The organism is Desulfovibrionales bacterium, assembly GCA_028715605.1.
Taxonomy (GTDB): domain Bacteria; phylum Desulfobacterota; class QYQD01; order QYQD01; family QYQD01; genus QYQD01.
On the sequence record JAQURM010000001.1, the window covers coordinates 115,343 to 173,013 of the forward strand.

The 57,671-nt window shown below is 47.8% G+C and carries 47 protein-coding genes, 4 tRNA genes and 1 pseudogene (1 of these 52 cut by a window edge); 26 read left to right on the forward strand and 26 right to left on the reverse strand.

Annotated elements, in window-relative coordinates:
- From mfd to recO, 4 genes are all read left to right on the forward strand, one after another.
- Positions 1-1,161, forward strand: partial view of a transcription-repair coupling factor gene (gene mfd / locus PHT49_00555; GenBank protein MDD5450379.1) — the 3' portion only. It extends 1,758 nt beyond the left edge of the window; only the last 1,161 of its 2,919 coding nucleotides appear in the window; the start codon falls outside the window, past its left edge; its stop codon occupies positions 1,159-1,161.
- Positions 1,162-1,223: 62 nt separating this feature from the next.
- Complete coding sequence (locus PHT49_00560) at positions 1,224-2,195, forward strand: peptidylprolyl isomerase (GenBank protein ID MDD5450380.1); 972 nt, start codon at positions 1,224-1,226, stop codon at positions 2,193-2,195.
- Between the two features lie 101 nt (positions 2,196-2,296).
- Complete coding sequence (locus tag PHT49_00565) at positions 2,297-3,130, forward strand: DUF4115 domain-containing protein (GenBank protein MDD5450381.1); 834 nt, start codon at positions 2,297-2,299, stop codon at positions 3,128-3,130.
- A 67-nt stretch (positions 3,131-3,197) separates the two neighbouring features.
- On the forward strand, positions 3,198-3,962 hold the full coding sequence (recO, locus tag PHT49_00570) for a DNA repair protein RecO (GenBank protein ID MDD5450382.1): 765 nt from the start codon (positions 3,198-3,200) through the stop codon (positions 3,960-3,962).
- 252 nt (positions 3,963-4,214) lie between these two features.
- Here the strand turns inward: recO and PHT49_00575 are convergent, their stop codons facing one another.
- Both PHT49_00575 and PHT49_00580 read right to left on the reverse strand, forming a co-directional pair.
- Complete coding sequence (locus PHT49_00575; protein ID MDD5450383.1) at positions 4,215-5,672, reverse strand: AAA family ATPase; 1,458 nt, start codon at positions 5,670-5,672, stop codon at positions 4,215-4,217.
- Positions 5,669-6,115, reverse strand: a complete 447-nt coding sequence (locus tag PHT49_00580) for a helix-turn-helix domain-containing protein (GenBank protein MDD5450384.1) — start codon at positions 6,113-6,115, stop codon at positions 5,669-5,671. Before PHT49_00580 ends, PHT49_00575 begins: the two co-directional genes overlap by 4 nt.
- 428 nt (positions 6,116-6,543) lie before the next feature.
- Between PHT49_00580 and PHT49_00585 the strand changes: the two genes are divergently transcribed.
- The 3 genes from PHT49_00585 to PHT49_00595 are packed head-to-tail and all read left to right on the forward strand — an operon-like array spanning position 6,544 to position 8,696.
- A complete protein-coding gene (locus tag PHT49_00585) occupies positions 6,544-7,320 on the forward strand; it encodes an AAA family ATPase (GenBank protein ID MDD5450385.1) in 777 nt (258 codons plus the stop codon).
- On the forward strand, positions 7,317-8,174 hold the full coding sequence (locus tag PHT49_00590; protein MDD5450386.1) for a ParB/RepB/Spo0J family partition protein: 858 nt from the start codon (positions 7,317-7,319) through the stop codon (positions 8,172-8,174). Before PHT49_00585 ends, PHT49_00590 begins: the two co-directional genes overlap by 4 nt.
- A gap of 3 nt (positions 8,175-8,177) precedes the next feature.
- Positions 8,178-8,696, forward strand: a complete 519-nt coding sequence (locus PHT49_00595) for an NYN domain-containing protein (protein MDD5450387.1) — start codon at positions 8,178-8,180, stop codon at positions 8,694-8,696.
- Here the strand turns inward: PHT49_00595 and plsY are convergent.
- The 3 genes from plsY to PHT49_00610 are packed head-to-tail and all read right to left on the reverse strand — an operon-like array spanning position 8,693 to position 10,529.
- The gene (gene plsY, locus PHT49_00600) at positions 8,693-9,304 is read right to left on the reverse strand and encodes a glycerol-3-phosphate 1-O-acyltransferase PlsY (protein MDD5450388.1); all 612 of its coding nucleotides are present in this window, start codon (positions 9,302-9,304) and stop codon (positions 8,693-8,695) included. The genes PHT49_00595 and plsY overlap by 4 nt on opposite strands.
- Positions 9,305-9,324: 20 nt before the next feature.
- Positions 9,325-9,675 (reverse strand): J domain-containing protein, encoded by a 351-nt coding sequence (locus tag PHT49_00605; protein MDD5450389.1) that lies wholly within the window; start codon positions 9,673-9,675, stop codon positions 9,325-9,327.
- Complete coding sequence (locus PHT49_00610) at positions 9,651-10,529, reverse strand: Mrp/NBP35 family ATP-binding protein (protein ID MDD5450390.1); 879 nt, start codon at positions 10,527-10,529, stop codon at positions 9,651-9,653. Before PHT49_00610 ends, PHT49_00605 begins: the two co-directional genes overlap by 25 nt.
- A 308-nt stretch (positions 10,530-10,837) precedes the next feature.
- On the opposite strand from PHT49_00610, the gene PHT49_00615 reads away from it, so the two are divergent.
- Positions 10,838-12,289 carry a response regulator gene (locus PHT49_00615; protein MDD5450391.1) on the forward strand — a complete coding sequence of 484 codons (1,452 nt, stop codon included), beginning with the start codon at positions 10,838-10,840 and terminating at the stop codon, positions 12,287-12,289.
- Positions 12,290-12,493: 204 nt separating this feature from the next.
- Here PHT49_00615 and PHT49_00620 read toward each other — a convergent pair whose 3' ends face one another.
- The 5 genes from PHT49_00620 to PHT49_00640 all read right to left on the reverse strand — a co-directional run bounded on the left by PHT49_00620 (position 12,494) and on the right by PHT49_00640 (position 18,089).
- Positions 12,494-13,555, reverse strand: coding sequence for a virulence RhuM family protein (locus PHT49_00620; GenBank protein MDD5450392.1), 1,062 nt, complete (start codon positions 13,553-13,555; stop codon positions 12,494-12,496).
- 273 nt (positions 13,556-13,828) lie between these two features.
- Positions 13,829-14,233: a hypothetical protein gene (locus PHT49_00625; protein MDD5450393.1), complete on the reverse strand. Its 405-nt coding sequence runs from the start codon at positions 14,231-14,233 to the stop codon at positions 13,829-13,831.
- 175 nt (positions 14,234-14,408) lie between these two features.
- Complete coding sequence (locus PHT49_00630; GenBank protein MDD5450394.1) at positions 14,409-15,365, reverse strand: hypothetical protein; 957 nt, start codon at positions 15,363-15,365, stop codon at positions 14,409-14,411.
- A 592-nt stretch (positions 15,366-15,957) separates the two neighbouring features.
- A complete protein-coding gene (locus tag PHT49_00635; GenBank protein ID MDD5450395.1) occupies positions 15,958-17,070 on the reverse strand; it encodes a Fic family protein in 1,113 nt (370 codons plus the stop codon).
- A gap of 152 nt (positions 17,071-17,222) precedes the next feature.
- Positions 17,223-18,089 (reverse strand): deoxyribonuclease IV, encoded by an 867-nt coding sequence (locus tag PHT49_00640; GenBank protein MDD5450396.1) that lies wholly within the window; start codon positions 18,087-18,089, stop codon positions 17,223-17,225.
- A 343-nt stretch (positions 18,090-18,432) separates the two neighbouring features.
- On the opposite strand from PHT49_00640, the gene PHT49_00645 reads away from it, so the two are divergent.
- On the forward strand, positions 18,433-20,061 hold the full coding sequence (locus PHT49_00645; GenBank protein MDD5450397.1) for a hypothetical protein: 1,629 nt from the start codon (positions 18,433-18,435) through the stop codon (positions 20,059-20,061).
- Between the two features lie 33 nt (positions 20,062-20,094).
- Here PHT49_00645 and PHT49_00650 read toward each other — a convergent pair whose 3' ends face one another.
- Positions 20,095-21,747 carry a phosphoenolpyruvate carboxykinase gene (locus tag PHT49_00650; protein MDD5450398.1) on the reverse strand — a complete coding sequence of 551 codons (1,653 nt, stop codon included), beginning with the start codon at positions 21,745-21,747 and terminating at the stop codon, positions 20,095-20,097.
- 237 nt (positions 21,748-21,984) lie between these two features.
- On the opposite strand from PHT49_00650, the gene PHT49_00655 reads away from it, so the two are divergent.
- Positions 21,985-22,061: transfer RNA gene (locus PHT49_00655), tRNA-Met, on the forward strand.
- A 512-nt stretch (positions 22,062-22,573) separates the two neighbouring features.
- On the opposite strand, the gene PHT49_00660 is transcribed toward PHT49_00655, so the two are convergent.
- From PHT49_00660 to PHT49_00675, 4 genes are read right to left on the reverse strand one after another with little or no spacing between them, the layout of a single operon-like run.
- Positions 22,574-23,782 carry a hypothetical protein gene (locus tag PHT49_00660; GenBank protein MDD5450399.1) on the reverse strand — a complete coding sequence of 403 codons (1,209 nt, stop codon included), beginning with the start codon at positions 23,780-23,782 and terminating at the stop codon, positions 22,574-22,576.
- Between the two features lie 53 nt (positions 23,783-23,835).
- Complete coding sequence (locus PHT49_00665; GenBank protein ID MDD5450400.1) at positions 23,836-24,882, reverse strand: AI-2E family transporter; 1,047 nt, start codon at positions 24,880-24,882, stop codon at positions 23,836-23,838.
- A 13-nt stretch (positions 24,883-24,895) separates the two neighbouring features.
- Positions 24,896-25,798: an HAD-IIB family hydrolase gene (locus PHT49_00670; protein ID MDD5450401.1), complete on the reverse strand. Its 903-nt coding sequence runs from the start codon at positions 25,796-25,798 to the stop codon at positions 24,896-24,898.
- A 6-nt stretch (positions 25,799-25,804) separates the two neighbouring features.
- Entirely contained in the window at positions 25,805-26,254 is a 450-nt protein-coding gene (locus tag PHT49_00675) for an SH3 domain-containing protein (protein ID MDD5450402.1), read from the reverse strand.
- 351 nt (positions 26,255-26,605) lie between these two features.
- On the opposite strand from PHT49_00675, the gene PHT49_00680 reads away from it, so the two are divergent.
- From PHT49_00680 to PHT49_00700, 5 genes are all read left to right on the forward strand, one after another.
- Positions 26,606-27,874, forward strand: coding sequence for a M23 family metallopeptidase (locus PHT49_00680; protein ID MDD5450403.1), 1,269 nt, complete (start codon positions 26,606-26,608; stop codon positions 27,872-27,874).
- A gap of 643 nt (positions 27,875-28,517) precedes the next feature.
- Positions 28,518-31,169, forward strand: coding sequence for an SUMF1/EgtB/PvdO family nonheme iron enzyme (locus PHT49_00685; protein MDD5450404.1), 2,652 nt, complete (start codon positions 28,518-28,520; stop codon positions 31,167-31,169).
- Positions 31,170-31,228: 59 nt separating this feature from the next.
- The gene (avd, locus tag PHT49_00690) at positions 31,229-31,579 is read left to right on the forward strand and encodes a diversity-generating retroelement protein Avd (protein MDD5450405.1); all 351 of its coding nucleotides are present in this window, start codon (positions 31,229-31,231) and stop codon (positions 31,577-31,579) included.
- Positions 31,563-32,657 (forward strand): reverse transcriptase domain-containing protein, encoded by a 1,095-nt coding sequence (locus tag PHT49_00695; GenBank protein MDD5450406.1) that lies wholly within the window; start codon positions 31,563-31,565, stop codon positions 32,655-32,657. The genes avd and PHT49_00695 overlap by 17 nt, the downstream gene beginning before the upstream one ends.
- 356 nt (positions 32,658-33,013) lie before the next feature.
- The gene (locus PHT49_00700; GenBank protein ID MDD5450407.1) at positions 33,014-35,083 is read left to right on the forward strand and encodes an SUMF1/EgtB/PvdO family nonheme iron enzyme; all 2,070 of its coding nucleotides are present in this window, start codon (positions 33,014-33,016) and stop codon (positions 35,081-35,083) included.
- A gap of 396 nt (positions 35,084-35,479) precedes the next feature.
- Here PHT49_00700 and PHT49_00705 read toward each other — a convergent pair whose 3' ends face one another.
- Entirely contained in the window at positions 35,480-35,791 is a 312-nt protein-coding gene (locus PHT49_00705; protein MDD5450408.1) for a hypothetical protein, read from the reverse strand.
- Positions 35,792-36,047: 256 nt separating this feature from the next.
- On the opposite strand from PHT49_00705, the gene PHT49_00710 reads away from it, so the two are divergent.
- Complete coding sequence (locus PHT49_00710; protein ID MDD5450409.1) at positions 36,048-37,130, forward strand: IS630 family transposase; 1,083 nt, start codon at positions 36,048-36,050, stop codon at positions 37,128-37,130.
- Between the two features lie 48 nt (positions 37,131-37,178).
- On the opposite strand, the pseudogene PHT49_00715 reads toward PHT49_00710, so the two are convergent.
- Positions 37,179-37,691 (reverse strand): annotated as a pseudogene (locus PHT49_00715) (integrase core domain-containing protein).
- Positions 37,692-38,023: 332 nt separating this feature from the next.
- Between PHT49_00715 and PHT49_00720 the strand changes: the two are divergent.
- The 6 genes from PHT49_00720 to PHT49_00745 are packed head-to-tail and all read left to right on the forward strand — an operon-like array spanning position 38,024 to position 42,080.
- Positions 38,024-38,860, forward strand: a complete 837-nt coding sequence (locus PHT49_00720; protein MDD5450410.1) for a metallophosphoesterase — start codon at positions 38,024-38,026, stop codon at positions 38,858-38,860.
- Complete coding sequence (gene tmk, locus PHT49_00725) at positions 38,844-39,497, forward strand: dTMP kinase (GenBank protein MDD5450411.1); 654 nt, start codon at positions 38,844-38,846, stop codon at positions 39,495-39,497. The genes PHT49_00720 and tmk overlap by 17 nt, the downstream gene beginning before the upstream one ends.
- Before the next feature lie 2 nt (positions 39,498-39,499).
- Complete coding sequence (locus PHT49_00730) at positions 39,500-40,384, forward strand: thymidylate synthase (GenBank protein MDD5450412.1); 885 nt, start codon at positions 39,500-39,502, stop codon at positions 40,382-40,384.
- The gene (locus tag PHT49_00735; GenBank protein MDD5450413.1) at positions 40,381-40,719 is read left to right on the forward strand and encodes a MazG nucleotide pyrophosphohydrolase domain-containing protein; all 339 of its coding nucleotides are present in this window, start codon (positions 40,381-40,383) and stop codon (positions 40,717-40,719) included. The genes PHT49_00730 and PHT49_00735 overlap by 4 nt, the downstream gene beginning before the upstream one ends.
- Positions 40,720-40,726: 7 nt before the next feature.
- Positions 40,727-41,641: a radical SAM protein gene (locus PHT49_00740; GenBank protein MDD5450414.1), complete on the forward strand. Its 915-nt coding sequence runs from the start codon at positions 40,727-40,729 to the stop codon at positions 41,639-41,641.
- Positions 41,642-41,654: 13 nt separating this feature from the next.
- Positions 41,655-42,080: a hypothetical protein gene (locus PHT49_00745; protein ID MDD5450415.1), complete on the forward strand. Its 426-nt coding sequence runs from the start codon at positions 41,655-41,657 to the stop codon at positions 42,078-42,080.
- A 192-nt stretch (positions 42,081-42,272) separates the two neighbouring features.
- On the opposite strand, the gene PHT49_00750 is transcribed toward PHT49_00745, so the two are convergent.
- Positions 42,273-44,516, reverse strand: a complete 2,244-nt coding sequence (locus PHT49_00750; GenBank protein ID MDD5450416.1) for a bifunctional alpha,alpha-trehalose-phosphate synthase (UDP-forming)/trehalose-phosphatase — start codon at positions 44,514-44,516, stop codon at positions 42,273-42,275.
- 144 nt (positions 44,517-44,660) lie between these two features.
- Positions 44,661-45,698: a mechanosensitive ion channel family protein gene (locus PHT49_00755; GenBank protein MDD5450417.1), complete on the reverse strand. Its 1,038-nt coding sequence runs from the start codon at positions 45,696-45,698 to the stop codon at positions 44,661-44,663.
- Between the two features lie 271 nt (positions 45,699-45,969).
- Here PHT49_00755 and PHT49_00760 point away from each other — a divergent pair, with 271 nt between their 5' ends.
- Positions 45,970-47,748, forward strand: coding sequence for a chloride channel protein (locus tag PHT49_00760; protein ID MDD5450418.1), 1,779 nt, complete (start codon positions 45,970-45,972; stop codon positions 47,746-47,748).
- A 15-nt stretch (positions 47,749-47,763) separates the two neighbouring features.
- Here the strand turns inward: PHT49_00760 and PHT49_00765 are convergent, their stop codons facing one another.
- The 3 genes from PHT49_00765 to PHT49_00775 all read right to left on the reverse strand — a co-directional run bounded on the left by PHT49_00765 (position 47,764) and on the right by PHT49_00775 (position 50,762).
- Positions 47,764-48,975 carry a glycosyltransferase gene (locus PHT49_00765; protein ID MDD5450419.1) on the reverse strand — a complete coding sequence of 404 codons (1,212 nt, stop codon included), beginning with the start codon at positions 48,973-48,975 and terminating at the stop codon, positions 47,764-47,766.
- A gap of 3 nt (positions 48,976-48,978) precedes the next feature.
- Positions 48,979-49,677 carry a DUF5752 family protein gene (locus PHT49_00770; GenBank protein ID MDD5450420.1) on the reverse strand — a complete coding sequence of 233 codons (699 nt, stop codon included), beginning with the start codon at positions 49,675-49,677 and terminating at the stop codon, positions 48,979-48,981.
- Positions 49,678-49,763: 86 nt separating this feature from the next.
- Positions 49,764-50,762, reverse strand: a complete 999-nt coding sequence (locus tag PHT49_00775; GenBank protein MDD5450421.1) for a hypothetical protein — start codon at positions 50,760-50,762, stop codon at positions 49,764-49,766.
- A gap of 113 nt (positions 50,763-50,875) precedes the next feature.
- On the opposite strand from PHT49_00775, the gene PHT49_00780 reads away from it, so the two are divergent.
- Positions 50,876-52,213: a glycerate kinase gene (locus PHT49_00780; protein MDD5450422.1), complete on the forward strand. Its 1,338-nt coding sequence runs from the start codon at positions 50,876-50,878 to the stop codon at positions 52,211-52,213.
- On the opposite strand, the gene PHT49_00785 is transcribed toward PHT49_00780, so the two are convergent.
- Both PHT49_00785 and PHT49_00790 read right to left on the reverse strand, forming a co-directional pair.
- Positions 52,214-53,479, reverse strand: a complete 1,266-nt coding sequence (locus PHT49_00785) for a glycosyltransferase (GenBank protein ID MDD5450423.1) — start codon at positions 53,477-53,479, stop codon at positions 52,214-52,216. It abuts the gene before it with no gap.
- Positions 53,480-53,589: 110 nt separating this feature from the next.
- A tRNA-Gly gene (locus PHT49_00790) sits at positions 53,590-53,664 on the reverse strand.
- Positions 53,665-53,761: 97 nt separating this feature from the next.
- Here PHT49_00790 and PHT49_00795 point away from each other — a divergent pair.
- Together PHT49_00795 and PHT49_00800 are read left to right on the forward strand one after the other, a co-directional pair.
- Positions 53,762-53,849: transfer RNA gene (locus PHT49_00795), tRNA-Ser, on the forward strand.
- 177 nt (positions 53,850-54,026) lie between these two features.
- Positions 54,027-54,119: transfer RNA gene (locus PHT49_00800), tRNA-Ser, on the forward strand.
- A gap of 14 nt (positions 54,120-54,133) precedes the next feature.
- Here the strand turns inward: PHT49_00800 and PHT49_00805 are convergent.
- Together PHT49_00805 and gyrA are read right to left on the reverse strand one after the other, a co-directional pair.
- The gene (locus tag PHT49_00805; GenBank protein MDD5450424.1) at positions 54,134-55,165 is read right to left on the reverse strand and encodes an NAD(P)H-dependent glycerol-3-phosphate dehydrogenase; all 1,032 of its coding nucleotides are present in this window, start codon (positions 55,163-55,165) and stop codon (positions 54,134-54,136) included.
- On the reverse strand, positions 55,152-57,599 hold the full coding sequence (gene gyrA, locus PHT49_00810; GenBank protein ID MDD5450425.1) for a DNA gyrase subunit A: 2,448 nt from the start codon (positions 57,597-57,599) through the stop codon (positions 55,152-55,154). The genes PHT49_00805 and gyrA overlap by 14 nt, the downstream gene beginning before the upstream one ends.
- Between the last annotated feature and the right edge of the window lie 72 nt (positions 57,600-57,671).

The following is a 57,671-nucleotide window of genomic DNA, read 5'->3' on the forward strand; positions in this document are numbered from 1 at the left end:
ACCCTGACGGCAACACCTATTCCCCGTACCCTTCAGATGTCCCTCCTCAGTGTACGCGATCTTAGCGTAATAAGCACACCTCCTCAGGATCGTATCCCGGTTAAAACCTACGTAACCAGGTTCGATGATAATGTAATACGGGAGGCCATCATCCGGGAATATCAACGCGGCGGTCAGGTCTTCTTTCTGCATAATCGGGTGGCCGGCATTGAGGCGGTGGCCGAACGTTTGCGGAGGCTGGTCCCGGAGGTGCGCATAGCCATCGCCCACGGACAGCTTTCCAGCAGGGCGCTGGAAGAGATCATGGTGAGATTTGTACGCCGGGAGATAGACGTATTGGTCTGCACTACTATTATCGAGTCCGGCCTGGACATTCCCTCGGCTAATACCATAATCATCAACCGGGCTGATCGCCTTGGTCTGGCCGAGATTTACCAGCTCCGTGGCCGTGTGGGGCGCTCTAAAGAGCAGGCCTATGCCTACCTGTTAGTCCCGTCACCGGCCCACCTTACCAGGGATGCCCAAAAAAGGCTCGAGGCCTTATTGGATCTCAGCGAATTGGGATCCAGTTTTAAGCTGGCCATGAGTGACCTCCAGATCAGAGGCGCCGGCAATATACTTGGAACCAGCCAGACCGGACATATTGCGGTAGTGGGTTATGACCTGTATCTGGATCTCCTTGAAAAGACCGTAAACGAACTTAAGGGTACCCCGGTTGAAGAAGAGTTTGAGCCGGAAATTAATCTTAAGGTTTCTGCCTACATACCGGAAAACTATCTGCCGGAGCCGGATCAGCGTCTCATTACCTACCGCCGCTTAACTATGGCAGATACGGTTACGGCGCTCTCAGACATAAAGGATGAACTAACAGACCGCTATGGCCCCATACCCCCCGAGGTCGAAGACCTCATGTCTATCATGGAAATCAAACAGGATCTCAAGAAACTCAGGGTGCACCGCCTGGACAGCGCTAATGGTCATGTTATCTTGAGCTTCAGCGATAAGACCAGACTTCATCCGGAAACAATCCTGTCGTTAATCCGTCGTAACCGGGGTAAGTACCGCTTTACTCCTGAGAATAAACTCTATGCGGCCCTACCCGGTGATGAAGGGGTACAGATACTTGAGGAAGTCAAAAAAGTCTTGCAAGCCCTTTTGTAAGATGCTAATGTCCAACTACAAGTAAAGATTACATTTTATGTTCTCATAATGAAACCTTGACCATGAAACCGATCAATTTCTTTTTTCTTCTCATCTTTTCGCTTATCTTTCTCCTCCCTGTGGTAAGTTCTGCCGAAATTGTCGATCGTATTGTAGCCATCGTCAATGAAGACGTCATAACCCTGGCGGAATTGGGCAAAGAAGAACAGCGTGTTATCGGTCAACTCCAGCAGGAGGCTTCAGCCGCCGCCATAGAAAGAGAAAAAGGGAAAATAAGAACCGAGGTGCTTAATCACCTTATTGAGCGAAAGCTGGCTGAGCAGGAGGCAAAAAGGCTCGGATTGTCTGTGTCTGAGGCAGAAGTCGATGCGGCCGTCGAAAAAATTATTCGTGATCATGGGATAACCAGGGAACAACTGACGGCCCGCCTGGAACAGGACGGCATCTCCATGGAAGAGTACCGCCAGAAACTCAAGGAACAGATAGAACGCTTCAAATTGATCAGCCAGGCAATCAATGCCAAGATCGTTATAACTGAAGACAAACTCAGAGAGTATTATAAAGATAACCAACACAGTTATACCGGCCAACAAGAATATGGGGTTCAGCATATTGTCTTCAGCATACCCGGTAGTTGTAGTGAGGAAGAAAAACACGCTATCCTTAAAAAGGCCGAAGATATCCGCCAGCGGGCTAAGGATGGGGCTGATTTTGAAGGCCTGGCCAGGCAGTTTTCCGGATATCCCACCGCATCTGAGGGCGGCAATCTGGGCTATCTGGATAAAAATGAGCTGGCGCCATATATGAAGGACGTTATTACCTCTCTTAAAACCGGAGAAGTAAGTTCCGTAGTTGAAACTCCTATCGGCTATCAAATCTTTAAAGTTATAGATATTAAGGGATCAAAAGAAAAAACATTTGAAGAGGCAAGGGAAGAAATATATCAAGTGCTGTTTGAGCAAGATGTGAACAAGCGTTTTATGGTCTGGATAAAAGAGCTTCGCGATAGGTCATATATAGAGGTCTTACTTTGAGCGCCAACGGTACGGAAACCAAAAATAAAGGTTCCTGCCCCTTATTTTTTAATCGGAAAAATTTGCCGATCTATATATAAAAACCAAAAACCGGGGGGCACATGGAGTCTATCGGCGATTATCTAAAACGCGAGAGGGAACTCAGAAACATAACCCTGGAAGAGGTTGCCAATGCTACCAGAATTAATATCGGCATTCTAAGAAACATAGAAGATGGGCAAGCGGAAAGGCTTCCGGCAGAGGTATTTGTTCGGGGCTTTATCCGTTGCTATGCTCAATATGTTGGGTTAGATCCTAACGACGTCCTCCTCCGCTATCAGCCTCAGACTACATCATCCGAACATCAAGAAGAAACTAGCCCTCCTCCCGAAAAACCCGAAAAGAAGATATGGCTGTTCTTTTCCAGTCATAGAAAACTCCTTAAGATATCTATATCAATCATTATCGTTGTCTTTCTCTTGAGTCTCGTGGTTACTATCGGCAAAAAGGAACCCCTTAAAAAAGAACAACCGCCCTTGTCCAAAAGCTCCGCCCCGGCGCATCCACGACCGGTCGAGGCCAATCGTGTTCTTGACCAGGCCCAAACAGATGCCCCCGAACAAACAAACATTCCTGCTCCTCAAGCGAAAGCACAGGAGCCGCCTCAACTCCAAAATATCACGCCCGGGCACATCTACGAAAAGCAACATGAGTTACGGGCCGTTTTTAAAGAAAATACGTGGGTGCAGGCGGTGATTGACGAACAGAACCTGCAGGAGTACTCCTTTAAGGCAGGTGAAACCATCACCTGGACGATGGGTAACAAAATAAGGCTAATTATAGGCAACGCCGGCGGCATGGATCTTTATCTGGATGGCGAGCAAATGAAGCCCCTTGGGGATAGCGGGCAGGTAGTGGATATTACTCTGCCGCTGCCAAACCCCAAGGTAATGTGATCTATCCCGAATCAAGGAAATTAACCAATAATTCAAGAAAATCTGCGTAATCTGTGGATTAAAGCCTATGCCTCTCCTCAAAACACCCGCCATCATACTTAACCATAAGGACTTTGGTGAATCTGACAAGATTATTACCTTCTTTACATATTCTTTAGGTAAAATAACAAGCATTGCCAAGGGCGCTAAAAAGAGCCGCAGGCGCTTTGCCAACCAGTTGGATCTATTTTCCTTCGTCCGGCCTATTCTCTGGGAAAAACAGCGTTCATCTCTAACCAGAATCGACCAATGTGACCTGCTGCAATCGTTTCCTTCCATACGAAAGGCGCCCGAAAGATTTGCTTATGCCGCTTATTTCTGTGAACTGGTAGATGCCTGGGTAAGGGATCGTGATCCCCATGCCGAACTTTTCTATCTTTTACTATGGGCCCTTCGCATGGTCGATCAAGGCGCCTCTTTAGCCCCTCTATCTGTAATTTTTCACCTGCGCCTCCTCACCATAGTCGGTTATGCCCCTAATTTTATAGCTTGTGTTAACTGTAATCTATGGAAAGGTGGACAGGTTTCTTATAGTTTTAATTATGAAAAGGGGGGCATTGTCTGCTCTGACTGCGCCTTTAATCTTCCCTTAAAAAATCGTCTTTCGCCAGGCACTGTAAAACTCCTCTCGTTAGCCCAAAAAACGTCTCTAGCCAAGCTTTCCCGACTACATTTTAGCGCTCAACCATTGGCCGAAAGCACACCTATCCTGGAAAATTTTGTACACAGCCTTCTGGACAAAGAAATAAAATCCTACCGATTCTTATCCAAGGCCCAGGAGTGCATTCGGTAATGGATAGGACTGCTACCGGGGTTAACTTACAGGTTCTTCAGACTATTCTTTGTGAACTCGTAAAAGGTCCAAAATATCACGCAAGGCCGAAAAAAGAATAAAATTTGGAACTCAGAAACTCATGAAAAAATCTTTTATCCTGATTTTTCGCCTCGGCGAATCTGCCTTTGGCACGACTTGATTTCCAGATTTTTATTTTTCTTTGCGCCTTTGCGTGAGAGATTGACTTTTTACAAGACCATCATTCTTTAACTAACGATATTCGGTGGCCTGTCCGACCTGATTAAGTCTGGAAAATTTTTTAAGTAACATCACTATCGCGCTCCGCATCTTTTCCCACTGCACAATGGGATCTGCGGTATTCTTCAGGGTCTCATTTTCACGTAGTTGACTGGCGGCTAGTTGGCCGGCCAAGCGGTAAAGCTGCCGCTCCTCCATAGCATAAAGCCGATTTAAAATTTCAGGAGGGATATGTTTAACCAGATCTTCTATCTCTGGCCATGGTTGTCCTTCGTCCTCAGCATCCGGTCGTAGCTGCGCCGGGACGTGCTCTCCGGTTTGGACGGGCCTCTCTGCATCGGTCTCTACTGCGACGGTGTGTTCTGCAGTGACAGGCTCCTTTTCCTTGCTGCTCGCCTGGGTCGAAGATGCGCCTTGGCGTGAAGACTTAACCGCTAAAAGTTCCGATGATGAGGAATCGTCTTTTAATGTCGCGGCCTTATATACGGCGCCCGACTCCAGAGAAGGTATGTTTTCTTCCTCCTGTGTCTCAGGTATTACTTCTTCTGACCTCTTGTTTTCAGCACTCTCCTCTTGTAGATATACCGGGGCTTGAGCCTCCGGCTCTGTAGGCCGTTCTTTCCTGGCGTTCGCCTTGTCTTTCTTAAAAAAGCCCTTTTTAAACATATAGGCAAGGTTTTCTACCATGGTTTCATCTATGAATTGAAGCTGATTGGTCTCACCGGCCTTAAGGCATAATTTACATATCTTGTTGACCACCCGCGGCACACCACGAGAATGTTTCCATATAGCCCTGACTGCCTGTTCAGTAAATATCTCTCTGGAACATCCGACCTGTTTTAGCCGATGAGCTATATACCCCGCAACTAGTTCTGGGGAGTCTAGCCCCCTTACCTTACAATAAACCCCGATGCGCTGGTAGAGATTTTCCATCGACGGTCTTTCCAGCTTTTGCGCCAACTCTTTCTGGCCGGCAAGTACAAAAGTCACCAGATTCTGGCGGTCATCCTGCATATTGGTGAGAAGCCGCAGCCCCTGTAAGCTGGCCGGGTTCAGGACATTGGCTTCATCGATGAATATAACTACCTGTTTACCCTCGTCGGCTGTTCGATAAAGGATCTGATTAATTTCCTCCTGTAAATGGTCTTTCCACTTCGTAACTACCTTCTTATTTTCCAACTGGCCGATGATCTCGCGCATTATCTGTGTGAAAGACAGCGTGGGATTAGTAAGAAAGGCTATCTTGTATTTATCCGGGCCTAATTCGTTCAAGAGAATACGTAAGGCCAATGTCTTTCCTGTTCCAATATCCCCTACTATTACCGCCAGACACTCATTCCCCTCTTTAATGGCAAATAAAATCTCTGATATGGCATCTTCCAAGCCGGGATTCTGCGGCCAATACATCTTCGGATCAGGCACATTATCAAACGGCGGCCGATTCAATCCCCAATATCTGTAATAGGTCATATTAATCCCTCCCAGGCTCCCCCGTCCAATCCGGGTCTAAACACACGCCACTGCCGCCCTATCTTAAGCCCGACCAATTTTCCGGCTAAGAGTTCCTTGTAAACCGTAGCTGTGCTTACCTGGAGAGATCGGGCGGTCTCTTCCACGGTAAGCCATTGTTTATCAGTCTGCGGCTGGGCAGGTGTGACATACACCGTAACCTTGATGGGGGAAAACGATTCATATCTAACCTCCAGGTCAAACTTCTTCAACGTGGCCCTGGACTCGCCATAGTCTTTGTTGCCGATAGCGATCAAAGACTTAACTAAAGAATTAATTGCCTCATTGGGTTCGATGGTAATGCCCGGTTCAGATGGAGCCGGCAAGTCTATCGGCGGCTGCAAGTCTCTCTCTGCAACGTTATTACCTTCCCATCTCCTCCGAGCCAGACAGATTTTTTCCATATCTAACTTACCTCAATAAACATACGTTCTCTGCGCATCTGTATAGGCACAAGCAAGGCCTCAAAAAGCCCTTGCTTTATGTTATCGGAATTAATACGTGATTCTTTAATATCAGGCAGTCGCAAAAACCGTACCCTATTGGGCCGATAATTTTTTCCAATATATTCAAATTGTTACAAAAAGGAGCGGGGTTGGGGGCAACGCGATTACAAAACTTGTTAATACCCTTTGATAAAAAATTTGTAGATGCCCAGCATAGGGCACACAGTATATCGATCACGAAGTCTGTCTTAGACTGATTATATGTTAACCAATAACATCAAATAATTAACGACCACAGGTTGAGTTGTTCCACGTGAAACAACTCAATATCCTGGGACATAAATGTCCTTTGCAAGGAAAACGTTTTGTGGTAACTTCACTTTATCATGGGAAAAATCATCTGTCTGGCTAATCAAAAAGGCGGTGTTGGTAAAACCACAACGGCCGTAAACCTGGCCGCATCTCTGGCCTTCTCAGGCTGTGAGGTCCTTCTGGTGGATTGCGATCCACAGGGCAATGCCACGGGCGGGCTGGGCCTCGAAAAGAAAAATATCGGAAAAAGCCTCTATGACTTGCTTATTAATGAGGTATCGCTTGATGAGGTGGTGCGGCCTACAGAAGTACCCCACCTTTCTGTTATACCGGCTAACATAGACCTGGTTGGTGCAGAAATTGAGCTTGTACAGACTGTTTCACGTGAAACAGTCTTATCTAAGGTCTTGGCGCCGGTTATATCTCGATTTGACTATATTTTTTTAGATTGTCCGCCATCCCTGGGCCTGCTTACAGTCAACGCCCTTACGGCCGCAGATGCCGTCCTGATACCATTACAGTGTGAATATTATGCCCTGGAGGGCTTGAGCCAACTCGTACAGACCATACGCCTTATAAAGCAGTCTCTAAACCCCAAGCTTGTGGTTGCCGGACTGGTTCTTACCATGTTTGATGCCCGGAACAATCTTTCCCACCAGGTGGTTAGCGAAGTACACAAGCATTTCCAGGCAAAGGTTTTCGATACTATTATTCCTCGAAACGTCCGTCTCAGCGAGGCCCCCAGTCACGGCAAGCCTGTGCTGCTGTATGATAAATATTCAAAGGGGACGCAGTCCTATCTGGCCTTGGCCCGGGAGTTTCTGGCCAGAGAGGAAAGGAAGGTTATATGATTAAAAAAACCGGCTTAGGAAAAGGTCTGGAGGCGTTGCTGCCCAAGGGGACGCAAGAGGAAAAAGAGCCGGCGATTTTTTCCTGTACCATTGAAGAGGTAAGACCCAATCCTTACCAGCCGCGCAGGGTAATAAAGAACGATCGGATAGAAGAACTGGCCGCTTCGATAAAAGAAAAAGGGATTATTCAGCCCATAATCGTACGGCGTGTCGATTCAGGCTACGAACTTATCGCCGGGGAACGAAGGTGGCACGCCGCCCAGAAAGCAGGACTGAAGAACATACCAATTATCGTCAAGGATGTCTCCCCTGCGGAGGTCTTAGAGCTGGCCCTGATTGAAAATATCCAGCGCGAAGATTTGAATCCCCTGGAGGAGGCCGAGGCCTATAACCGACTCACGCAGGAGTTTGGCCTGACGCAGGAAGAGTTGGCCTCTCGTGTAGGAAAAGAGCGCTCCACCGTGGCCAATTTTCTCCGTTTGCTCAAGCTGCCGGATTACATAAAGGAAAATATGTGGGCGGAGGACCTCAGTATGGGACACGCCCGGGTGCTGGTTGGGATTGAGGACCCGGAAGGCCAGCGGATGGTCAGAGATACGATCATAAAGAAGGGCCTTTCCGTGCGGGAAACCGAGGCCCTGGTGCGAAGATTGAAAAAACCGCACCGGCCAACGGACAAAAGACAACCAGATAGTCATACCCTTTCGCTGGCCGAGGAGATAATGCGACATCTGGGAACCAGGGTTCGTATTTCGAGGCGTGGTAAACGGGGAAAAATCGAGATCGATTTTTATTCAGAAGAGGATCTGGCGCGTATTGTCGATTATATCTCTGGCCTGGAACAGGGTGTCTGACCATTGGCTCTGCACTTAATTATAGATGGCTATAACCTGATAAGACAATCGCCGCGCCTGAGTTCTATAGAGCTACAGGATTTCCAGAAGGGGCGTGAGGCCCTGATCGGGAATCTTGCCCGCTACAAGACCATAAAGGGCCATCCTATTACCGTGATTTTCGATGGGTGGAAGGGCGGAGATTGCAAAGAAAGTCATGACCGGGTGAGTGGAATTCGTGTCATCTATTCACGGCTAGGGGAAACCGCCGATGAGGTTATAAAGAGAATTGTGCGTGAAGAGGGGGAAAGGGCCGTTGTAATTACTGCAGATTCAGACATCGCCTCCTTTGCCTTGAAGGAAAACGCTGCCGTAATACCCCCGTATGAATTTGAGGAAAAGATGGTGGAGGCCCTGTACTGCGCTACCAAAGGCCTGGAAAGCGAAGACGAAGATTATAATAGTACGACGAAAAGAAAAGGGGCGGCCCGCCGCCCCTCCCGCACTCAAAGAAGATGTCAGGGCAAGCTAAAAAAGCTCTAGCCTTTGCGCCAGGATTTTTCACTTCCGTTTAACATCCGCCGGATGTTGTCTTTGTGTTTTAGCCAGATAAGCACGGCCATGACCGCAGCCAGCATTGTATATATCTTTGAATGGCTGAACAGCCAGGCCAGTAAAGGCATGGCCGCGGCCGCAGTAAGCGACCCCACCGATACATATCCGGAGATCCAGGCAGCAGTTATAAATACCGGAAAGGCCGAAAACGCAGCCCCCGGTATGAGGACAATAAAAACACCCAGAGCCGTAGCCACTCCTTTGCCGCCTTTAAATTTCAGATAAATAGGGTAGAGGTGGCCAATAAAGACGGCCAAGGCGATAAGACTGACCCATAGCTCCATCTTTGCCATCCCGCGAAGGCCGTAGAAAGCAAGCCCTAAAGGGATGACGGCCTTAGTTATGTCACAAAAGAGGGTTAAGATACCCCATTTTTTGCCTAATAGCCGGCCAACGTTAGTGGCGCCGATATTGCCGCTGCCGGCCTTACGGATATCCATCAGCCCTGCCCTCTTACCGATAATCAGGCCAAAGGGAACAGAGCCGAGGGCATAACCTAATAAGATTAGTAAGATTACAACCGGTGGTATCGACATCTCTTTTTCAGGGTAAGGTGCTAATCTTTCTGTCTCTTGCTGCTCCAGAGGGGATCCTGACCGAATCTATCCATCCACCAGTTCTCATCTGTAGCTTCTTCCTTTGGCTCAAGACAATATCGGTAGTTCTGGCAGTAAGCCAGGAGAACCTGGTAGGCCTCATTTATAGCCTGCATCTTCTGGTTATGTTTTTCCAGGTCTTTCCCCCGGGCAGTATCCGGATGCCAGCGTTGACATTTTTTACGATAGGCCTTCTTTATTTCCGTAAGGGTGGCGAAGGCTGGGAGACCAAGAACTTCCCGGGCATTAGTTATCTCTTTGACGGTTGGTTTTCTATCGTGCATGGTTACATACGTGCTGCCGCCGGGCACTTGGCCTCTTCAGCCAAAATCCTTTCGGCTATCTTCTCAAAGGCGTTTGCCGCCGCACTCTGACCTTCCGCAGCCTGGTTCATGAATGGCTTGCCGTCGTCGCTGGCCACAACAATCTTTGGCTCCAATGGGATCCGACCAAGAAAGGAAACACTCATTTCGCGGGCCAGCCTCTCCCCTCCGCCGATTTTAAATAATGGTATCTCCTTTCCGCAATGCGGACAACTGAGACCGCTCATATTCTCGACAAGCCCCAGGATAGCCATATTAGTCTTGCGACAGAAACGGATAGATTTACGCACATCAGAAAGGGACACCTCCTGCGGCGTGGTTACGATGAGCGCCCTGGTATCCTTTATGGTTTGCGCAATGGTCAAGGGTTCGTCGCCGGTGCCGGGGGGGGCGTCTATTATTAAATAATCCAGTTCTCCCCATCGCACTTCGCCCAAAAAAGTCCTTATAGCCTTGTATTTCAGAGGGCCGCGCCATATCACGGCCGAATCTTTATCCGCCAACAGGTATTCTATGGACATGAATTTGAGGTTTTCAGAGAAGGAAACCGGCTCAACCGCACTCTTCCGGTCGGATGGAGACAGATCCCGCATCCCCAGAAGCAGCGCTATATCCGGGCCGTGCAGATCAATATCCAGCAGCCCGACCTTACGCCCCTTCCGTGACAAGGTGAGAGCTATATTGGTTGAAATCGTGCTCTTACCCACGCCGCCCTTGCCGCTCATCACCAGTATCTTGTTTTTAATCCTGGCCAGGGATTCCTGGATCATCATGTCTTCAATGTCCCGAGCCGGGCTATGTCCGGAAGACGGGCAACTGGGACTATGGCTGTTTGCGCTCATTTGGGCCTCCATTTATCTATTACTGGGAAAACACTATTGTGTCAAAAAATAATGTATGCTTTGGATATTGTCAAATTTAATCTCGGACCTACCCTAAATAGGTATAGACCTACTTACCAGCTTAGGGATAGTAATTTGAGAGATAAGGCTGCGGAACCCGAATAGTATTGTATTAGTGATTTTTTGCACGATGTTTTTTTATAACTATGCATTATCACAATACATTTTTGTCTTGCAAGTGACAAGGGATTCGTTCTATACTTTCGCCGATGACCCAAAAGCAGACCGCATCCTTTCACAAAACCCTGGTGCAGGATAAGCCAAGGATTTTGATAGTTGATGACGACGGATCTCTGTGCAAATGCGTAGAAGAGGCTCTAACCGGAAATGGACTTTCTTGCACATCAGTACAAGACCCTATAAAAGCATTAAAAACAATACACAGCGACCAACATGAAATTGCCATTTTGGACATCAACATGCCCAAAATGGACGGCATATCCCTGGCCAAAGAAATCAAAAAAACGCGTCCCCACGTCGGCATAATAATCATTACTGGATATGGAAGCCTTCATAATGCTGTGGAGGCAATAAAAGCCGGGGTTTACGACTTTATCCAAAAGCCGTTTAAGATAGATGAGCTATTGTTGAGCGTAAAACGTCTGGGGAAACTCCTGGAGCTGGAACGCGAAGTCGCTTCCAAGACAGAAGACCTGAAAAAATCGGAAAAACGCTACCGGACATTGATTGAAAATACAGCCGACGGCGTAGCCCTGATACAGAAAGACAAAATAGTCTTTCACAACAAGGCGTTAAGGAAGATACTCGGTTATGACCAGAGAACATTAAACAAGGGCAAACTGCAGGACTTGATATATGTGGATGACCGGGAAACGGCTGACCGATACATGAAGGACATCCTCGGCGGATCCGACCATGGGCCGACCCAGTATCGGCTGAAAAAGAAGGATGGTTCGGTCTGCTGGGCCTCGGTAAACACCACCATTATTGAGTATCAGGGACAACCGACGCCCCTTTCCTCTTTCCGCGATATTACACCCTCAGTAGAAATGGACAACATGAGAAAGGATATGGAGCGCATGCTCAGGCATGATATGCGTTCCCAATTGATCGGCATTCTGGGATTTATAAACAGGCTGATTAATCACACGCCGTTAACAGAACCCCAGCTAGAGTATTGCCGGAACATCCAGCGGTGCGGTGTGCAACTGGAAAACATGATCGAAACCTACCTCGATATCTCGCGCCTGGAACAGGGTTTCTTTGTACTCAAAAAAGACCGCCTCAATCTTCTGGATGTAGTGAAACAATCCCGCGATGCCCTGCGAGAACTGGCAGACAGGAAAAATATTAATATAGCCATAATATTCAATCACAAGATGTACTCCATAGAAGATAGCCTTTCCTTCTTCGGTGACAGAATCTACCTGCAAAATGCCTTCAATAACCTCCTTAAAAACGCCATAGAGGCATCCCCGCCGGATATGGGCGTTAAGATCAAGGTCCAGGAAAAAGAAACCCATATTAAAGTCAGCATCAGCAACTGGGGCATCGTCTCCGAAGAGATACGCGCCAGGTTCTTTGAAAAATACGCCTCATTCGGGAAAAAAGACGGCCTTGGCCTGGGCACATACATGGCCCGCCTGGTCGTCCAGGGCCATGGCGGCAATATAAACCTTCAGTCTTCCAAAGAGGATGGGACTACAGTAGTAATGGAGTTGCCCCATACCGGTCCTTAGCCGTTTATATATCCTTCTCCCAGTGTGGCGTTGCTTCCTCGATAACCTAATCATCCTGTCCCGGCTTAATCATGTCCCAAATCAGGGTCGGGGGACGGACGGGAATCCACTTCGGCAAAGATATCGAATTTTCCAATTTGTATGGCAGTCGGCATAATAACCTCTTTTCAACCACGGAATACACGGACAAAACGAAAAAAGCTCTCACTTTTTTCCACATTTCCGTGCCTTCCGTGTGTTTCGTGGTTTGCTCTTTTCCAGCTTTTTCACTTCCTTCACTGCTTCGATGAAGTGCCGTTCCACCGGGGATGGCTCTTCCAGCATCTGCATTCGGTACCTTTCATATTCGATCCGCGCTTTTTCGATGGCTGCCTCGTGGCTGACTTTCCCCGCATGTTTGAGGATATCCCGTTCGCTGACTTTCAGAAACTCATCCAGTTTGGCAATCCAGTTCTTCATGTACATGGGCTTACGGCTCAACGCCTGAAGTTCGGCAAAGTCGAGGTAAATGGTTACGATCCGATTGAGGGTATCCAACTCCTCTATGGTCAGGTAATTTTTGGCGATCTCGCTGTCAGCCTGTCTGGGCTTGGCTCCCGTCCATAAGGTCAGGCCCATATTCGGTTTGGCGGCGTCCGCGCGGGCGGCGATGATCTCGGCGGCAGTGTGGCCGTGGGCGGCCCAGTGCATCTTGTTTTGCACCACTTGGAAAAACTTTCTAGACATGTCTGTATTGGAGTCGTAGTCGATGCTGGTGGCGTAGATGTCGAGCACCTTGCGCCAGAAAACCTTTTCAGAGGAGCGGATGTCCCGGATGCGGGCGAGCAGTTCATCGAAGTAGTTGCCGCCGCCTGCCTGCTTGAGCCGGTCGTCGTCCAGGGTGAAACCTTTGATTATATATTCCCGCAGGCGTTGTGTCGCCCACTGCCGGAAGCGGGTGGCCACGTGGCTTTTGATCCGGTATCCCACGGAAATGATCGCGTCCAGGTTGTAGAATCTCCGGGTCCGTTGGACTTGCCGGGGCCCTTCAGTTTGAACCTGTAAGAAATCCTTACAAGTTGCCTTCTCGGCTAACTCCCCTTCCTGATAGATGTTCTTCAAGTGCAACGTGATATTTTGCGGGGTGGTCTGGAATAGCTGCGCCATGTCCGCCTGGGTCAGCCAAACCGTCTCGTTCTCAAGACGGACCTGGATGCGAGTGCGGCCATCCTCAGTATGGTAGAAGAGGATCTCCGAACGGGGCGATCTTTCCGGCAGGTTGATCATAAAATTCCCTCCATATTTTCAACCACAAAGTACCAGCCTGCGTGCAACGCACAGGCAAACACAAAACACTCGAAAACAGCTTTCATTTTTTCCCTTTCGTGTCGTTCGTGTTTCTGGTTTGATTTCCCCGAGCTGTGCGCGCCGTAGATGAGTGATTGAATAAGCTTATTAAAATCTTAAGGACGTTAACGTTCAAGGTAAGGAGCTGGGTGGAAGCGGGCGAAGCCCGTTTGCGGAACGTCCTTCTCGACCGGCCCGTTAGGGAAACTTTGGCTACTGTCTTACTGTGGATCCCAAGCCCGACAGGACTGCCTTCGCGTCATATGTGCGGGGAACATCCGCAGGCCGTGAGCCCTTGAACATCTTGACTACCGCCGTTCGCGTAGTAAAGCCCTTCCCGTATGTCGGGTGCCATTCCGTGTCTGTGTCGCGTTCAGTGAGCATAAACCAGTCGTAGCCCCTCTGGATGGTGAGTTCCGCCGCTCGGAGGAGTAAGAAGTTTTCGATAGTGCCGATGTCCGTGTATGCATTTCCCTCGAAACCCACTCGGTAGGTCGAGTCATCGATGGGCGTGTCGAAGTACCCGCCGGTAAATCCCTTCGGCTGGTAGGTGGAAGCACAGCCAACTAATAGTGTGGCGAGAAGCGTGGCAGAAAAAGTTTTGCGCAATAAATTCATACAATCTCCCTAACTTATATATTAAGTAGACGCTACTTTTTTCGTCTGCACTGAATACGAGAGGTATCGTATAGAAATCTGCCAAAAAACGCAACAGGATAACATTGCAATGAAACATTGGGCAGATAAGGCCTGTGACGTACCGAAAAAGTCCGTCCTATTCCACGGAGTCCGGTCAAATGACCGTGTTATATTTTTCTTCTAAGACATCCCAATCAGTGACAGGATGACCATTAACTTTCCATGCTTTTTCCAAGGCGTCCAGGTTGCCAACCATAAAATTTATTCTTCCATCGTGATCAAAAGTTAAATTTATAGCCTGTCTTTCAGATGAGTTACGAGTATATGTAGCCTTGTTGCCATTTGAAAAGTGAACATTGAAACCAAATGCACCATCTTCTTTTGAAGACAGTATTTCAAGCACTTCATACTGAGGCCATTTGTGAAATCGCCTTAAGTTACCAAAAGCTTTAAGCCAGTCTTTATGTCTTATCATAAAACAACCAAAAAACTGCAGACATGAATATATTTTTTCTCCTAATTTATCAAAAGCTATCTCTTGCGATAAACCACCTTCTGTCCAATGAAAATGATTGTCCGTAATAACATAATCAGAGTGGAAGAAAGCATTCCTAACACGCTCATCAAAAAACGAATCAATCACTTCTATCAACTTTTTTTCTTCAATTGAAGATGCTAATTTTTTAATTTCTGTAATTTTCCTTGTAACACTTGGGGGAATATATTCATAAATTTTATTCTTTTTCGGTCGGTTAAGATAATCGAATGGTCCAATTACGTAGTTTTGACCAGCAATACATCTCATTAAATTGGCCAGCATGACATGAGGAGCTGTCATTTCAATCGCATGGCAATACATTAATAATCCAATACGTAGAGACGATTTATCGCTCCTTTCGGAACTAGCCTTTTGAGATAACCAGTTATAATCCTCAAATGCTTTTTTCGATTCCTCGAAGGGGTCCACGTTTCTATATGACATTCCTCCCACACGCAGCAAGGTACACAATGTACCAAACGGATCAGAACTAAATGCCCGCTTGAATAATGAATCAAGGCATTCCAAAATGTTTTTTTGTATTTCTGTATTTATCCTTTGTCGTATTTTCAACTTCAGCCATTATGTTGTCAAGTTTTTAACACCTAACGAGTCTGTAGAAAAAGGTCAAAATTAAAGGATTCTAATGCGCCGGCGGCTGATGCTGCCGTTATACAAATGAATCAGATTATATATTGTTTACAACAATCTACAAGCATATCAACAGATACTCATGCTATTTAACACGATATTGACATAACCAGTATTTTTGCATAAATTGTTTTTATTCAAGCAGAGCACGAAGGAGGTGGGGGCTATGACCAAGATTGTTTCTTGGCTAATGAAACTCAGCCTACCGCTTCCGATTGTTCTCCTGCTTTGCAGGTAGTGAAGGTGTAAGGAGGGCTAAATCCTTACATGGCATGTCAGCCAAAGCGGTTCCTTCGTCACTTATTCCAATACTGTTTGTAATCATTAGCGATAACACACAGCGATAATTCCGTGAATGCCCAAATACCCGGATACTATCATCCCCCCTACTGCGGATAAACTTCAGCAGGAATCCAGCAAGAGACTGGATGCCAGATCAAGCCTGTCCTCAACTTGATTGGGGATCCGGCATGACATTTTCATGTACTTACCTGCCGGAGTAATAAAATCATCTCTACCCCAAGATACGCCAATTCAACTCATACCCACCGTCTTTTATAGGGCTCAAGAGAGCTTTTTCGCGCAATCTCTTCAAATCCCGCCGTGCAGTTCTTTCATTTACGTTTCTGTACAAGATATTAAGTTGCGGACTCTTAAACAGGTCCCCAAGGGTAAAAGGCTTGAGATAATCCAACAAAATCAGCAACAAATCATGTTGTCGTTGGGTTATATGCCTTGCTTCCCTAAGGTACATATAATAGTCCCGCAATGTAAATTTGCGGATAAAAAATGTAATCCGGCCTTTAATTTCATTTAGCGAATCTATAACTCCCTTCAGAATAAATTCTAAAAAGGGGGTTACATCGTGTTCTTTGTCCTTTATAGCATTAGAAAACGCCCAAAAATAGTCATCTATATTTCGATAATAAAAATTTGAAAGCATTATAGGAACATATTTGATGCCCCCTAGCCGCAATAATAAGGCTTCCACAAGCCTGGCGGTTCTTCCATTTCCATCGCCAAAAGGATGAATGAGGGCTAGATGATAATGTGCCAGCGCAGCACGGATTGCAGGGTCCTGGTCTAATATCTCTTTGCTGTTGATCCACGTTATATATTCCTTCATGAGGGTCTTTATATCCGCCAGACATTTCGGAGGAACATAAACCCCACCATGTTCCATATTCCCGACCTTGACCGGATGACCTCGATATTTTCCAGGCATATTGTACTTATATTCAACATCATGGGTAATCAGGGCGTGAATTTTCTGTATCATGGTTTCGCTAAGTTCAGGCACGGAGTCAGTGGCCCGCTGGCTGGCAATAAAATCATAAGCCGCTTTAAGGTTGCGTATCTCCCTTTCAGCCCGCACCACTTGCTCCTCCTTATCAGACCCAGAAATAATCTGGCCTACCCTGTCTTCTGATAAAGGATTGCCTTCCAGCGCCGCTGTGCCAAAAATAGATTTGCGGATAATCTCTTCCTCAAGCCTTGTCGATAACTCAGGCAATATAGGTAGATCGGTGACCGTATTGTAAAGTATCCTTGCCTCAATAAGGTGGCTCGTTAGCTTCTCGCTGGAAAATTTCCGGCTAAATACAAATTTTCCAGACTTAAAAGTCATTACCTTTTTTATTAAGTTATTGTCCACGATTTTGTCACAAATAATTTATTAAGTTACAGCAAGTTATATAATATATAACTATATTTTTGTCAAAATATTTGTCAACAAAATTGTCCTCATCTGACTAAACGGCGCCCCCACATCCACGGGGATTATCCGGTCTCCGGATAGAGATCGGATACCAGCTTCAAAATTGTCGCCAGATTGCGGCGGTCATCCATATCTGATTTTTTCGGGGTCTCAAGTATCCAGGGAAGACCATCAAAAAGGGAGTGCTTAAGAAGAGTAGCAAAACCTCCCAATCCAATATGTCCTTCACCGATATGCTCATGCCGATCCAGGTGAGAACCAAGCGCCCCCTTACAATCGTTCAGATGTATCACTTTTAAGCGCTCCAGGCCGATCTCTCTTGCTATCTCATCTTGCAGATGATCCAGCGCCGCCTTTGTGCGCAGTTCGTATCCGCCGGCAAAGGCGTGACAGGTATCCAGACAAAAACCCAGTCTTGGCGGGTTACCGGCATCACGGACAAGTTGTCCTATGTGCCCTATTTGCCCCCCTATCAGCGCCCCGTGGCCCGCGGTGTTTTCCAGAAGCAGCGCCACTCCGCTATCTTCTGCCGCCGTAAGTATCCTGTCCAAGGCGGAACTTACCCTGGCCATGCCTTTTTGCAGAGAATGCCCCCGCGCACTCCCGATATGAGTTACTACATATTCTATCCCCAGAGCATCTGCCCGCCGCATATCCTCCACCAATGCCCCTACCGACTTCTCAAACAGCGCCTTGTCAAAAGAGGCCAGGTTGACCAGGTAAGGCGTATGAATGACCGCGGGCCTGATGTCCACGCGCTCCCGTTTAGCCCGAAACAGCCCTGCGATCTCCGGTGAAAGGGCCGGGACATGCCAGGTCCTTGGATTCCGGGCAAATATCTGCATAGCGGTGCAACCTAAATCCATAGCCCGGTCAACCGCCTGATCCAGTGACCCGGCGATAGACACGTGGACACCTAAACGCATCATAGGTTAACATCCTTCCGTTAGCGGGATACCAGCCGAGGCCATCTTTTACATTTCTTTTGGGAACCCCTATGGTTCTGAGCGAAACTTGCTGGAGCAGTCCGCCTTAGGCGGATCGAGGGCAAGCAGGAAGGGGAAGGCCAGCCCTTTAGAGGCTGGAAGGGGCAAGCATTCCCCGCCTGCGAGTCCCGAAAGGGTCGCTGCGCAAGCCGTGAAGCGAAGAAACTAAGGGTTTTTAAAAACGCAAAAAACTCCCGTAGTAATTGCAATTGACACCCATTCAATCAAATGATATTTGACATTAAAAACCAAGCCCAAATGGACTGTAGCCCGGAAAGGAATCTGAATGAACAAAAACCTTCCCCCGACCTGCGTCGCGCCTACAGGTGAGTTTATTTACGGCATCCACAAGCCAAAATACACGGCCCCTAATCTACGGCAAAATGATTATATCATAAACTTGGGCCATGGCCCTGACCATACCAAGATCGATAACGCAGACAATTTCCCGGCGGATAATGTGCATGTTGCCGCCTCTGCCTGGGTCTTCGAGATCCCCAATGCCTTTCCCTTTATGGGCGCCACGTTCGTACTCAAGACCTACGCGGACGGCGCGGCGGGGCACGCTAACCCCTTCGAACGCAAAGACGAGAGTAGCCCTGCCCGTTCTTTAGAGAAATATGAACCCGCCGATGACCAGTCCCTTGAAAATCTGCCGCGCTCTTTGCTTCTTGCCCTGGCGAAAACGTCCAGCGATCCGCAAGTCCTGGCCAAACTGGCCAATCTCTCCTGTCGCTTTGAGTTTGACCCAAAAACTGACCTGCCTATGGGCATCAGTTACGTAAGGACGAAAAGGGGCGATCTGCGCCCGGCCATCTTGGATGAGCAGCTTTTTGATCTTGTATCCAATAATCCCTTCCTACCGGATACGTACAAACAGCGTATGGTCTTAATTCCCGGTGTGCAGGGGAAAAGCCCCATTGTCGGCGAATATATAGGGGCCGGTACGCATATCTGGGAATATCTCCGGGAAAACAGCTACATCCCCTGGGGCCATTATGCCGCCAATATGGCGCACGATTCTATCCGCTACAAAATCAAGTCCCTCACAGAGAAAGACATAACCGGCCTCCGTCATCTTTATTGCCAAAGGATATATGTCCAATTGGCTACTGAATTAGGCCTTGTCGTGCCTGCTAAAAGGCGATCCTTGACCATAAATGAATTAGAAGAACTACGACTGTGCCTGCTTGATAAAATAGGACAGCTAAATAAACGTGGCGGCAACTTACCGTTCAATGCCACCATCTGGGGCCAAAACTTTGGTTTTGACCTCTCCCCTTCCGGCTACCGCCTCAATGCCTCACACCAGCAGATACACCAGCAGTTTGCCCTGGTGCCCCCTTGCTTACCGGCATTCAAGGGCGGAGAAAATGAAACCAGTCAGTGCACGCTAAGCACCTATACCCAGGGAGATCTGGTGGCCCGGTTCTGTAAGGAGTATAAAGAAAAGACCGGACGGGATTTCTTTGAGACCTATCTCCAGGCCATTCAAAACAATAAGAGGATGGATGGCCGGGCCGACAAAGAAAACGATCTGATCTTCTATCAAGATGAAAACGTCCTGGCCTTTGTGCCTAAGGCCCAACGCTCCCAGGGAGAAGTCCAGATCATGCCCATGGGAAGATACGGAAATATCCTCGAGACAGATACCCCGGTGCGCAACTCCCTCGACCGCGCCATCCTGATCACCATGAAGGTATTAGAGAATCTGGGGGCAGAGATGATTACGGCCTACGAGATATCCAGGAGATTCGACCATCCGGACAAAGGCCAGCGCCTCATCTACTGCCTTCTTCCCAAGCATCCCCAGTCTCCGGGCGGCCTTAGCGAGGGTATGCAGCGGTGGATTATCGGCCATTATCCTGAAGATTTTGCCCGGGCCTGCCGGGATGAGGTAAAAAAGATTGTTTAGTTTTCATCCGGAAAGTCCTTTTTAAAATCCGGGTTACTCGACTTCCGCCCGTTCTATCTTTGGAAGTTCCGTATATCTGTAGGGCAAGGATTCTCTTATGTTCTCAGGGATGCTGCCATACTTTCCTTCAAATTCTTCCAGGTATTCCTCACGCCCTTTTAAAAAATGCCTGAGCTTCTTCTCGAGCAGGGCCTTATCCTCAAATAGCCTGTAGGCATTCATCTGATCCAGATTGGCACGGTCGCACTTTATCGGGAAATAATACCCCAGATAGTCCGGTTCAAAACTGAAACGCAGTTGCATACGCAATAGGTCATTATAAGCGGCCAGGGATTGCCGCAGTGTCACCTTTTGCTCGTGGGGGCCAATGGTCCCGGTATTGGCCAGATAACATTTAATGCGGTTTCGCTTGATAATATCATTAAAAATCATGGCGTGTTCGAGCCGGTTACCCGCTATAAACGGATCCAGGAAACACACCCGCTTAAACTTTCCCGCCTGCTCCGGATCCCCACCGGTGCTCTCTATCGATTCCCCATAAATAAATTGCATGGCGGCCTGCTCCGGTGTCAGCTTACAAATAGTGTTCACCAGTGGATTCCGTGTCAGGATAATTATATAATCGATTTTGTCGGCCCTTAGAGTTTTACTGGCTATCTCCAGGTTCTCACGGGTGACAATCGCCCGTCCATTACCCGTCTTGGAAATATCTTTGAAGTCAGGCATATACGGATACTTGCTGATGGCCACATTTTCCAGAAAGGCATCTCGTGATTGCGCCGCCCGCAATATCTCCGGCTGGCTTTCATCCAGCCCCTCGGTCTTGACATAGAGCCCGCCCACCTCAAAGGCGGCGTAACTGGCATCAAAGCCCATTGTGCCCCCGTCATCACCGATCATCTCGGAACGTTCTCTGGGCAGTTTTCCGAACTTCCGGCATAGCGTAGTGGTCTTGCCGGTGGCCGTGAGACCGGAAACGGCGGTAACCACCTCTTGTAATTCCGGGCGCTCGGTCTCCAAATCATATATCCATAAAAAGTCCCGCCTGGCTCCGGTATGCAGGAAAATCCCGGTCTTGTCGATCGCCTTGACCCGCCAGTTTTCAAACTGAAAAATTCCTTTTTTACCTTCGCCCAGATAAATGGTATTGCGACATATTTTGACCTGGTCACCCCTTTTTTCACCCATCATGAGGCGGACCGTGATATCCTTTTCTGCCAGTTTCTTCGATTTGTTGGATTCAAAGGCCTCGTCCGTAAAGTATATAATGGTATAGGTCGGCTCTTCCACCACCCGGGCCGGGGGATAATCCAAAAGCAATTTAAGACCATAAGCAAGCTGGGCATATTGTTCCGGCACTATAAAACGGGCGGTGACACCTTCACGGCCATCGCCAACAATGGTATCAAGAGAAATAACCCTATCCTTATTCAATACCTCTACGGCCTTGCGGGCCAGGGCCTCTTCTTCCTCGCCAAACTGGTGATCGACACTGTTCCGGGTATGGGGAGCGGATCTGGACATCGGTTCAGAATCTGCGGCTACCGATCCGATCTGTGTCTGTATGACCCCCTCCTGCCGTAAGGCCAGTTGCTTTAGTTCTTCTAAAGAGCGCCCCTCTATCAGACGCCCCTCCGCCTTGGCCTTTTGGTATATTTGCCCCGCTGCTAATTTGAAAGAGTTCATCTTTATTCTCCATTTCTGACTAGCCGTATTGTCAATACTTCGCCATCTAACGTTTTTTCCTGTTTTTCATATTAAGCTACACGACCTAATAACTCAACACCATAATTACATAAGGATAATGCAGACAAAAGCGCCGACGACGACCGCATAACTATTGAGGGCAAAAAACCGTCTGGATTTTTCTATTGACAAGATACCTAAAATTTAGCATTAAACCACTGTCGGGTTTTTTACATTGGCGGCGTAGCTCAGTTGGTCAGAGCACGCGGCTCATATCCGCGGAGTCCGGGGTTCAAATCCCTGCGCCGCCACCAATGTCCGTTATTTTCATACCTGCGCATCTACATACCTTTCCCTGGTAACCCATATCCTTTCGCTGCCTGATGGACAGCCTGTGTCAAAAACCACACTTTCTTCGTGGCCATTTATCATAGAAATAAACCACTTGCAGCCCAAAAGATAGGCTTATACGCAAAAATAGGCCGAAACTAGCCGATCAAATTATGGTATGTTATTTGCATTATCTAGAGGCTAAGGAGGTAAAGACTATGATAACTTATATATGTGAACACTGGAAACAGGTTGCAAGTTTATCTGCCTTTGTACTGTTGTTCTATTTTTCGGTATGCGGTGTTCTCCACCTGCAGGCTGAAACGGACATGAAGTACAAAAGATGCTTTGTCTCAGAGCGTTACACCCTGAATTAATACTTATTATTCAAGGGCCTCTACTTCCTGACATTGCTTAGACGATGGTTCCCTGCCCGTATTCTTCCATATTAAACCCCACACTGTAATAAAGGGCTATATGTCGCAACGCTATATCTTCATAAGGCATTATCTTTATCCACAGCTTCCAGAAGCATATCAAAAAAATCCGGCAGGGCGGAAACAACCCGGCTCCAGTTGGGAATCAGAGGGATACCCAGCGGGTCCTCCAAGGTCTGTTCACCCGCTATCTTGATACTATCCGCAAATGCTTCCACGGCTACTGCCTCTTCATGGCGGTCAAACGATAGGGAATTTATAATGGCATCGTCATGGTAGCGTTTAATGGCATCCTGGGCCTGTCGCACATAGGTAGTGCGAAGAGATTTGAAAAAGCCCTCGGAAAATACCACCCCTTCACCGGCCAGGGTCCGAAAAAGATTCTTGGCAATATCCGTCGTCATCTTCATCAAGCCTTTAGAGACGTCTTCGGCGGAAAGCTCCTGATGCTTATGCTCGTAATTATCGGCCAGATCCGCCTGGCAGATGCCGGCGAGTGTACAGTTCCGGTAAACCTCGGCTAACACTCCTACTTCCAGCCCCCAGTCGCTGGGGATGCGGTTCCGCCAGGCCAGGTCAGCAACCATGGCAAACTCACCGGACAGAGGATAGCGGAAGCTATCTAAATAGCCCAAAAAGGGTGTATGCCCCAGCATCTGCATAAGGCTTCGTATAAGTGGGGTAACAAAGAGGCGGGTCACCCGTCCGTGCAGCCGGTCTGTCACCCGACTATAATAGCCCTTGCAGAATTCATAGTTGAGCCTGGTGCTGGCGATAGGGAAACAGAGACGGGCCAGTATCTCTGTATCATAGGTCAGGATGTCGCAGTCATGCAGGGCAATAACCTGAGACTTCCGGGAGGCCAGCACATAGCCGTAGGCCATCCAGGCGGAAAGCCCCTTGCCTTTATCAAACCGGCTGAATTCCTGTTCTATGGCCTTATAAAGTGGCTCCAGACGCGGGCCGTCATTCCAGATAATTACCTTCTCCTGGGGAAGCCGGGAGAAAAACTCCCTGGCATATCTGAACTGTTCCGCATCTGTTCGTCCCATAGTAATCACGATCTGCCTGAGATAGGGAACCGCCCTCAAAACCTCTACAATTTTGGGCAGGGCCTCTCCCTCCAACTCCGAAAACAGGGCCGGCAGTACCAAGGCAATCGGCCGGATCTTTGTATAACGCATTAATTCCCGCTCTAACGCTGCCTTGTTTTCGCGATTCAGTCGATGCAGTGTGGTAATAACCCCGTTTTGAAAAAAATCACTCATGAGACGATACCTCCTTAGCCTCTTCTTCCTGTCCTACAAACGCCCAGCCCCGGTTAAGCATCAGCGCCGGTGTCTATTCTCCTGAATATCTCAATAACGGATACAAAAGTGGCCAGCACCAGCGGCCCCATGATAAACCCTATTAAGCCGAACAGTTTTATCCCGCCCAGGACGCTGAAAAAAAGGGGAAGAAAGGGCATCTTTGTCCTTTTACCGATGATAAGGGGTTTTAATATATTATCGACCAGACTGATTCCGAAGGCCCCGATAAGGGCCAGGGCTATCCCTTTCCATATCAGGCCTTCAATAAATAGATAAACGGCGGCCGGAGCCCATATAGCAAAAGGACCAACCAAAGGAACGAAGGAGGCAATAGCCATAGCCAACCCCCACATAACCGGAGAGGATATACCGAGTGCGGCAAAGGCAATGCCGCCCATAGTTCCCTGGACTATGGCTACAATTACGCCTCCATACATGGTGGATATCAGAATATCCTCTATTTGTTTGACCAGCCCGTTTTTCTGTTCCTCAGAAAAAGGAATATAATCACGGAGCTTTTCAAGAAAGCCCGGTCCGTCCCTCAAGAGGAAAAATATGGAGATGGCCATCAGGATAAAGTCCAGGGTGATAGTTATGAGGCCGCCGGCTCCCCTGGTGATTCCGCCCACCAACTCTTTACCCAGTCGCGAGATATTATCCATGATGGCCTTGTTTATTTCATTCTCAGGGATGTTAAACAAGGACGCCAGCTTATCTATCACCACCCTTATCATCGGATGTCCGGTTATGTCTTTTATGGCCTCGATCTTTCCGCTTTCCGCATACTCGGTCAGGGCCCCCAGTTCCTTTACCAGCAAGAAAAACAGGTATGAGAAGGGGCCGATAATTATTAACAGGATGACAACGAGGATGATGAGAGATGTAATGGACTTCGATTTTATATATCTGAGGATAAAGGCATAGGCCGGGTAAAACAAAACGGAAAATACAACCGCCCAGGCTATGGGGAAAAGAAATGGCTCCAGTATCCGATAACTCAGGAAACCCAGGAGCAATACAAAAAACACCAGGGTCAAAAAATAGAACCTGTTACCCATTTCTCGTCGCCTCTTAGCGGTTTGTTTGACGTAACCCTTGCCCTTCTCTTACCAGATCCAGAACGGCACGGTTCCATCCCCTTGGCCCCACGTCCGGCGCGTAAATAACCTTCTTTTCCGTTGACCACGGGGCATATTGCCCGTCCTTTTTCCTGACCAGGACCGGAATCTCCACATTTTCCAGCATCGGGAAATCGTTGGGGCTATCCCCGAGGCCAACGCTGACCAGCGCCCGGCCTGCTGTTTCATATAACTTCTTTAGTATTTGTACGGCCTTGCCTTTATCATTGTCGCCTATCAGATGATAAAACCGCCCTCCCCTCGTAATCTTAAGTCCTCGTTTTCCCGCCGCTCGTTCTAAATCCGCAAGCCTGGCCTCCTCCTCTAAAACGCCCTCCGGCGCATCTTCGAAAACAAACGGCTCGGAATAGTCGCGCCGCTGCGCCAAGGCGGCCATATCTCTACCCAGCCCGGTAAGTTCAACCACCTGATCCACAGACATCTCAGAAAATCCGGAAAGCTTAAGGCCTGTTTCCGCCTTGATGGCGGCAAAAAGATCTCCAATTCTGCTATACTGCGTTCCTAATTCTATAATCTTATAATCTCCATATTCAACAAAGGCCATATCCCCGGTATCCAGGATTCCCTTCGGGATAAAGATGGCCGCGCCATTTTCCACAATAAAGGGGTCTTCCAACCCCAGTTCTTTCCTGTAATACTCGATCTCCGCTCTTGTCTTGCTGGAGCAAAGGATAAGGGGGATTCTCTGATGCCTTATATAATCCAGGGCCTCAAGGGCATCCCGGTAATCATAAGTATCGTGGTCGAGAAGCGTCCCGTCAAGATCGGTAAAGATAATATACCGGCGTCTATCAGGTGTAGGGTTGCACTCCTGTATCGGGGATGACGTGGACATGCTCGCCTAATCACCCCAGAGCAATTTTCCATGTATCCAGCCGGTAAGGCCGTTATCATGTCTGACCTTGACCCAACCTCCCTTCTTCTTCAGCAATCTGAAAACCACCCCGTGCTCGGCCTGCCCCTTTACTTTATATCTGATCCCCGGGCCGGACCGGACGTTGATATTATCGCCCTTCTTGGAAACGATAACCGTGCGTGTCTTTGAGAGAAGGGAGCGATATACCCACCCTATATCGCTTTCAAAGTCAACCACCCTGGCCCATTTCCCCTTTTCCCTGAGCACCTTGAGCGGATAGCCGGAAAACACCTCATAAAGAACGGAATATCTGGTCCCCGGGCCGGACCTTATACGGGCATTGTCTGATTTGATGCTGACCATTTTCGCCCAGGAAGCAGCCGTAAACGAAAAGAATATCGCGATTACCATCAGCATCAAAATATTACGTCTCATCAATTTATCCTCCCGTGGATTTTTGATTTTGATCGATGAACCGCAGCCGAAACTCATAGGTAACATAAATGGCCATTAGTTATCAGTCACTGGCTAGGCGTGGAAAGATTTCACTTTTACCAATGACAAATGACCACTGACTAATGACGTTTGGCTGGCGACCTTCTATATCATAACCTAACGAAATGGCAGGGCCACGTCAACCCCTTTAACTGAAAATTGCCTTCAGTGAGTTGACATTCAGTGTGAAGCCGTGCTATAGAACCCTAACCCTGATTCCTTGAGAATCCATTCCATCAATTCTGTTACAAGATAACATTTAAGGTCCGACTTTCTGTGAAGTCTCTTAGTATGATAAAAAAGGGTGCTGCGGCAGCCGTCCTGTGCCTGTGGGTTACGGTGTTAGGCGCCCTGTTTGTATCACTCAACTACCTGAAAACAGAGGTCCTTCCTTCCGGGGAGCACGATTCTCCGGAATGCGCCATAGTCTCTAAAATTATATCGGGCGCTTTGAGGGGAACGGAAACGTTTTACGACTCTCTGAGGAGACACCGTGTACCGGCTGAGGCAATAAAAACCGTTATAGGTTCCTTGTCCGAGTTGATCGACTTCCGAAGGTGCAAACCCGGCGTACAGTATGAAATTGAACTTTCCCCGGCCGGCGATGTAGTCCGGTGCCGGTACAGCGTCAGCCCCGTGGAAGTCTATACCCTGAAAAAGGAAAAGGATAATTACAGTGTCTATGCGGAAGATGTTGAGATCGAAAGACACATTGTGAAACTTTCCGGTGAAATAACATCTTCTCTATTTGAGTCATTTGGGGAGTCAGGTGAAGATGACCGCCTGATCCTGGCCTTTGCAGAGATATTCGCCTCTGACATCGATTTTAACACTGAACCGCAGCCCGGAGACCGCTTCTCCATGATCTTTGAAAAATATTTCAAGGGCGATCAACTGGTCGGCTATGGACATATACTGGCAGCGCGATACGAAACAGCGTCAGACACTTACGAGGCTTATTATCATGCACGCCCCGGTGAAAAGGGCGCCTACTATGACACGCAGGGCAAATCCCTCGGCAAGCATTTCCTGCGCTCTCCGGTGCCGTTCAGCCGCCTGACATCAGGTTTCAGCCGAAGCAGAAGACATCCTGTCCTGGGGATAAACAGACCGCACCTGGGAATAGACTTGGCCGCCCCTACCGGGACGCCGGTTCTGGCGGCAGCAGACGGTGTGGTTGTCTTTAGCGGACGGCGCGGCGGATACGGAAACCAGGTCGTTCTTAACCATCCCGGTGGGTACGAGACCTATTACGGTCACCTGTCCCGTTTTGCCCGAGGAATAAAAGCCGGGGCAAGCGTAAAACAAAGAGAGACCATAGGCTTTGTTGGGGCTACCGGATTAGCGACCGGCCCCCATCTCGATTACCGGATAAAGGCAAAGGGCGCCTTCCGCAATCCATTTTCTTTGCGTTTCAGGCCAAAGATGGTTTTAAGGGAACGATCGCTTGGCCGCTTTTTGGCCAGGAAAGAAGAACTGTCGGACATAATAGGTATGGCCGCCCCTCGCTATGAGAAAAGTCTCGGTAGCTGCAAGGCCAGCCAGGTCTCTCTCATTTAACGACAGGGTAATGAAGTTGTGCTGAAACCAAGCCCGTCTTTGGGTATCCTTTCTCCTCTACTGAGGATTTTCTTCCAAGTCAAATGATGAATTCGTAAAAAAGCCTTTTCACCGCTGAGTACGCAGAGCCCGCAGAGAAAAACTTTAAACCGTTCGGCTGGCTCACGGTCATGAACCGGGTCGAATGACTGTTCAATATGTTATCTCGGCGTTCTCGGCGACCCCTGCGGTAATTTTGACTTTTTACGAGGTCATCAAATAACTGACGCAAAAAGAGGCGCTTTCGTTTGCATATCCGGGGCAGGGCCACGTCAAAGTCAACCCCAGCGAATACCTAAAATCCCCCTAAATCCCCCTTTACCAAAGGGGGATTTCTCAATTCCTCCCTTTGGAAAAGGGAGGTCAGGAGGGATTTTTAACATAGAGAAATCATTCCACTAAATCAGCACGATAATGTTTACTTTGACGTTCCCGTGTATCCGGGGTCAAATCTCTTGACGGTCAAGATTATCTTTGTGGTATAATTGCGCGACTGTGGGACCTTCCTCACCCATTTGTCTATAGCAAATTTTTTTACCGGCTCCCCTATCATCATCCGTTGATAACAGCCCCATGCTCAGGAGTCTGAGCAGGGAGGTCTTGGATGAACCTTCATGACATGCTCAAAGGGAAAAGCGTTGCAGACGGGAAGATAGATCTGCATAAGCACATCTCCGAGGTAAAGGACCACGCGGCAAGATGGCTTGAAGGGATCCCCAAGAATGCTATAGATCATTCCCGAAGACTGGAAGATTACTTAAATCGCTTGATCCCGGACGAGTTTAAGAAACGGCTCAAGCCTGCTGAGATATTCATCCTCCTGTATGCTGTCTATCTCCACGACATCGGCTACCGGAACAAAGATGGCACCATAGAATCCCGAGACCATCCCCTGCGGAGCAAGCAGTACATACTAGAGAACCCAGACAAATACCTTTTTGACCGATTTCCCTGCATGAATCCGGGAGAGCCGCCCTTGGCAGCTCAGGCAGTAGCGGAGGTCTGCTATGGCCATGCATCTGAATCACTGTGCCGTCTTGAGGATATCCAATATGACTTTGGAGATGCCTGTCTGTGCCAGGAACCCATAAATCTCCGGCGGATTGCGGCGCTTCTCAGACTTGCCGATGAAATGGACCAAGCTTATGTACGCCTGGGACCTTCTTTCTTTAGAAAACATATCTCCTTGGTTGACATCGGTCAGGGTATTGTAAGATGGTATTGGCAAGGTGACGAAGGCGTTGGGAAAGTCCTTCATGAACAGGCAGACAAGATTAACGAAGTCCTTGAACCGGTGAACAGATGGCTCTCTGAATGGGAACTTCCAAAAACGACCGTTGTTTTAGACCCACGGGTGAAGAAGCCACCGCCACCGCCTCCACCTCCAGGGCCTGAAGACTACGAGAAATTCATCCCTAAACACTATATTCCTCCAAGATGCCAGGATGAAGAGGGAAAAGATAAAGGACTTCTTCACAGCTATGTGCAGGACTGGCTGAACAACCTCGGCCGTAAGGTCCTAGTCGTGCTTGGTGACTTCGGGATTGGAAAGACGTCTTTCTGTTACAAATTTGCCTCTGATCTCACTGGCTCCCGTGCCCCGGTCTTGATCGAACTCCGGACGATGCGCGAGAAAAAGAATCTCCACTGGCAAGAACTGATCAAGCGGGAGATAGACGACCGGAGGCCCTCGTCTGAAGATATTCTATTGATCCTGGACGGATTTGACGAAGTCTCCCTGAGATTTGATAAGGAACAGGTCCTCAGAGAAATCGAGAGTCTCTCGAAGAGTACGAGAGACTTCGCCAAGGTGATTTTCACCAGCCGGACCCAGTTCTTCCGGGACGTGCAGGAAGAACGGGAGATGTTATTTCGTGAGCCGGGCAGACCTTCCAGGGGCCCCGTACCCCTACCTTACCCGGAGAGATTTGAGAGGATATATATCTCTCCCTTCAGCGATGTAGATATCAAGGCCTACTTGGAACTTGAACTCGGTAAAAAGGGGGCCTCGCACTTCTGGAGCAACGTTATAGAGAAGGTTTTTGATCTGAAGGACCTGGCCAAGCGTCCTATTCTCCTGGAACTCATAGCCAGGCACTCTGAAGATATCAGGCAGATAAAGGGCGCAGTTACCGCCGGCAAGGTCTATGGAGCCGTTACCGAGGCCTGGAGAAGGCGGGAGGGAGAGCGTGCGCCGGAAAACATCATGCTTTTCATGGAGGAGCTGGCCTACCGGATGTTTACCAGGCAAGAAAAACAGCTCCATTTCAGGACTCTAAGGGAAGCTATCGACTCATACTTTGACGATAGTACTAAGAGAAAGCTCAAGTTGTCTCTCGACAACCTGGATTACCAGATACGCACATCTGCGTTTCTCAAACGCAATGACGCCGAGGGTTACTACGCCTTTGCCCACCGCTCTTTTGTTGAATATTTTGTGGCCAGGAAGCTATCGAGGGAGATACCGGAAAACAAGGCCCAGGAGATAGAGATCACCGATGAGATAGCCCTTTTTGTCTCGGAACTCATAGACCCTTCGGTCTACGAAAGGGTTGAATCACCGCAAGGCGCTGAGGTTCCCGAGGACATGGTCTACATCCCGCCCGGGCAGTTTATCATGGGCCAAGGAGATAACATCCGGATAAGGAGCCTGGAGAAGGGATTTCTTATAGATAAGCATCCCGTAACTAACGCCCAATTCTGCGCCTTCCTCAACGAGCGCGGCAATCAGAGTGAAGGCGGCGTGGAGTGGATTAACCTGGCAGGGGGTTATGAGAAGGAGAGATGCCGGGTAAAGAAGGACGGCGATCGCTTTGAAGTGGAGCCTGGCTATGAAGAGTATCCAGTTATCTACGTGACCTGGTACGGGGCGAGGGCCTATGCAAAGTGGGCTGGAAAGAGATTACCGGCAGAGGAAGAATGGGAGAAGGCGGCCAGGGGAATAGATGGGCGCGCTTACCCGTGGGGAGACGAGTTTGATAAGGAAAAATGCAACACAGCGGAGTCAGGTATCTTGGAAACGACACCGGTTGGCAAATATCCGGACGGCGCAAGCCCTTATGGTTGCCTGGATATGGCTGGAAATGTCTGGGAATGGACTGATAGCTGGTACGATGAAGAAAATGACTTAAAGGTGCTGCGGGGCGGTTCGTGGCTCATCAATTGGGGCGATGCCCGGTGCGCTTATCGCGACGGGGCCTCCCAGTGTATGGGGACGGCATCATCGGGTTTCGTTGCGCCAGGACCTTATAAATAACCCTTTGCCCTTTTTCTCTTTTACCCTTTACCGCCGGAGGCGGTCGATATTTTTTAGCCATGCCGCAGGAAGTTGACGCCATAACCAAGCTCTATGACTTCATCCTCTGGATGATTCCCAAGCTTGAAAAATATCCCAGGAGCCAGAAGTTTCTCCTGGCGGATAGGATAGAGAACCTGATGCTCGACACCCTCGAACTCCTAATCGATGCGGCATACTCCAAGAAGAAAGGGGAATTACTACGGTCAGCGAACTTGGAGCTTGAGAAGCTGAGGTATCTGGTGCGGCTGTCTAAAGACCTCAAGCTCCTCAACGTCAAAGAATATGAGTTTTCCTCCCGCTCCATTAATGAGATAGGGACTTCCATCGGCGGCTGGCTGAAATACACACGACGTGAAAACCTACAATAGCCTGTTCGACAGAGTCGTTTCCTTTGAGAATCTCCTGCTTGCGGCGCAAAAGGCCCAGAAGGGGAAACGCTTCAAAGAGTCCACCGCCCTTTTCAATCTCGAACTGGAAAAAGAACTCGTCCGGCTTCAGAAAGAACTGGCGGAGATGACATACAGGCACAGTCCGTACCACGATTTCATCGTACACGATCCAAAACAGCGGGTTATCAGCGCTGCGCCTTACCGCGACCGGGTCGTGCATCATGCGCTCTGCAACGTCATAGAACCGCTGTTCGATAAGGCGTTCATTTTCGACTCTTACGCTTGCAGGGTGGCAAAGGGTACTCATGCGGCTGTGGACAGATATACCGAGTTCGCGCGGAAGAACAAGTACGTCCTTAAGTGCGACATTCAGAAATACTTCCAGAGTGTTGATCACGACATACTGTTTGAAAAGATTTCGCGGAAGATAAGATGCGGAAAGACGCTGTGGCTGATAAGAGAAATAATCGGTTCGCGATCTGACAAAGGCCACATGTTTTATTTCCCGGGTGATGACCTTTTCACTCCCGGTGCCAGGCGAAAAGGTATCCCCATAGGGAACCTTACCAGTCAGTTTTTTGCCAATGTCTACCTCAATGACTTTGACCACTTTGTGAAGGAAGAGCTGAGATGTAAGTACTACATTCGCTATGTCGATGATTTTGTGGTGTTCGAGAACGTGAAAGGGTTCCTCCATGAGGTCAGGGCGCGCATGGAGAGACATCTTGAATCATTGAGGCTAAGGCTCCACGAAAGAAAATGTCGAGTCTACCAGACCCGTGATGGGGTCAGTTTTCTTGGATACAGAATCTTTCCCACTCACAGGCTGTTGAAGAAAAATAATGTCCTAAGAACGAAGAGAAGGCTGAAGAGGCTGTCCGGCCAATACAGGGACGGGGATGTCACTCTTGAAAGGATAAATCAGAGCATACGAAGCTGGATAGGCCACGCAAGCCATGCCGACACCTATCTGTTAAGGTCTCGGGTGTTGGGGGGCGTGGTTTTTCAGAGGGGTGAGGCCAAAGGTGCTGCGGGGCGGTTCGTGGAACAACAATAGGAACAATGCCCGGTGCGCTAATCGCAACAGGAACAACCCAGAGAATAGGAACAACAACATCGGGTTTCGTTGCGCCAGGACTTGTATAAATCTAATGATGCCGGAGCTCCGTCTTTCACGGAAGACGGAGGGGTGTATCATATAAGTCCAGGCCTCGCTCCTGCGTTGGCTTGCCAAAAGCCAACCGAAACATCAACCCTCTCGGCCCGGGCTGGTAGCTTTCAAGCGAACGTTCGGGCGGAGAATTCAGAAATGACAGGCCGGGTCTATAAAATAGTGGCAAAGAGGCTTCACGTTTCAGGCGGCAGGCACGGCTGGGATAAGGAGAACACGACAAACTGACCCGAGGGGGCATCATGGTTAAGCAACTCAACATCAGATCGGATATCTACTGCGAAAAGGATCTATTGGGATTTGACAAGTACGTCGACACTCTTAGCGGCATGATTGAAGACACGGACTTCAAGACGCCCTTCTGTATAGGTATATTCGGAAACTGGGGAAGCGGAAAGACGAGTTTCATGCACCTTCTTGAGAATAGGCTTAAGGAGGGCGAAGGCAGCCCCCGTGTCATCCCCGTATGGTTCAACCCTTGGAGATATGAGAAAGAAGAACATTTGATCATTCCATTTTTAAAAACCATCCAACACGAGATAGAGAAATACATTAAAAGTCAAAAGGGAACGAAGACAAGGCTTGCCGAAGGTTTGAAACGTGCCGCCACAAAGGTGGGCGAGGTGTCGGCAGCCATTGCCTATGGCATAAAACCGGAGTGCAAGTTGGGCGGCTTTGGCATCGAATTCGATATTGCCAAAATGGCGGACCGGGAAGAGGATCTCGCCAAAAGGAGACTGGAAAAAGCAAGAAAGATATCAGATAAGCTGTCGTCCATCTACTACGATTCCTTGACCGAATTAAAGAGCGCCATTGATGAAAAGAGTTTTCGGTTGGCGGTTTTCGTCGATGATCTCGACCGGTGCCTTCCGGAAAAGGCGGTTGAACTCTTTGAGGCGATGAAACTGTTTCTTGATATCGAGGGCTGTATTTTCATTGTAGGCGTGGCGAAAGATATCGTTAAAAAGGGAATTTCTTACCGGTACCGGTTCCTTGAATCTAAGGAGAAGGAACCCGGGGGCGCTGGCATATCATCGGAAGACTACCTGGACAAGATGATACAGCTTCCCCTTGAACTTCCACCGATCGAGCCCGGAAGGAAGAGGATGTTCATTGAATCGTTAATAGGTGATGCCGGGGGTTTCAGGGAGCACGCGGATATCATCGAAATCGGCGTGGGAGATAACCCGAGGTCCCTGAAGCGATTCATCAACCTCCTCGCATTTACGGTAAGGCTGGCGGAGACGGTTAAGGCGAGCATTCTTGAGGACAGAGTGGATCCGAAGGAGAGCGACGACCACAAGGAACTCCTCTGGAAATACTTCATCCCGCTTTTTTATACAAAATGGACGATCATCGCCTTTCGTTTCCCAAAGGTTCATTCGGATATCAAAGGGAATCCGGAGAGATTGGTCGAGTTGCAGAAGGCGGCCAGAGGGGAGGCAGAGAAGGCTGCAGGTCTCGAAGAGAGCGGAGAAAAGAAGAAACCTGTTGAAGCAATAGATGACCAGCTGAAGAGAGTCCTTTTAAAAGGGGAACCCTTCCCGGCGGATGCATGGCTGATGGCGAGATTTGTCCACCTTACGGAAGCAACGCGTGTTACCGCCAAAGAAGAGGCATCTGCCGGGTACAGCCAGAGGTTTGAACCGGGCGACATGGTTTGGATTCCGAAAGGCAGCTTTTTCTATGGCGATGAAAAACTCGGAAAGAACATAGAGTATGAGTACGTTATTGACGTATTCCCTGTTACCAATAAGCAATACAAAGCATTTCTTGATGACGAGAAAGAACATGAAGTTCCATACATAGAAGAGGATTGGGCCCAAAAGTATAAATGGGACAAGGAAAAGAGGTCCTATCCTGAAGGAAAGGGTGATCACCCGGTAGTGCTCGTCAGCTATCAGGATGCGCTGGATTTTTGCAGGTGGCGGTCTCAAAAGGAGGGAAAGAACCATAGACTGCCCACTGAAGAGGAATGGGAGAAGGCCGCCAGGGGCATAGACGGGCGGGTCTATCCCTGGGGGAACGAATTTAATAAGGCGAAGTGCAATACCTATGAATCGGAAATTGGCGGGACCACACCCGTTGGCAAATATCCGGACAGCGCCAGTCCTTACGGTTGTCGTGATATGGCAGGCAATGTATGGGAATGGACTGATAGCTGGTACGATGAAGGGCAAGACGCGAAAGTGCTGCGGGGCGGTTCATGGACCCGCTATGGGGTCGACGCACGGTGTGCTCTCCGTGGCAGGTACTTCCCGGGCGACAGGGGCCTCGGCACCGGTTTCCGGTGCGCCAGGGATTTAGAATAATTACTCTTTGCACTTTAACCCTTTTACCCTTTACCGCCGGAGGCGGTCGACAATTATTGAGTAGTGCCGTAACAAGTTGATGCCATAACCAAGGTCTATGACCTTATCCTCTGGATGATTCCCAAGCTTGAAAAGTACCCCAGAAGTCAGTAAGTTCTCCTGGCGGGCGGGATGCGCTTAACCCAACTTCCACAGTTATGAGAGATAACGAGTCTGTAGAAAAAGCCCGATTCCCACTATGTTCCGACTCGTAACCATTTGATTTTATTAATAGCAAATTTGCGAAAAGAGACTTTTCCTACAGACTCAACGTTCGGCCTGAGTCGCTACGCCTCGGGAGCTGCTCTTTTGAACCCTGCTGTCTCGCCGGTCGACTCCAACCTGCGTACAGCCTTGTTAACGCTTTTCTTGAAGCCAAGGTTGATAACGGAGCAACTCCACGAGCAGGGAGTACACCTTATCCCTATTTTGTCTTAATTGTTTTCGGTAAGCCAAATCCCTTGATTCTAGTTCGGCACGGGATTCCAGCGTGAGCGATCCATCTTCTTTTGTTATAGCTGTCCAGTGGGGGCACCTGGTCAGCATGCCGATTTGTCCTGCATAGAATCTGCCCATGTTCAGTTCCGCAACAAAACTGACTAGTTCGCTCGCATCATGACGTAGTGTATCCACGGAAGCGTCATCTTCGATAGAATCCAGGAACTGCATTCGGCAAAATAGTGGATGGAACTGGGAAGAAAGGATCGAGGGGTCCTTATATTGCCTAAAAAGTTGCAGCTTCTTGCTGTCCATCTTGCTTGTCGGGCTGTGTAAGTCGGTTAGGTGGCAGTTGGGGCAAAGTGGTAGCAGGTTCAGAATGTCATTGTTGTCGGGGTTCTCGTCTATATGATGGACTTGTGGACTACTAGTGTAGTGTCTCAGTAATATATTTACAATTTCTATTTATTGTGTTATAGTTGGTGTCATGTGGAAACCAACCGATGCTTTGCCGATGACAATGGAACAGAGAAGAACGCTTGAGGGGTGGATCCGAGCTGGAACGACGCCGCAGAGAATGGTTTTGCGATCCAAGATATGTCTGCGTGCAGCCGACGGACGATCCAATAACGCCATTGCCAAAGAGTTGGGCACGTCTCGTCCAACGGTTCTGCTTTGGCGAGAGCGATTCCTCAAACAGGGGGTTTTGGGATTGTCTGAAGATGCACCCCATGGTCCGAGCGCTCAATGTTTGGCCCCCCAGAAAGTTAAAGCGATTGTGGAGACGACTCTCCAGACGGCTCCTCCCGGCGCGACTCACTGGAGTACCCGAATGATGGCCGAAAAAATGGGCGTGAGCCACTCCAGCGTCGCACGAATTTGGAATGCCCATGGGTTGCAGCCCCATCGAACCAAGGGGTTCAAGTTGTCCAAGGACAAACGATTTGTTGAAAAGCTGACGGACGTTGTCGGTGTCTATTTGAATCCTCCGGATAAGGCCCTCGTACTGTGTGTCGACGAAAAGTCGCGAATCCAAGCGCTGGACCGAACCCAACCCGGGTTGCCGATGAAAAAGGGACGATGTGGGACAATGACGCACGATTATAAACGTAACGGGACCACCTGCCTTTTTGCAGCACTCAATGTCCTTGAAGGCACCGTTATTGGCACCTGTTATCCGCTTCATCGCAACGAGGAGTTTCTAAAGTTCTTGCGCAAGATTGATCGTGAAACTCCTCGGAAACTGGATCTCCACTTGATCCTGGACAATTATGGCACTCACAATCATCCTAATGTGAAAACATGGCTCCAACATCATCCGCGATTCCACTTGCATTTCACACCGACCAGTTCTTCTTGGCTGAACCTCATAGAACGATGGTTTGGTGAAATCACGCGCAAAAGGATCCGCCGAGGCGTCTTCAAGAGTGTTCCAGAGTTGGTTGCTGCTATCAAAGAGTTCATTCGATTAAACAATCAAAACCCCAAACCTTTTGTATGGACCAAGAAAGTTGAAGAGATCCTGGAGAAGGTTAATCATTGTAAAGCCGTTATTGAGACACTACACTAGGTGCACCGCGGAACTTGTCAATGAAAATGAGACACCTCCATAAAGAATTTAGTGTCGCAATGGATCACTATTTTCTGACGCCGGTTTATTGATCCAGACCGCCTCGGGCAAGGCCATCGGTTTTGGCATCTTCCCCTTGAATCGCTCCGGATGTTTTGCAAAAGCATCATTTAGAACTACTTGACGCTCCCTGATAATTTGTTCAGTCTGTCCGTAATGGACATTTTCCGGGGTGAGGAATCCGATCCCGGAATGGTAATGCCCGGTATTGTACCAACCGAAAAATCCCTGGCAGAAGGACCTGCTGTCCTCGGCATACCCGAAGCGCTCCGGGAACTCCGGCCGGTATTTCAGGGTCTTGAACTGGGCTTCCGAATAGGGGTTGTCATTGCTCACATAAGGCCGGGAAAGGCTTTTGGTAATCCCCAGATCAGCAAGCAGGAAAGCAACCGTTTTTGAGGTCATACTGGGTCCCCGATCAGAATGGATGCTCAGTTGACTTGATTGAATTCCCTGTTTCTCGCAGGACTGTTCGATCAGTTTCTTTGCCAGAGATGACGATTACATTGGCACAGAGGGCGCGCCGGTCTGCGCTGCGTACCGAACCAGACCCGGCTTCCTGCTAATAACGATGCCCATTCCGACATTTTTGGGGGCCAACCCGTTTCGAAATCTTCCCTACCTATACTGTTTCATCTTGGAATATCGATCAATTCCTGATATAAAATCAAACATCACAACTATACTGAGCCGATAAATTTCCAAATAATGGCTAGCGGTTCAGTTCAACAGGACTTTTTACGGTCGGCTTAGCGCTGTAAGAACTCTTATTCGTTATGCGTTTCTAAAATGTCCTGACTAACCTAATTTGTAATAGATAACGAAAAATAATAATGCATATCATCCATTTATCGGATCTACATTTTTGTACGGGCATCCCTCTTGCTATGGATGAGGATAGAGTAATTTCCGCTATCAAGAAAGCTGTTTCTGATACCTCTATCGATTGTCTTTATTTATGTATCACAGGAGACATTGTCCTTAAGGGAGATGTTAGGGCTTACACACTAGCAGAGTTTTTTCTGAAAAAATTATGTTCCGAAATAAAAATTAAAAAGGAGCATATAATAATTTGTCCTGGTAATCACGATTTTGTAGTCAGTAAACAGAGTTTTGACGATTACAATAAATTCGTTTTCAGTTTAACACGCAATGACGCACTCATGCTGTCAAAGCACTCAATTTCGCCTTATTTTATTAATGAGTTATGTTTCCTGGTTGTAAATAGTACCTATCATTTAGATCACACTTATGGCCTCATAGAACTTAATAGATTGCAAGAAGTTATGGAAGGAATTGACAGCTGCTGTGATAAAATATTATGTTTGCACCATCACTTGTTGCCGACTGATGACTTTTCGTGTTTAAAGAATGCTTATAGTCTTTTAAATCTTTGCACCTCTACCGATATCAAATTAATATTGCATGGTCACAGACATATGAACTTGCATTTAACGGTTGGAAATTCCTCGTTATTGATATCGGGGAGCGGTTCATTGTTTCAGACTTCTCGACAAAGTGGTTATACAAATCAGTTCCAAAGTCTAATTATCGACAGAAATAATAGTAAGATTTATCAAAAAATATTCAGATACTTAATTGATAGTCATGATAAGAAAAATGTAGATGATTTTTACGTTGAAAGGTACGAATATGGCATATTGCGATAAAGGTTTTTTTATTGTTTTCGAAGGTATTGATGGTTCTGGTTCTTCCACGCAAGCCAGATTACTATATGAATATTTACTTTCAAATTCATTAGTTGGTAAAAAAGCTGTTCTCACAGCTGAACCGACATTTGGGCCTGTAGGCCAAGTAATTAAATCTATTATGCAGGGAAGGCTGGTCACCTGCATGGATAACAAAATGGATGATCGATTATTGGCTTATCTTTTTGCAGCTGATCGGCATGATCACTTATACAACGCTGTCAATGGGATTGCAAAACGGCTAAACGAACAATATGCTGTAATCTCTACCAGATACTATTTATCCTCTTTAGCTTATCATGTATCCGATAATGCTGATTATCGGTTTGTGTATTCATTGAATAAGAATTTTCCAAATCCAAACATAATCTTCTACTTAGAATGTCCAGTTGACGTTGCCATTGAGAGACTTAAAAAAAGAGATCATCTTGAAAAATATGAGAATAAAGAAAAGTTATCAATGGTTGAGCGTAACTATCAAGAGGCAATAAGCCATTACAAGGATGTATTGTATAAAATAGATGGGGCTAAATCCATCAAAGATATCCACAGCAAAATAGTACGCATAGTTCATAAGTTGCTAGAGGAAAAGAAATGAATATGCTCTCAGACTTTATAAAGAGCGCTGAAGAATCTTGTAGTAACGGTCGAGTTTTTAACCTCATTCTTCAGGGGGAATTTCCTATTGCAGAAATTGATTCAACATTTGTTCGGGTCCACACTGAAAAAGCCGTTCAATGGCAGGCACGAGAACGACCTGAATCATTGATAATTAATCACGGTGAATATATACATAAATATGGCGATGCCATTGAGTATGTTATTGACGAACTAAAGCGAAAACCAGACTCAAACAGAGCTGTAATCAGTTTGATTAATTGTAAGGATATATTGCATAGCGGGGATCGTCCTATACCTTCATTTATGATTTTTCAGTTTAGTTTTAAATCTCATCAATGCATAGTATGCACAGCATATTTCAGGGCCTTAGAAGTCTCCAAATTTTTACCATCAAATATTGCCGAAATTTGCTTAATTCTAAGGGAAATAAAAGAGAAAATTCCATCAATTGAGCAAGTAATGATAACAATTCATGCCTTTAGCGCATATTCAAATAAGGATTTTTATTGTCTAGAGGTATCAGAGATCGACTTAGATAAGAATAAAGGTGCTATTGCTATCGCTGTGGCTAAACAGGATTACGTTACTATCTCCAGCCTGCTTCAGTCCAAGCTTAGGGATGAGTCGTATGTAAATACCAATGGCATTACAGAGCTGCAGAATGCTTTACGCCTATGTTCCGACAATTATGACAGGAGGATAATTAGTAATATAGGGGCTTGCCTCTTAAACATGAAGCGACTCCAGCGAATTAGAAGATCCTCCTCCCACTCACATGAAGTTTTAAGTCTGAATCAGAAGATACAAACCATTTTGAGCGATACCATAAAAATCTTGCACGAGACAATAAGAGGACGATCATGACATTAGCAGAGATCATGAAGCTTCAAAAACTATTTGATGAAAAACATAAAGGTGCCTTTTCGTGGCACCAAAAGATCAATTCTGAAAATATTCATATATTAGAGTATCTGATTATTGGCCTTATTGGCGAGGTCGGAGAATTAGCTAATATTATAAAAAAAATACGGCGCGGAGATTTAACTTATTCTGAGCATAAGGATGATATTGCTGAAGAGATTGTAGACGTATTTATTTACTTATTAAAGATGGCATACCAAAATGATATTGACATTGAACAAGAATTTCTAAGAAAATTAGAAAAAAATAAAAGAAGATTTAAAATGTTTGAGCTGTGACCTTGTAATGATAAAAGAAATTTCTATTGATCTCACATATAAGTGTCCATTTCGATGTATCCATTGTTCGAACGAGCCGTCTTGTTTGCACGAACAGTTGTCCTTTGAAAATTATAGCTTGATGCTTAAGTATTTCATAGAGCATCATAGCCTGAGAATCGTAGAATTCGGAGGCGGGGAGGCTTTCTGCCATCCTGATTTTATTAAAATGGCTAATTTAGTTCCTGAAGGGATAAAAAAAATTATATATACTTCCGGCTGCCTCGGACTTAAAGGCCATGATTTTTTAACCTTGCAAGATACTGCTCTTCTTAAGTCATTAGGTTTTGAACAAATTAGTATTTCTGTTTACAGTCATCTTTCCGCTATTCATAACCAAATAATGAAGTTAGATAACGCTTATAAAAGAGTCATGTTTTCTCTTGAGAATTTGCAAAAAGTGGGACTTAGAATTTGCATTCATATTGTTGTGACAAAATTAAATATTGATCACCTTGGAGAAACTGTAGCTTCTCTTTATAAACGCTTTAATATTTCTAATTATCGCCTTTTGCGTTTTGTGCCACAAGGGATCGGGTATTTAAATCGAAAAAAACTCGAAGTCGATAATGGGCTTGTTGACCTAAAGAATTTTTCCAAGAATATGATGCAACAATTTAACGAGATAAATATTTCTTATGCTGGGTATCCTGCAATTATTAAATGCCGACCTCATAAAGAGATTAAAGATAAATGCTCGGCTGGTATTGAGTTTGTTCATATTCTTCCTAATTCAAAAATAATTCCTTGTCCTTCTTTTAAATGGCTGAAATCTGATTGTAGATATTCTCTATCATTGCTGGATATTAATAGGTTGGGGCTTTGGAGGGCAACTAAAAGAAATGACTGTTGGCAAAAGGAAGTTCGGTCATCTAACAGGTGAAGGAGTAATTACAATGAATATACAAAAATTGATTGATAAAATTTGGAAAGACCCTTCTATGAGTGATGATGAAATCATATCAGCCATTCAGAAGCTCCCATCAAACCAATTAGCATTATTGCATGGATTATATCAACATATTAAAAATGATACGGTCGACGCTTGGCTGTGTCGTGTGGATACACATCATGACTATACAATCAACAGCTTTACTAAAGCATCACTCGATGAGCGTAACTTTTTTAGAGATATTATCATTTGCTTCTATCTGTCTGAGTATAGATTGGATGGCCTTTTGTATTGGCCCGGTGAAATGAGGGATAGACAATTGAAAGATATGATAAGGAGTTATGGTCTAAACAAGGATGTTCTTCTTACAATTCATCAAAATTGGGTTTGTATTAAGAAAATGGTTGGTCGTGTAAAATCTTTTGTGTAAATTCTGAAATCCCGCGAAAGCGGGAATCCAGAGAAAAAAGACTGGATTCCGGGTCAAGCCCGGAATGACAATAATACATGAAGATAGGACATTAATATTACAGGTATCAATAAATCCTTCGTATGTTGTAAGCAATGCTCAAGCTTGCTAACAATCTGAAATAAAAGCTAGAGATATTTGACTATCAGGGTGCTATAGATTAGCAAACCATGAGACTTTTGATAACCCTATAAGTTGTTCAAAGAACACCCTTACCTCTTCCTGCCTCTTTAAATAGTAATCTGCCTCCGGGTTTCCTCCAATGCAGATGGATACGCCTCGTCCCTTTATGGCCCTAAAGGCGTCCTCGTCCGTGGTGTCATCACCCACGTAGATCGGCATTTTTCCTTTCCCGACCTTTTCCATTATCCATAAGACTGCCTTTCCCTTGTTCCAGGCCGTCAGCGGTCTGATCTCGAAGACCTTTTTACCCGCGGTGATCCTGAAGGTATCTTCATATCCCCTTACCGTCTCCCGGAAGGCATTTAAAAACGCCCCTATATCTTTGAGGCTGACCTTCCTGAAGTGGATGCTGGCCGTAATGCCTTTATCTTCAACCATGACGCCCCGGATCGGCATCAAATCTTCCCTCAATCTGCGCAAAAGCCCTTCCAGCCTGTCTCTGTCACCTGCCGATTGACCGCAGACCGCCTGCCGCCTGCCGTTCCAGATCTCAGCGCCATGATTCCCCGCATAGATAATATCTTCTATCCCAACCCTTTCCTTTATATCCTCAAGGGCCCGTCCGCTTATTATGGCTATAGGCATCTGTTTCTTTAATCTGAGCAGGATATCGCGAATCTCGTCCGGGATGAACGCCTTATCCGGCGATTCAACAATAGGACTCAGCGTACCATCATAGTCGAGAAACAAAAATGTATTCTTTACCGGTATCCTGTCGAGATTATCAAACAGATAACGGCCTGTCGCAGATTTCATCCAACAGATATTGACAATCTCATGGAGAACATCGGCGATCCATTTATAAATATCATTTGCTCCTACCTGCTGCCTGAGAACGGCCATACGGCCGGCCTTTTCGGTGTGCGGCATCTTCAAGGCCTTGTATATCAAATCAGAAAAGCCCTCCACATCGTATGGATTTACCAGCAGGGCCCCTTCCAGCTCCTCGGCAGCGCCGGCCAGCTCACTCAAGATTAACACACCATGTCCATCGGCCTGGGAGGCTACATATTCCTTGGCCACCAGGTTCATGCCGTCATAAACAGAGCTTATTATAGCTACGTCCGCCATCCGGTAATAGGCCACCAGTTCCTGGTGCTCCACCTTCCTGTCGATGTAAACTACAGGCTTCCAATCCGCCGTTGAGTGCTTCCCGTTTATCCTGGCGATAAGCTCCCCGACGGCCTTCTGGTAACTCAGGTATGGCTCCTTCGTCCGCGTCGGGACGGCGATCTGGATAAAGGTAAACCTTCCCCTGTACTTTGTATATCGTTCGAAGAACAGGTCAATAGCCTGAAGCCTCTTGATAAGGGCCTTGGTATATTCCAGCCGGTCCACACCGATACCGATGTAACCTTGATCAAGCCTATGTTTTTCTTTTATTCTTTTGATGGCGTTAACAGCCCGTCGGGACATGGCCATAGAGTGGAACTTCTGATAATCAATGCTTATGGGAAAGGCCTTTAGCCTTGTGGCATGTCCTTTATAAGTGACCACTGCATTCCGGTAATCCAGCCCGGCATCCAGGCATTCCTTCACGCAGTCCATAAAGTTCTTCGCAAAAAGAGGGATCTGGAAGCCGATAAGGTCATTGCCTAAAAGACCTTCCAGTATCTCCTTTGCCTGCGGACAAACTCTGAAGACGCCCCAGTCAGGCCAGGGGATATGCCAGAAATGTGCAATGGTCAGGTCAGGCTTGCAATTCCTCAGGAAACCGGGCAGAAGGCAGAGGTGATAGTCGTGTACCCAGACGACGGAATCGCCACCGCTTTCCTCAAGAACAGCCCGGGCAAAGATCCGGTTAGCCTTTTTATAATCTTCCCAGAATCTTTTCCTGAAATAGACCCTATCCAAGGTTATATGGCAGAGGGGCCAAAGTACCTGATTGGCGTACCCATGATAATAATTTTCAGTTATGCCTGAACTTAGCCAGACCCGCTTTAAGGTATATGAAGGGTTTCCGGGTGGGACGGGGATGCAACTCTTATTATCCACGACATCTTTATCCCTGCTTCCGCTTCCCCAGGCCACCCATATTCCCTTGGCGGCCCTTAAGACGTCGTCCAGAGCGGAGGTAAGGCCGCCGGCCGGCCTGTCCACTTTAATCTGTGCCCCTACCTTCTTATGGATGTAAGGCTCCCGGTTAGAGACGACCACCAGGTTCTTGCCGGAAAAATTCTCTTCGAGAAGCAATTGTAGCCTGTCTGAATTCACAATCCTAAGATATCTCTCCCTTTATTCTCCAGTGCGTACCAACCAGAAAGATAATTGCACTATCTGCCTGGTCTTAAACAAGTTCGTCCGGGGCAGAAAATCATCTATTCCTATTCCATCTGCTCTCCCGAAAACACGTCTTTTTTATTTATCCGGTCCTTTTTCTTCCTTAAGATAAACCGTCCGGTGCGGAAACGGAATCTCGATCCCCTCTTCTTTAAACCTCTTGAATATCCTCTTTCTAAGTTCGTGCTGGGCGAGATACTGGTCAACAAACTCTTGCACCTGGCATATCAGGGTAAAATCGAGTGAGCTGTCCCCAAATCCGGGGATGAATCTGACAAAAGGCTCCGGGTCGGCCAGCAGACCGGGTATCTCGCCGACAGCCTTTTTTGCCTCTTCGATAAGGACGCTCTCCACCTTTTCGGGATCGGAGCTATAACTTACGGAGACCGGGATCAGCAGAGACATCCTTTTCTCCGGCAGGTAATAGTTAGTCACTATGCTCTGGGACAGTTTGCTGTTTGGAATTACCACCATATTGTTAGGCAACATCCTGATCCGGGTAGTCCTCCAGGTAATATCCTCGACATAGCCCTCCTGACCGTTCTCAAGCCTTACGAAATCTCCGATCCTTACGGATTTCTCCAGGAGTATATGCACGCCGGCAAAGAGGTTGGAGAGGGTATCCTGCAAAGCCAGGGCCACGGCCAACCCGCCCACACCCAAGGCGGTGAGAAGAGGCGCTATTGATATACCGAGAGTGGTAAGTATTATCAAAAAACCTACGATCAAAATAGTACCCTTTAAGATACCATGGACGAGACCGGTGGTGGGTATGGGAATAGCCGACTTCTCAATATAATTTCTAAATGCCTGTCCGGCCAGGTTAGCGGCGGCTATGGTGGCCGAAAGGATTAAAATGACGTGAATGGCCTTGCTTATATAAGATACGTATTTGGCTGGAAGTTCGGATATACCAAAACCAAGGTATAGTCCGATGGCAATGCACCAATAAACAGATGGGGTCCGGAGAGAGTGTACTATAAGGTCATCAATTTTGGTATGGCTCCTTTCCGCCCAGCGGTGAAGAACTCTAAAGGCCATGCTCCTTACAAAAAATAGGACTGTTACAGAAAAAAGGCTTACTAAAATCGGAATGGTCATGCCTTTAATTGTCAAATTCGCACCTCCGGGACACACTTTTTAGGGAAAATCTGAGAGCTTAAAAGGACGTCTTGGTGATCCTGTTATAAGGTAACACAGGACCGGCCAAAGATACAAGCCCTACCCGGCTACTACTGCACCGCTTTTCTCTACACGATAAATTCTTTTGAGCCGCCTGCCCCGAGCCTATTCCTTTTCATGCTGTAGCTATTGACATTTGCAGCCTGGATTTCTATAACCAATATGAGATAATCTTAAATACACATTGAATAACACCAGGCTAAACTTGAAAATCGATAAAGCGCAATTCTTTGCCCTGGGCAAATGGTTTTTAAATTATGTCCTGATCGGTGTTATCGCCGGTTGCGGTGCTATCATATTCTATTTCTTATGCCAGGTTGGGCTGCATTATTTTCTGGATTTCTTAGCTGGTTACCGCCCGCCCCATCCCGCTGGTGAAGCCCCTTTATTCAAGGAATTCTCGACTCCTTTCCGGCGGTGGGCGCTGTTGCTGGTGCCGGCCCTGGGTGGGCTTGTCAGCGGCTGGCTGGTTTATACTTTTGCCCCGGAGGCAGAAGGCCACGGCACCGACGCCGCCATTGAAGCGTATCACAAAAAGGGAGGGTTCATAAGATCCAGAGTCCCCGTTATTAAGACCCTGGCCTCTTTTATAACTTTAGGTACGGGAGGCTCAGGAGGACGGGAGGGCCCCATTGCCCAGATTGGAGCCGGCTTTGGCTCATTTCTGGCTACCCGTTTGAAGCTATCGGACCGGGAGCGCCGGATCATGCTGGCCGCAGGTATGGCGGCCGGCGTAGGAAGCATATTCCGGGCGCCGTTGGCTGGTGCATTATTTGCGGCTGAGGTTTTATACAAGGAAGCCGAGTTTGAATCTGAAGTCCTTATCCCGGCCGGCATTTCTTCCGTGGTGGCCTATTGTGTCTTCTGCCTGGTTTTTGGCTGGGGGTCGCTCTTCACCACCCACGATTTTGTCTTTAATGATCCACGCCAGCTCTTTCCATATTCGGTTCTTGCCCTAATACTGGCCGGCGCCGCCTTTCTTTATGTCAAAATTTTCTACGGCGTCCATGATATTTTCAAAAAAATAAACCTCCCTAATTATATCAAACCGGCCATGGGCGGCTTTCTTACCGGGTGCATCGGATTCTTTTTACCCCAGACACTGGCCTTCGGGTATGGCTTTATACAGATGACCTTGAACAATTTGGTGGCCATCCCCGTTTTAGTTGCGGTGGGACTGGGCAAGATATTGACCACTTCCCTCTCTATCGGTTCCGGTGGAAGTGGAGGGGTCTTTGGTCCGGCCATGGTTATAGGAGCTTCTTTAGGTGCAGCCGTGGGGCAGGTTTTTCATTACTTGATGCCCGATATAGTGCAGCAACCAGCGGCGTTTGCTATCGTGGGTATGGCTGGTTTCTTTTCCGCGGCCTCCAAGGCCCCGTTTTCTACCATCATCATGGTAAGTGAGATGACCGGTTCTTATCATCTGCTTCTTCCGGCCCTCCTGGTCTGTACCCTGGCCTTTATCTTTTCGCGGAAATGGACCATTTATCATAAACAGGTTTCTTCACGCATTGATTCACCCGCCCATGCCGGAGACTTCCTAACGGATCTTTTAGAAGGACTAACCGTCCGCAGTCTGGAAAACAAGATAAGAAACATAATTACCGTACAAGAAAATGTTAAGTTCAAAGATTTCTTATATACCTTCTCTCATGCGGAGCAACACTACTTTCCGGTAATAAACAGTCGGAATAAGTTAACCGGCATCTTCTCCATTAATGATATCAGGCACCATCTCTTCGAGCATGACCTCGATGACCTGGTCATCATGAAAGACATCGCCTGGTCAGAAGTCATAACCACGCATCTCGCCGAAGATCTGCACACTGTCCTGAAAAAATTCACAGCCAAAAATATTGACATGCTGCCCGTGGTAAGGGAAGACAACCCCGGAGAACTAAGCGGCATGTTATCCCGCCGGGACGTAATCGAATTGTATAATCAGAAGGTCTCTGACCTGCAACGTCTGAAGGGGTCTTGAAAAGACACTCTCAGCTCACAGCTCCAAAACGTTCTTACCCTTGTTCTCTAACGCATACCAGACCGAAAGATAGTCTCTTATCTGCCTGGTTATAAGGAAATTAATCCGCACATATTCCCTGCCTTTTTCACCCATCCGCGCCGCCATTTCCGGATTATTCAAAAACTGCCTTATCCTGAAGGCGGCGCCTTCCACAGAATGTACAAGAAAGCCGGTGACGCCGTGGACTATTTGCAGGGGGATACCGCCTACGGCCCCTCCTATGACCGGCTTTCCTTTCCACATGGCCTCGGAAACGGTAAGGCCAAAACCTTCTCGCGTGGACTTTTGCAGAATAACATCCGCCATCCTCTGCAGGGCATTTATGTCCCTGTCGCTGAATGCCGGCAACAAGAGAATAAATATGTCTGGATCATCGGCCGCATATCCCCTTACCTCTTTTAAAACCTCCTCCCCTTCCGGATCGTCGGCTGCCGGGCTCCCTGCCAGAACAAGAATACAGTCATTATATTTCTTGACGATCTTATAAGCCCTTATTACCCCTGTTGGATCCTTAAAACGGTCAAATCTTGAGACCTGTAAGATTATGGGCCTGTCTCTTGGTATCTGAAGTCTTTCCGAAACCTCGCTTGTTTCCTGTTCGGTAAGCTCCCGGTTCTTTTCGCTCAGGGGATCGATAGACGGAGCGATGATAAATTCGTCTATAGGTATGGACCGGGCAAATCTGGCCACAGAAAAAATGGCGGCATCATATTTCTCCCAATAACGCCTCAGATAATCGCTCACTTTTTTCAAAGGGTTCGCGGCGTCGATGTGACATCTCCATATCCATTTCCCGGTTTTCCTGAACTCGATAAGGGGCGCCGGCTGGGGGTCGTGGATTAAAACCGCATCTGCATCCAGGTTGAGCTTCTCCGCATTTTTTTTGTTTACCTCATAATGGTATTCCCACATTTCCTTGCTGATATGGTCAAGATTCCCCTGAAGCGTGTTGTGGATTCTTTTGGTTATATCAAAAAACCTGTCGTCTCCCTCAATGACTTCCCACCTTGCATCTATGTCCAGTCCCCGAAGCAGGGGGATCATTCTCTGGAGTATCTCGGCCACTCCACCACCGGCCCGAGTAGAGTTTATGTGAAGAAAAGACCTGTTTCTTAATTTCTCGCCGAGCTTCTGTAGTAGTTGCAAGTCTCCTTTGGGCACAATGCCTGAGTAATCTGAGATCATCGCCTACATAACCTCCATGTCGCGCCTGGCCTCTTTCTCAACCACTTCGGTTATATGTTTCCTGATCTCTTCTATGCTATGCATAAAAGGGTCTATGGCCCTTATCTTTTCTGCCAGATCTTTCTTTTCCAGGGAGGTCTCTATCCACGCGGAAAAATCATCTATGCCGCTACCCAGACGCATCCTTGCCTCGTAGAAATGATAATATATCGAACCAGCATCCACATACTTTATAGCCATTAAGAATTCGGCAAGGTTCTTTACCCTTATCCCGACCGGAAATATGAGGGTTCTGGTCTCATTAAAATGGAATTCATCTCCGGGCATAGCCTCCCTTGGCTCAGGAAAATCTATTAAATAATGATCGATTACTGCCGCCAGCGCACTGCGCAGATCCTCTATCCTCTTAAATTCGTATGGGTCCAGAACCGATAGATGCTCGGCCAGCGCCTCTTCTTCCAGACTTTCGCCGGCCCATTGGGCAAAATCGTTGGTATATTGATAGATATGACCCTTCAAGAAATATTGGTAGGTGTGATGAAATATGGCCTCATCACTGACATGAGCAATTATGTCTCTAAGTTCCCGGAGATTTTTTGCCTTTTCACCTGTGGATTTTAGTATGCTCGCACACTGTCTAAACTCAAAGGGTGGTATGGGTTTTTCCACCTGCTCTCCCAAAGACACTTCGAGTGCTGTCAAAAATTAACCACCTTCCCTACACCTCAGTGCGTCTGAAACGTTCGTTTCTTTCCTATCTTCCTTATCGGTAAGAGCTGCCGCCGTCCTTACCTTTTTGTATAGAGTAACATAAGGTTAACAAGATAAACAAGCACTATCCCAACCGAGTCCCAGGCCAAAAACAGCCTTTTTCTGCCTGCCCGATAGGTCAGACCGATGATAGCAATAGCGGTCATCGCTATAGCAGAAAGGGCCGAGATCAGGTGATTCTGGTGCACAAAAGATAGAAGGGGGCCTTCTACAAAAAATATGTCGTCTAAGGCCAGAATGGCTATATTAAAAAGATTGCTTCCAAAAAGATTTCCGATAGCCAAGTCTATAGCGTTCATCTTTACCGCAGAGACAGAGACCACTACCTCCGGGAGCGACGTGGCCGCAGCAATGAAAATATTTCCTACAAAGGTCTGACCGAGGCCCGTAGTCTCAGCAATACCCTTGCCAATACCGGGGAGACACGTACCTGCAATTATAACCAGGACAGCGTGAATAGAATACCCCAGGTAAGCAGTCCTCTTCTGGATCTCCCCATATTTCAATCCTATAACCTTTTCTCTCGCAGCCAATCTCTGCTGCTTCTCATAAAAGAAGATAAGCCGCATAGCCACCAGGTAGATAAGAATAAACAGAATACTATAAAGACTGATCCAGCCGACGGTTACGGCCATACTATTAAAGCAGGCACTGAGGGCCACCAAAGAAAGGAGAAGGATCCCGAAGCCTGCGGCCAAGGTCTGCCCTTGGTGGGCCCTCGAAGATAAGGGGATGCGCCCGACAACAGCATCCAGCGCTGCCAGTATCAGCATGTTAAGGGCGCAACTACCAAGAATGTCTCCGGCAGCGATGTCTGGGGTATGGGTGTAGATTACGGAGCTCAGCCCGGTAGCCAGTTCAGGCAGCGAAGTCACCGAGGCCATCAGAACCACTCCTACCCAGGTCCTTCCCAGGCCTGACTTCTCGGCTATGATATCGCCATAAACGGAAAGTCTGGCGCCTGAATAAAGGATGGCCAGTGTAGCGATTACAAATTTAAGCCAGAGGATTGCCATTGTCCCCGGAGATTGTCTTTTCGTGTGGTCTTGAACCCGAACTAACTATTTGATATATCCGTGCCGTCATATTAATATAAAGCTTATCATACCTCTCCAAAACAGGCAATCTTATGGACGACCTTCGCCTTACCGCCAGAAAAATCTTCCGGTCCGGTCTTTCGGCTGTAGATCCGTATAAGGACGTGCATAACCGTCTTGTGGTCAAAAACGATATGCTTATCCTCGGCGGTGAACTGCAAAAAGGCCGTGAGTATGACCTGAGGCGGTTCCGGCGGGTCTTTGTCCTTGGCGCCGGCAAGGCTTCTGTGCCCATGGCCGCCGCTTGTGAAGAAATACTGCAAAAAAGAATTAGTAAGGGCATCATTGTTACCAAGTATGGCCACTCCGGCCCCCTTAAGTACATAACGATTGTAGAAGCCGGACATCCCGTACCGGATAAGGCCGGGCTCCATGCAGCACAAGATATCTTAACGCTTCTCAATGGGTCTCAAACCGATGACCTTATAATATTTCTTACCTCAGGAGGGTGCTCCGCTCTGCTGCCCTTGCCCGTACCTCCCATCACGTTATCTGAGAAAAAGAGACTGACCAACCTCCTTCTCAAGTCGGGGGCCACCATTAAAGAGATAAACGCCGTACGCAAGCATATCTCCATGACCAAGGGAGGGGGTCTGGCCAAACAGGCCCACCCTTCCACGGTGATCAACCTGATACTCTCCGACGTCGTGGGAGACAACCTGGATGTTATCGGCTCGGGGCCTTTTGTCCCTGACTCTTCCACCTTCCAAGTGGCCTGGGATGTACTGGAAAAATATAACCTTAAGTCCAGGTTGCCCGAAAGTATTATCAAACATCTCCGGGCCGGGCTGGAAGGGAAGGTACAAGAGACGCCCAAACCCGGTCAACCCTGCTTTCGCAAGGTTTACAACCTTATTATTGGAAGTAATTTGGCAGCCTTGAAGGCCGCAGAGAACAAGGCCAAATCCCTGGGCCTTAAGACCCTGATCCTCTCGTCACAAATCCAGGGTGAGGCCGGAGAACTGGCCGGGTTTTATGCGGCCATAGCGAAAGAGATTCTCCAATCTGGATATCCATCTTCAACGCCGATCTGTATTCTCGCCGGGGGAGAGCCAACCGTAACAGTCAAAGGCAAGGGGTTGGGAGGAAGAAATACGGAACTGGCCCTGTCTGTTGCTATTGAAATACAAGGGGTAAACGGAATATCTTTTCTAAGCGGCGGGACAGACGGAACAGACGGCCCCACGGATGCCGCCGGGGCCATAGTAAGCGGCAGTACTTATGGAAAGGCGCTTAAAAAAGGCCTAAAACCTGAAAGCTATCTTGCACACAACGATTCCTATAATTTTTTTAAAAAGACGGGGGGGCTGCTTATAACCGGCCCCACCGGAACCAATGTTATGGACATCCATATTATGCTGATAGGATAGCTAAACCCTTTCACTCAGTTTTTCATATACCTTTCTTTTCTTGTCCCACATCTTGAGCAGATAATCCTTCTGTTCTTCAAAAGCCTCGGCATTTTTCTCCACCATATCTTCGGCCCTGGAAGAATCCATATCCCACGTTTCGCGGACAAAGGAGGCGACTCGCGCATAATAGAGAGGGGTCATGAGATCCACCAGTTTGTTTCGGTTCATCGGCCAATAGTGGAAGGTGGCCGCCAATTCATATAGAATCCGCACCCAGGTCTCTACCGGTAAAGAGAAGTCCTTCGCACTCATCCTTGAGGCCTTTTTGAGATCACTGTAACTATCGGAATCTAATATGTCTTTCCAAAACGACTTGAATTGTTTAAAGCCAACCTGAAAATTATAAATGAGTCCGTCCAGATCGACCTTAATAGGCTCCGGTTCCGAACATTTCTCGGCGCCGAAGGTCTCCACCAGCGTACTTTTTTTTGTCTTTTTCCAATAAGATTCATTCTGTTCCATGAGATAAAAGATAGTCCACACCACCTGGCGGAACATAGGCCCCAGGTGTGCGGCCGGATCCTTGGCGTCGTGAACCTTGACCCCCAGGTTGGCCTGACAAATCTTAAAGCCCTGCACAACGGCCTGGGTCGTCATCCAGATATCTATACCAAAACGGGCGATCTCCGTATCCCATACCGGTTGATCAATATAGTAAGCGGCTACTTCCCGGGAAAAGGCAAAATCACCCCCTATGGGCTGACGGATGCGCCTTCCATAAAGGGCCCGGGTCAGATTATAGACTATATTGTTGGTTATAGTGCCGTCGTACTTATGACGACAATAAACCGGTGTAACATATTGGTAACCTTTCTCCAAAACAGGAGAAAGCAGGTGCTGCACCCAGTCCGAGGTAATGCTCCTGATATCTGAATCCACCACGATACAGGCCTTGACGTCCAGCTTTACCGCCGCTTCAAATATGGAACGAAAGGCCGTGCCCTTCCCGCCCGGTCCCCGGTAGATGGACAGGAGTTTTTCCTGCCAGGGCTTAAGCTGAAATTCTTTGACTATCTCCCGGGTGTCGTCGGTAGAGCCCCCGTCGGCTATCATTATTACATTCTTGTCTTCCTTGTAATACTTGTCCAGGCCGTGGGAAACCATCTGGATTACATGGGCTATAGTCCGTTCGTTGTTATAGGCGGGAATACCCACCAGGATATCGGCCCGGCCGATTTCCTCCAGTCTCTTCAAGGTATATGGTCTTAATGCGGTGTAGTACACCCTGACCTCCGTTTATTTATAATGGGATATGGGTTGGGTTAGTGACGTGGAGCGGAAATATCTGATGGTGTAATTGATGGCGCGGCGGAAATCAAGAGACAAAAATAAAATGGAGCGGGAAACGGGATTTGAACCCGCGACTTCAACCTTGGCAAGGTTGCACTCTACCACTGAGTTATTCCCGCTCACTCAGGAATTTTTATACCGCAAACCTCTTGCTTTGTCAACATCGTAACGAATCATTGACACAACCGGTAACAGATGTTAAAAATGTTGCCCGTTGGAGGGATGGCCGAGAGGCTTAAGGCGGCGGTCTTGAAAACCGCTTTCGCTCACGCGAACGTGGGTTCGAATCCTACTCCCTCCGCCAAAAGACATTGGGACGCAGACACACGCAGATTAACCGGATCTAAAAACTGGGTTACAGCAAACTTTGTCCCTATCTCTTGGCGTATTGGAATGATTTCAGCCCAAGAAAACTATTCTTGAGAGCTTTTTCTGCGTATATCTGCGAAAATTCGCGTCCTACAAAATTGGCCTTTGCTGCGGAGAGATGACCGAGTAGGCCGAAGGTGCTCGCCTGCTAAGCGAGTGTAGGGGGAAACCTCTACCGAGGGTTCGAATCCCTCTCTCTCCGCCATTTCTTCACTCATCCTACTGGAAAAAGGATACCTCCCACTCTTCTTTCAAATCTCTGGACATTAATTCCTTAACGGCGCCTAGCGGATCTTTATCCTCGTAGAGTACTTTATAAACCTGTTCCGTTATGGGCATTTCCACCCGGCATTTTTGAGCCAGAAAATAGGCCGATCGGGTGGTCTTTACCCCTTCGGCCACCATCTTCATCCCATCCAGGATTTCTTTCAATTTCATTCCTTGCCCAAGCTTAAGACCTACCGTCCTATTTCTGCTTAGATCGCCTGTACAGGTCAGGACCAGATCACCTAGGCCGGCCAAGCCGGCAAAGGTAAGGGGCTTTGCCCCGAGTTTTAGCCCTAAGCGGCTTATCTCAGCCAATCCACGTGTAATCAGTGCTGCCCGGGTATTGGTCCCAAAACTAAGCCCATCACAGATACCGGCCGCAATAGCAATAACATTTTTGAGGGCGCCTCCTAATTCTACGCCCCTGACATCGGAGGAACGATAGACACGAAAATATGGTGTAGCAAAAAGTTCCTGCACCTGTTTAGCTACGTCTTCGCTTACCGCAGCAGCAGTCACTGCCGTAAGAACCTTTTGGCTTACTTCACGGGCAAAACTGGGACCGGAGAGGATGGCCAATCTGCTATGTTGGCCTTTTGGCAACAATTCCTCCAGCACTTCCGTCATGGTGAGAAGTGTTTCATTCTCGATTCCTTTGCTGACCGTGACCACGATACTGGCAGGAGAAAGAAAAGGGATTAGCCGGCTTGCTACGGTGCGCAAGACATGCGACGGAACCGCCACCACTATAAACTCTTTGGACTCGACGGCTTCTTTCAGGGAAGATGTAATCCCAAGCCGGGCGTCCAGCTTTATGCCCGGCAGATAAGTCCTGTTTTCCCTGGTCTCCGCCATGTCTCTAGCCAGAGATTCTTCATAGACCCACAAGGTCGCCTCATTACACCCTTTTTCAGCAAGAAGGTTGGCCAGGGTTGTACCCCAGCTCCCTCCTCCTATAACACCTATAGAACTACGTCTGGACATCGGTCTCTTCTTCCCTCTCCGCCAGTCGGGCGATGCTCACGACCTTTTCCTCTGGCTCCATTTGGAAGAGCTTGACGCCCTGCGTGTTGCGTCCATGTGTGGGAACGCCGCTTACCTTAATCCGAATAATCTTTCCGCTACTAGCCAGAAGCAGCACTTCTTCGTCTTTAATAACCTGTAACGCCCCCACTACCGGCCCATTGCGCTCACTTGTCTTGATCGTAATAACGCCCTTCCCTCCGCGGCCTTGTGGGCGATAATCTTCCAGGTTGGTCCTCTTTCCATATCCGTTTTCCGTAACAGTAAGAACGGTTGAGCCTTCCCCCACGACCTCCATACCGACCACCTCGTCACCTTCTCCTAACGATATGCCCTTCACACCCATCGCCACGCGTCCAACCTCCCGGATGTCATCCTCATTAAAGCGAATAGATAGTCCGTGACGGGTTACCAAAAAGATGTCCTTCTTCCCATCTGTAAGCGCTACGCTTACCAGTTCATCTCCTTCGCGTATATTTACCGCATTAATACCCCCGGCGCGCGGATTGGAATAGGCCATCAAGTCCGTCTTTTTCACCAGTCCTTTCTTCGTGGACATAACTAGATACCGGTCTGGTTCAAAAGTACGCACAGGTAATATGGTCTTTATCGTCTCTTCTGCCTGCAAATTCAGCAGATTCACTATGGCTTTCCCTCTGGCCAGCCGCCCCGCTTGAGGAATCTGATAGACCTTAAGCCAGTGGAGCCGGCCAAGGTTTGTGAAGAAAAGAAAATAATCATGTGTGGATGCAATGTAAAGATTCTCCACAAAATCTTCTTCCCGCGTTTCTGCCCCGGTTATACCTTTCCCACCCCGGCGCTGGCTCCGGTAGAGGTTGACCGAATTGCGTTTAATGTAGCCGCGATGTGAGACTGTAACCACCACATCCTCTTCAGCAATAAGGTCTTCTACATTGATCTCTCCCGCGTCTTCTACAATCTCGGTGCGGCGCTCATCACCATAGGCAGCCCTTACGGCCTGCAACTCCTCTTTTATGATGTTACGAACCAGCTCATCGCTCGCCAGTATCGCCTTATAACGCTCTATGTCCGCCAAGGTCGCCCTATAATCCTCTAATATCTTCTCTCTTTCCAGACCGGTCAGCCTTTGCAAACGCATATCCAGGATGGCCTGGGCCTGTACTTCAGACAGATGGAGGGTGGCGACCAATCTCGCCTTGGCCTCTTTGGGTGTGGCCGAGGACTTGATTAAATCGACGACCAAATCCAGATTGTCGAGGGCGATCTTCAATCCCTCAAGGAGGTGCGCCTTTTCCTCTGCCTTTTTCAGGTCAAATCGCGTCCTCCTGATAATGACCTCTTGCCGGTGCTCCAAAAAATGGCCCAGGAGGTCCTTTAAGGTCAAAACCTCCGGCCTGTTGTTTACGATGGCCAGCATATTGATCCCAAAGGAGGATTCCATGGGGGTCTGCGTATAAAGTTGATTCAAAACAACATCCGCCACCTCATCCTTCTTCAGTTCGACAACGATCCTCATGCCTTCCCGGTCTGATTCGTCCCTTACCGCCTGAATACCCTCTATCTTTTTATCTCTGACCAGTTCCGCGATCCGCTCGATTAACCGGGCCTTGTTCACCTGAAAAGGAAGTTCATTTATTACAATACTCACCCGCCCGGTGATTCTGGCCTTCTCAATAGCGGCCCGGGCACGCATCTTTATACTGGCCCGCCCCGTCCGGTAAGCCTCTCTTATACCGGACCGTCCACAGATAAAACCACCGGTTGGAAAATCCGGGCCCTGGATACAGGACAGAAGTTCATCTGTAGTAACATCCGGTTTATCTATGTGAAGAAGGAGCCCGTCCACGACCTCTGTCAAGTTGTGCGGTGGTATATTTGTGGCCATGCCCACGGCTATTCCGGCGGAACCGTTTAGGAGCAGGTTTGGCAACCGGGAAGGAAGAACATCTGGTTCCATCAGGGAGTCATCGTAATTTGGGGAAAAATTGACGGTGTCTTTTTCAATATCAACAAGAAGTTCCTGGGTGATCTTTGCCATACGAACTTCTGTATATCGCATAGCCGCAGGAGAGTCCCCGTCAATCGATCCAAAATTCCCCTGCCCGTCCACCAGGGGGTATCTCATATTGAAATCCTGCGCCATGCGAACGAGCGTGTCATATACAGCGACATCTCCATGCGGATGATACTTACCGATGACGTCACCGACTATACGCGCCGATTTCTTATACGGTTTATTCCATTCGTTCTTTAAATCGTGCATGGCGTATAAAATACGCCTGTGCACCGGCTTAAGCCCGTCGCGCACATCCGGCAAGGCTCGGCCGATGATTACGCTCATGGCATAATCAAGGTATGATTTTTTTATCTCTTTTTCGATGCTGACCTGGCCAATACTTTCCGTGGAATACATAATAACCCCTATTACTAATCAACAGTCTGCAGTTGACAGCCGATAATCAACTGACCGCCCTCTGTATTCGCT

What these genes read in the sequence shown, in the direction of transcription:
- PHT49_00640 (MDD5450396.1), bottom strand. Translation starts at nt 18,089, where the DNA reads ATGATGCGTTTAGGTGTCCACGTGTCTATCGCCGGGTCACTGGATCAG.
- recO (MDD5450382.1), top strand. Translation starts at nt 3,198, where the DNA reads ATGCCTCTCCTCAAAACACCCGCCATCATACTTAACCATAAGGACTTT.
- PHT49_00685 (MDD5450404.1), top strand. Translation starts at nt 28,518, where the DNA reads ATGAACCTTCATGACATGCTCAAAGGGAAAAGCGTTGCAGACGGGAAG.
- PHT49_00730 (MDD5450412.1), top strand. Translation starts at nt 39,500, where the DNA reads ATGCTCTCAGACTTTATAAAGAGCGCTGAAGAATCTTGTAGTAACGGT.
- PHT49_00710 (MDD5450409.1), top strand. Translation starts at nt 36,048, where the DNA reads ATGTGGAAACCAACCGATGCTTTGCCGATGACAATGGAACAGAGAAGA.
- PHT49_00700 (MDD5450407.1), top strand. Translation starts at nt 33,014, where the DNA reads ATGGTTAAGCAACTCAACATCAGATCGGATATCTACTGCGAAAAGGAT.
- PHT49_00780 (MDD5450422.1), top strand. Translation starts at nt 50,876, where the DNA reads ATGGACGACCTTCGCCTTACCGCCAGAAAAATCTTCCGGTCCGGTCTT.
- PHT49_00740 (MDD5450414.1), top strand. Translation starts at nt 40,727, where the DNA reads ATGATAAAAGAAATTTCTATTGATCTCACATATAAGTGTCCATTTCGA.
- PHT49_00805 (MDD5450424.1), bottom strand. Translation starts at nt 55,165, where the DNA reads ATGTCCAGACGTAGTTCTATAGGTGTTATAGGAGGAGGGAGCTGGGGT.
- PHT49_00645 (MDD5450397.1), top strand. Translation starts at nt 18,433, where the DNA reads ATGAACAAAAACCTTCCCCCGACCTGCGTCGCGCCTACAGGTGAGTTT.
- avd (MDD5450405.1), top strand. Translation starts at nt 31,229, where the DNA reads ATGCCGCAGGAAGTTGACGCCATAACCAAGCTCTATGACTTCATCCTC.
- PHT49_00705 (MDD5450408.1), bottom strand. Translation starts at nt 35,791, where the DNA reads ATGCAGTTCCTGGATTCTATCGAAGATGACGCTTCCGTGGATACACTA.
- PHT49_00675 (MDD5450402.1), bottom strand. Translation starts at nt 26,254, where the DNA reads ATGAGACGTAATATTTTGATGCTGATGGTAATCGCGATATTCTTTTCG.
- PHT49_00720 (MDD5450410.1), top strand. Translation starts at nt 38,024, where the DNA reads ATGCATATCATCCATTTATCGGATCTACATTTTTGTACGGGCATCCCT.
- PHT49_00735 (MDD5450413.1), top strand. Translation starts at nt 40,381, where the DNA reads ATGACATTAGCAGAGATCATGAAGCTTCAAAAACTATTTGATGAAAAA.
- gyrA (MDD5450425.1), bottom strand. Translation starts at nt 57,599, where the DNA reads ATGTATTCCACGGAAAGTATTGGCCAGGTCAGCATCGAAAAAGAGATA.
- PHT49_00775 (MDD5450421.1), bottom strand. Translation starts at nt 50,762, where the DNA reads ATGGCAATCCTCTGGCTTAAATTTGTAATCGCTACACTGGCCATCCTT.
- PHT49_00625 (MDD5450393.1), bottom strand. Translation starts at nt 14,233, where the DNA reads ATGAATTTATTGCGCAAAACTTTTTCTGCCACGCTTCTCGCCACACTA.
- PHT49_00590 (MDD5450386.1), top strand. Translation starts at nt 7,317, where the DNA reads ATGATTAAAAAAACCGGCTTAGGAAAAGGTCTGGAGGCGTTGCTGCCC.
- PHT49_00745 (MDD5450415.1), top strand. Translation starts at nt 41,655, where the DNA reads ATGAATATACAAAAATTGATTGATAAAATTTGGAAAGACCCTTCTATG.
- PHT49_00670 (MDD5450401.1), bottom strand. Translation starts at nt 25,798, where the DNA reads ATGTCCACGTCATCCCCGATACAGGAGTGCAACCCTACACCTGATAGA.
- PHT49_00660 (MDD5450399.1), bottom strand. Translation starts at nt 23,782, where the DNA reads ATGAGTGATTTTTTTCAAAACGGGGTTATTACCACACTGCATCGACTG.
- PHT49_00665 (MDD5450400.1), bottom strand. Translation starts at nt 24,882, where the DNA reads ATGGGTAACAGGTTCTATTTTTTGACCCTGGTGTTTTTTGTATTGCTC.
- PHT49_00635 (MDD5450395.1), bottom strand. Translation starts at nt 17,070, where the DNA reads ATGACTTTTAAGTCTGGAAAATTTGTATTTAGCCGGAAATTTTCCAGC.
- PHT49_00560 (MDD5450380.1), top strand. Translation starts at nt 1,224, where the DNA reads ATGAAACCGATCAATTTCTTTTTTCTTCTCATCTTTTCGCTTATCTTT.
- PHT49_00575 (MDD5450383.1), bottom strand. Translation starts at nt 5,672, where the DNA reads ATGACCTATTACAGATATTGGGGATTGAATCGGCCGCCGTTTGATAAT.
- PHT49_00585 (MDD5450385.1), top strand. Translation starts at nt 6,544, where the DNA reads ATGGGAAAAATCATCTGTCTGGCTAATCAAAAAGGCGGTGTTGGTAAA.
- plsY (MDD5450388.1), bottom strand. Translation starts at nt 9,304, where the DNA reads ATGTCGATACCACCGGTTGTAATCTTACTAATCTTATTAGGTTATGCC.
- PHT49_00650 (MDD5450398.1), bottom strand. Translation starts at nt 21,747, where the DNA reads ATGAACTCTTTCAAATTAGCAGCGGGGCAAATATACCAAAAGGCCAAG.
- PHT49_00765 (MDD5450419.1), bottom strand. Translation starts at nt 48,975, where the DNA reads ATGATCTCAGATTACTCAGGCATTGTGCCCAAAGGAGACTTGCAACTA.
- PHT49_00580 (MDD5450384.1), bottom strand. Translation starts at nt 6,115, where the DNA reads ATGGAAAAAATCTGTCTGGCTCGGAGGAGATGGGAAGGTAATAACGTT.
- PHT49_00620 (MDD5450392.1), bottom strand. Translation starts at nt 13,555, where the DNA reads ATGATCAACCTGCCGGAAAGATCGCCCCGTTCGGAGATCCTCTTCTAC.
- PHT49_00610 (MDD5450390.1), bottom strand. Translation starts at nt 10,529, where the DNA reads ATGAGCGCAAACAGCCATAGTCCCAGTTGCCCGTCTTCCGGACATAGC.
- PHT49_00680 (MDD5450403.1), top strand. Translation starts at nt 26,606, where the DNA reads ATGATAAAAAAGGGTGCTGCGGCAGCCGTCCTGTGCCTGTGGGTTACG.
- PHT49_00565 (MDD5450381.1), top strand. Translation starts at nt 2,297, where the DNA reads ATGGAGTCTATCGGCGATTATCTAAAACGCGAGAGGGAACTCAGAAAC.
- tmk (MDD5450411.1), top strand. Translation starts at nt 38,844, where the DNA reads ATGGCATATTGCGATAAAGGTTTTTTTATTGTTTTCGAAGGTATTGAT.